Annotated in this window: 58 protein-coding genes, 1 tRNA gene and 1 pseudogene (2 of these 60 only partly in view); 28 read left to right on the top strand and 32 right to left on the bottom strand. The window is 66.3% G+C overall.

Going from position 1 to position 54,174, the window contains the following annotated elements:
• Both H8F26_RS00845 and H8F26_RS00840 read right to left on the bottom strand, forming a co-directional pair.
• Positions 1–89, bottom strand: partial view of a TIGR01548 family HAD-type hydrolase gene (locus H8F26_RS00845; protein ID WP_197156811.1) — the start only. 712 nt of this gene lie to the left of the window's left edge; 89 of the gene's 801 nt are visible here — the first part of the coding sequence; the start codon lies at positions 87–89; its stop codon lies beyond the left edge, outside the window.
• A gap of 13 nt (positions 90–102) precedes the next feature.
• On the bottom strand, positions 103–762 hold the full coding sequence (locus H8F26_RS00840; protein WP_197156809.1) for a transaldolase family protein: 660 nt from the start codon (positions 760–762) through the stop codon (positions 103–105).
• 60 nt (positions 763–822) lie between these two features.
• Here H8F26_RS00840 and H8F26_RS00835 point away from each other — a divergent pair, with 60 nt between their 5' ends.
• Positions 823–1,365, top strand: a complete 543-nt coding sequence (locus H8F26_RS00835) for a 30S ribosomal protein PSRP-3 (protein WP_370594661.1) — start codon at positions 823–825, stop codon at positions 1,363–1,365.
• Between the two features lie 165 nt (positions 1,366–1,530).
• Here the strand turns inward: H8F26_RS00835 and H8F26_RS00830 are convergent, their stop codons facing one another.
• The 6 genes from H8F26_RS00830 to H8F26_RS00805 are packed head-to-tail and all read right to left on the bottom strand — an operon-like array spanning position 1,531 to position 7,368.
• Positions 1,531–2,589 carry a hypothetical protein gene (locus H8F26_RS00830; RefSeq protein ID WP_197156805.1) on the bottom strand — a complete coding sequence of 353 codons (1,059 nt, stop codon included), beginning with the start codon at positions 2,587–2,589 and terminating at the stop codon, positions 1,531–1,533.
• Between the two features lie 10 nt (positions 2,590–2,599).
• Positions 2,600–4,189, bottom strand: coding sequence for a protein phosphatase 2C domain-containing protein (locus H8F26_RS00825; RefSeq protein WP_197156804.1), 1,590 nt, complete (start codon positions 4,187–4,189; stop codon positions 2,600–2,602).
• Positions 4,186–4,923 carry a VWA domain-containing protein gene (locus H8F26_RS00820; RefSeq protein ID WP_197156802.1) on the bottom strand — a complete coding sequence of 246 codons (738 nt, stop codon included), beginning with the start codon at positions 4,921–4,923 and terminating at the stop codon, positions 4,186–4,188. Before H8F26_RS00820 ends, H8F26_RS00825 begins: the two co-directional genes overlap by 4 nt.
• Before the next feature lie 20 nt (positions 4,924–4,943).
• Positions 4,944–6,275 carry a protein kinase gene (locus tag H8F26_RS00815; protein ID WP_197156800.1) on the bottom strand — a complete coding sequence of 444 codons (1,332 nt, stop codon included), beginning with the start codon at positions 6,273–6,275 and terminating at the stop codon, positions 4,944–4,946.
• On the bottom strand, positions 6,272–7,099 hold the full coding sequence (locus tag H8F26_RS00810) for an FHA domain-containing protein (protein WP_197156798.1): 828 nt from the start codon (positions 7,097–7,099) through the stop codon (positions 6,272–6,274). Before H8F26_RS00810 ends, H8F26_RS00815 begins: the two co-directional genes overlap by 4 nt.
• Entirely contained in the window at positions 7,096–7,368 is a 273-nt protein-coding gene (locus H8F26_RS00805) for a hypothetical protein (protein WP_197156796.1), read from the bottom strand. Before H8F26_RS00805 ends, H8F26_RS00810 begins: the two co-directional genes overlap by 4 nt.
• A gap of 59 nt (positions 7,369–7,427) precedes the next feature.
• On the opposite strand from H8F26_RS00805, the gene H8F26_RS00800 reads away from it, so the two are divergent.
• Complete coding sequence (locus tag H8F26_RS00800) at positions 7,428–9,761, top strand: transglycosylase domain-containing protein (protein ID WP_231598004.1); 2,334 nt, start codon at positions 7,428–7,430, stop codon at positions 9,759–9,761.
• On the opposite strand, the gene H8F26_RS00795 is transcribed toward H8F26_RS00800, so the two are convergent.
• The 3 genes from H8F26_RS00795 to atpD all read right to left on the bottom strand — a co-directional run bounded on the left by H8F26_RS00795 (position 9,706) and on the right by atpD (position 12,867).
• The gene (locus H8F26_RS00795; protein WP_197156794.1) at positions 9,706–10,887 is read right to left on the bottom strand and encodes a rhomboid family intramembrane serine protease; all 1,182 of its coding nucleotides are present in this window, start codon (positions 10,885–10,887) and stop codon (positions 9,706–9,708) included. The genes H8F26_RS00800 and H8F26_RS00795 overlap by 56 nt on opposite strands.
• A gap of 64 nt (positions 10,888–10,951) precedes the next feature.
• Positions 10,952–11,359, bottom strand: a complete 408-nt coding sequence (gene atpC / locus H8F26_RS00790; protein ID WP_197156793.1) for an ATP synthase F1 subunit epsilon — start codon at positions 11,357–11,359, stop codon at positions 10,952–10,954.
• Between the two features lie 41 nt (positions 11,360–11,400).
• Positions 11,401–12,867, bottom strand: coding sequence for a F0F1 ATP synthase subunit beta (atpD, locus tag H8F26_RS00785; protein WP_197156792.1), 1,467 nt, complete (start codon positions 12,865–12,867; stop codon positions 11,401–11,403).
• Between the two features lie 228 nt (positions 12,868–13,095).
• On the opposite strand from atpD, the gene groES reads away from it, so the two are divergent.
• A complete protein-coding gene (groES, locus tag H8F26_RS00780; protein WP_197156791.1) occupies positions 13,096–13,407 on the top strand; it encodes a co-chaperone GroES in 312 nt (103 codons plus the stop codon).
• A gap of 48 nt (positions 13,408–13,455) precedes the next feature.
• Positions 13,456–15,090, top strand: a complete 1,635-nt coding sequence (gene groL, locus H8F26_RS00775; RefSeq protein WP_197156790.1) for a chaperonin GroEL — start codon at positions 13,456–13,458, stop codon at positions 15,088–15,090.
• A 125-nt stretch (positions 15,091–15,215) separates the two neighbouring features.
• Here the strand turns inward: groL and H8F26_RS00770 are convergent, their stop codons facing one another.
• From H8F26_RS00770 to gpmI, 5 genes are read right to left on the bottom strand one after another with little or no spacing between them, the layout of a single operon-like run.
• Entirely contained in the window at positions 15,216–15,410 is a 195-nt protein-coding gene (locus H8F26_RS00770; RefSeq protein WP_197156789.1) for a hypothetical protein, read from the bottom strand.
• Between the two features lie 48 nt (positions 15,411–15,458).
• Positions 15,459–15,587, bottom strand: coding sequence for a hypothetical protein (locus H8F26_RS19780; RefSeq protein WP_255518219.1), 129 nt, complete (start codon positions 15,585–15,587; stop codon positions 15,459–15,461).
• A 45-nt stretch (positions 15,588–15,632) separates the two neighbouring features.
• Positions 15,633–16,112, bottom strand: coding sequence for a peptide-methionine (R)-S-oxide reductase MsrB (gene msrB / locus H8F26_RS00765; RefSeq protein WP_197156788.1), 480 nt, complete (start codon positions 16,110–16,112; stop codon positions 15,633–15,635).
• Positions 16,112–16,342, bottom strand: coding sequence for a preprotein translocase subunit SecG (secG, locus tag H8F26_RS00760; protein ID WP_197156786.1), 231 nt, complete (start codon positions 16,340–16,342; stop codon positions 16,112–16,114). The genes msrB and secG overlap by 1 nt, the downstream gene beginning before the upstream one ends.
• A gap of 20 nt (positions 16,343–16,362) precedes the next feature.
• Entirely contained in the window at positions 16,363–17,946 is a 1,584-nt protein-coding gene (gene gpmI / locus H8F26_RS00755) for a 2,3-bisphosphoglycerate-independent phosphoglycerate mutase (RefSeq protein ID WP_197158885.1), read from the bottom strand.
• Positions 17,947–18,181: 235 nt separating this feature from the next.
• Between gpmI and pyrR the strand changes: the two genes are divergently transcribed.
• Complete coding sequence (pyrR, locus tag H8F26_RS00750) at positions 18,182–18,772, top strand: bifunctional pyr operon transcriptional regulator/uracil phosphoribosyltransferase PyrR (RefSeq protein ID WP_197156784.1); 591 nt, start codon at positions 18,182–18,184, stop codon at positions 18,770–18,772.
• 11 nt (positions 18,773–18,783) lie between these two features.
• Here pyrR and H8F26_RS00745 read toward each other — a convergent pair whose 3' ends face one another.
• The 3 genes from H8F26_RS00745 to H8F26_RS00735 all read right to left on the bottom strand — a co-directional run bounded on the left by H8F26_RS00745 (position 18,784) and on the right by H8F26_RS00735 (position 21,605).
• Positions 18,784–19,002, bottom strand: coding sequence for a ferredoxin-thioredoxin reductase variable chain (locus H8F26_RS00745; protein ID WP_197156782.1), 219 nt, complete (start codon positions 19,000–19,002; stop codon positions 18,784–18,786).
• Positions 19,003–19,096: 94 nt separating this feature from the next.
• A complete protein-coding gene (locus tag H8F26_RS00740; RefSeq protein ID WP_197156780.1) occupies positions 19,097–19,924 on the bottom strand; it encodes a hypothetical protein in 828 nt (275 codons plus the stop codon).
• Between the two features lie 97 nt (positions 19,925–20,021).
• Positions 20,022–21,605 carry an Hsp70 family protein gene (locus H8F26_RS00735; RefSeq protein ID WP_197156778.1) on the bottom strand — a complete coding sequence of 528 codons (1,584 nt, stop codon included), beginning with the start codon at positions 21,603–21,605 and terminating at the stop codon, positions 20,022–20,024.
• A 61-nt stretch (positions 21,606–21,666) separates the two neighbouring features.
• Here H8F26_RS00735 and H8F26_RS00730 point away from each other — a divergent pair, with 61 nt between their 5' ends.
• The 3 genes from H8F26_RS00730 to H8F26_RS00720 all read left to right on the top strand — a co-directional run bounded on the left by H8F26_RS00730 (position 21,667) and on the right by H8F26_RS00720 (position 22,998).
• On the top strand, positions 21,667–21,897 hold the full coding sequence (locus tag H8F26_RS00730; RefSeq protein WP_197156776.1) for a DNA-directed RNA polymerase subunit omega: 231 nt from the start codon (positions 21,667–21,669) through the stop codon (positions 21,895–21,897).
• A gap of 8 nt (positions 21,898–21,905) precedes the next feature.
• Entirely contained in the window at positions 21,906–22,289 is a 384-nt protein-coding gene (locus H8F26_RS00725) for a DUF1818 family protein (RefSeq protein WP_197156774.1), read from the top strand.
• A 391-nt stretch (positions 22,290–22,680) separates the two neighbouring features.
• Complete coding sequence (locus tag H8F26_RS00720; RefSeq protein ID WP_370594660.1) at positions 22,681–22,998, top strand: DUF2811 domain-containing protein; 318 nt, start codon at positions 22,681–22,683, stop codon at positions 22,996–22,998.
• Between the two features lie 78 nt (positions 22,999–23,076).
• Here H8F26_RS00720 and H8F26_RS00715 read toward each other — a convergent pair whose 3' ends face one another.
• The 5 genes from H8F26_RS00715 to H8F26_RS00695 all read right to left on the bottom strand — a co-directional run bounded on the left by H8F26_RS00715 (position 23,077) and on the right by H8F26_RS00695 (position 26,659).
• The gene (locus H8F26_RS00715) at positions 23,077–23,532 is read right to left on the bottom strand and encodes an EVE domain-containing protein (RefSeq protein WP_197156772.1); all 456 of its coding nucleotides are present in this window, start codon (positions 23,530–23,532) and stop codon (positions 23,077–23,079) included.
• Positions 23,533–23,641: 109 nt separating this feature from the next.
• Positions 23,642–25,036, bottom strand: coding sequence for a UDP-N-acetylmuramoyl-L-alanine--D-glutamate ligase (murD, locus tag H8F26_RS00710; RefSeq protein WP_197156771.1), 1,395 nt, complete (start codon positions 25,034–25,036; stop codon positions 23,642–23,644).
• A 21-nt stretch (positions 25,037–25,057) separates the two neighbouring features.
• Positions 25,058–25,129 (bottom strand) — tRNA-Val (locus tag H8F26_RS00705).
• A 194-nt stretch (positions 25,130–25,323) separates the two neighbouring features.
• The gene (locus H8F26_RS00700; protein WP_370594659.1) at positions 25,324–26,112 is read right to left on the bottom strand and encodes a photosystem II S4 domain protein; all 789 of its coding nucleotides are present in this window, start codon (positions 26,110–26,112) and stop codon (positions 25,324–25,326) included.
• Between the two features lie 43 nt (positions 26,113–26,155).
• A complete protein-coding gene (locus tag H8F26_RS00695; protein ID WP_197156770.1) occupies positions 26,156–26,659 on the bottom strand; it encodes a hypothetical protein in 504 nt (167 codons plus the stop codon).
• A gap of 125 nt (positions 26,660–26,784) precedes the next feature.
• Here H8F26_RS00695 and serA point away from each other — a divergent pair, with 125 nt between their 5' ends.
• The 4 genes from serA (at position 26,785) to H8F26_RS00675 (ending at position 30,452) form a co-directional block, all read left to right on the top strand.
• Positions 26,785–28,371 carry a phosphoglycerate dehydrogenase gene (serA, locus tag H8F26_RS00690; RefSeq protein WP_197156769.1) on the top strand — a complete coding sequence of 529 codons (1,587 nt, stop codon included), beginning with the start codon at positions 26,785–26,787 and terminating at the stop codon, positions 28,369–28,371.
• A gap of 56 nt (positions 28,372–28,427) precedes the next feature.
• Complete coding sequence (gene prmA / locus H8F26_RS00685; RefSeq protein ID WP_197156768.1) at positions 28,428–29,369, top strand: 50S ribosomal protein L11 methyltransferase; 942 nt, start codon at positions 28,428–28,430, stop codon at positions 29,367–29,369.
• Positions 29,370–29,526: 157 nt separating this feature from the next.
• A complete protein-coding gene (locus tag H8F26_RS00680) occupies positions 29,527–29,826 on the top strand; it encodes a ferredoxin (RefSeq protein WP_197156767.1) in 300 nt (99 codons plus the stop codon).
• Positions 29,827–30,029: 203 nt separating this feature from the next.
• Entirely contained in the window at positions 30,030–30,452 is a 423-nt protein-coding gene (locus H8F26_RS00675) for a hypothetical protein (RefSeq protein ID WP_197156766.1), read from the top strand.
• A gap of 120 nt (positions 30,453–30,572) precedes the next feature.
• Here H8F26_RS00675 and psbV read toward each other — a convergent pair whose 3' ends face one another.
• A complete protein-coding gene (gene psbV / locus H8F26_RS00670) occupies positions 30,573–31,085 on the bottom strand; it encodes a photosystem II cytochrome c-550 (RefSeq protein ID WP_197158883.1) in 513 nt (170 codons plus the stop codon).
• 207 nt (positions 31,086–31,292) lie between these two features.
• Positions 31,293–32,225, bottom strand: a pseudogene (gene rnz / locus H8F26_RS00665) (ribonuclease Z); the annotation flags it as partial.
• Between the two features lie 171 nt (positions 32,226–32,396).
• Here rnz and H8F26_RS00660 point away from each other — a divergent pair.
• Positions 32,397–33,734, top strand: a complete 1,338-nt coding sequence (locus H8F26_RS00660) for a SpoIID/LytB domain-containing protein (RefSeq protein WP_231605385.1) — start codon at positions 32,397–32,399, stop codon at positions 33,732–33,734.
• A gap of 4 nt (positions 33,735–33,738) precedes the next feature.
• Positions 33,739–34,497 (top strand): glucosamine-6-phosphate deaminase, encoded by a 759-nt coding sequence (locus H8F26_RS00655; protein ID WP_370594658.1) that lies wholly within the window; start codon positions 33,739–33,741, stop codon positions 34,495–34,497.
• A 2-nt stretch (positions 34,498–34,499) separates the two neighbouring features.
• Here H8F26_RS00655 and H8F26_RS00650 read toward each other — a convergent pair whose 3' ends face one another.
• Positions 34,500–35,345: a YebC/PmpR family DNA-binding transcriptional regulator gene (locus H8F26_RS00650; RefSeq protein ID WP_197156762.1), complete on the bottom strand. Its 846-nt coding sequence runs from the start codon at positions 35,343–35,345 to the stop codon at positions 34,500–34,502.
• Between the two features lie 49 nt (positions 35,346–35,394).
• Positions 35,395–36,294, bottom strand: a complete 900-nt coding sequence (truB, locus tag H8F26_RS00645; RefSeq protein WP_197156761.1) for a tRNA pseudouridine(55) synthase TruB — start codon at positions 36,292–36,294, stop codon at positions 35,395–35,397.
• A gap of 112 nt (positions 36,295–36,406) precedes the next feature.
• On the opposite strand from truB, the gene H8F26_RS00640 reads away from it, so the two are divergent.
• Positions 36,407–37,186, top strand: a complete 780-nt coding sequence (locus H8F26_RS00640; RefSeq protein ID WP_197156760.1) for a queuosine precursor transporter — start codon at positions 36,407–36,409, stop codon at positions 37,184–37,186.
• 54 nt (positions 37,187–37,240) lie between these two features.
• On the top strand, positions 37,241–38,044 hold the full coding sequence (locus tag H8F26_RS00635; RefSeq protein WP_197156759.1) for a bifunctional 2-polyprenyl-6-hydroxyphenol methylase/3-demethylubiquinol 3-O-methyltransferase UbiG: 804 nt from the start codon (positions 37,241–37,243) through the stop codon (positions 38,042–38,044).
• 111 nt (positions 38,045–38,155) lie between these two features.
• Here the strand turns inward: H8F26_RS00635 and rpmA are convergent, their stop codons facing one another.
• On the bottom strand, positions 38,156–38,419 hold the full coding sequence (rpmA, locus tag H8F26_RS00630) for a 50S ribosomal protein L27 (RefSeq protein WP_197156758.1): 264 nt from the start codon (positions 38,417–38,419) through the stop codon (positions 38,156–38,158).
• Between the two features lie 79 nt (positions 38,420–38,498).
• Complete coding sequence (gene rplU, locus H8F26_RS00625; protein ID WP_197156757.1) at positions 38,499–38,861, bottom strand: 50S ribosomal protein L21; 363 nt, start codon at positions 38,859–38,861, stop codon at positions 38,499–38,501.
• A 252-nt stretch (positions 38,862–39,113) separates the two neighbouring features.
• Between rplU and H8F26_RS00620 the strand changes: the two genes are divergently transcribed.
• The 3 genes from H8F26_RS00620 to kaiC all read left to right on the top strand — a co-directional run bounded on the left by H8F26_RS00620 (position 39,114) and on the right by kaiC (position 42,009).
• A complete protein-coding gene (locus H8F26_RS00620) occupies positions 39,114–39,938 on the top strand; it encodes a circadian clock protein KaiA (RefSeq protein WP_322758434.1) in 825 nt (274 codons plus the stop codon).
• Positions 39,935–40,330, top strand: coding sequence for a circadian clock protein KaiB (kaiB, locus tag H8F26_RS00615; protein WP_231605384.1), 396 nt, complete (start codon positions 39,935–39,937; stop codon positions 40,328–40,330). The genes H8F26_RS00620 and kaiB overlap by 4 nt, the downstream gene beginning before the upstream one ends.
• A gap of 170 nt (positions 40,331–40,500) precedes the next feature.
• Positions 40,501–42,009: a circadian clock protein KaiC gene (gene kaiC, locus H8F26_RS00610; RefSeq protein WP_231598001.1), complete on the top strand. Its 1,509-nt coding sequence runs from the start codon at positions 40,501–40,503 to the stop codon at positions 42,007–42,009.
• A 59-nt stretch (positions 42,010–42,068) separates the two neighbouring features.
• On the opposite strand, the gene nblS is transcribed toward kaiC, so the two are convergent.
• Both nblS and purD read right to left on the bottom strand, forming a co-directional pair.
• On the bottom strand, positions 42,069–44,105 hold the full coding sequence (gene nblS / locus H8F26_RS00605) for a two-component system sensor histidine kinase NblS (RefSeq protein ID WP_231598000.1): 2,037 nt from the start codon (positions 44,103–44,105) through the stop codon (positions 42,069–42,071).
• A gap of 11 nt (positions 44,106–44,116) precedes the next feature.
• A complete protein-coding gene (purD, locus tag H8F26_RS00600) occupies positions 44,117–45,451 on the bottom strand; it encodes a phosphoribosylamine--glycine ligase (RefSeq protein WP_197156749.1) in 1,335 nt (444 codons plus the stop codon).
• A 96-nt stretch (positions 45,452–45,547) separates the two neighbouring features.
• Here purD and H8F26_RS00595 point away from each other — a divergent pair, with 96 nt between their 5' ends.
• From H8F26_RS00595 to H8F26_RS00555, 9 genes are all read left to right on the top strand, one after another.
• The gene (locus tag H8F26_RS00595; RefSeq protein WP_197156747.1) at positions 45,548–46,699 is read left to right on the top strand and encodes a hypothetical protein; all 1,152 of its coding nucleotides are present in this window, start codon (positions 45,548–45,550) and stop codon (positions 46,697–46,699) included.
• Positions 46,696–47,460, top strand: coding sequence for a phosphoribosylaminoimidazolesuccinocarboxamide synthase (gene purC / locus H8F26_RS00590; protein ID WP_197156745.1), 765 nt, complete (start codon positions 46,696–46,698; stop codon positions 47,458–47,460). Before H8F26_RS00595 ends, purC begins: the two co-directional genes overlap by 4 nt.
• An 81-nt stretch (positions 47,461–47,541) precedes the next feature.
• The gene (locus H8F26_RS00585; RefSeq protein ID WP_231605383.1) at positions 47,542–49,908 is read left to right on the top strand and encodes a BamA/TamA family outer membrane protein; all 2,367 of its coding nucleotides are present in this window, start codon (positions 47,542–47,544) and stop codon (positions 49,906–49,908) included.
• Entirely contained in the window at positions 49,908–50,762 is an 855-nt protein-coding gene (gene lpxC / locus H8F26_RS00580; RefSeq protein WP_197156743.1) for a UDP-3-O-acyl-N-acetylglucosamine deacetylase, read from the top strand. Before H8F26_RS00585 ends, lpxC begins: the two co-directional genes overlap by 1 nt.
• Entirely contained in the window at positions 50,752–51,249 is a 498-nt protein-coding gene (gene fabZ / locus H8F26_RS00575) for a 3-hydroxyacyl-ACP dehydratase FabZ (RefSeq protein WP_370594657.1), read from the top strand. Before lpxC ends, fabZ begins: the two co-directional genes overlap by 11 nt.
• A gap of 5 nt (positions 51,250–51,254) precedes the next feature.
• The gene (gene lpxA, locus H8F26_RS00570) at positions 51,255–52,076 is read left to right on the top strand and encodes an acyl-ACP--UDP-N-acetylglucosamine O-acyltransferase (protein ID WP_231597999.1); all 822 of its coding nucleotides are present in this window, start codon (positions 51,255–51,257) and stop codon (positions 52,074–52,076) included.
• Positions 52,076–53,284: a lipid-A-disaccharide synthase gene (lpxB, locus tag H8F26_RS00565; protein ID WP_197156739.1), complete on the top strand. Its 1,209-nt coding sequence runs from the start codon at positions 52,076–52,078 to the stop codon at positions 53,282–53,284. The genes lpxA and lpxB overlap by 1 nt, the downstream gene beginning before the upstream one ends.
• 89 nt (positions 53,285–53,373) lie before the next feature.
• Positions 53,374–54,003, top strand: a complete 630-nt coding sequence (gene msrA / locus H8F26_RS00560) for a peptide-methionine (S)-S-oxide reductase MsrA (RefSeq protein WP_370594722.1) — start codon at positions 53,374–53,376, stop codon at positions 54,001–54,003.
• 88 nt (positions 54,004–54,091) lie between these two features.
• A protein-coding gene (locus H8F26_RS00555; protein ID WP_197156737.1) for a hypothetical protein crosses the window boundary here: on the top strand, positions 54,092–54,174 show its 5' end (the start). 124 nt of this gene lie beyond the right edge of the window; only the first 83 of its 207 coding nucleotides appear in the window; the start codon lies at positions 54,092–54,094; the stop codon falls past the right edge of the window.

Here is a 54,174-nt window from a genome sequence, read left to right as displayed (position 1 = left end):
ACCGTTTCCACGATGGCGCGCCGATAACTGCCGCCGACATCCCGGATCACACCGTCGATGTCGAAGAGCAGAACGGCACGGGGGGACATCAGGCGGTGCCGATCAGGCGATCGCATCCTGCTCGAACTGGGCGACGGCGGCTTCGGTGGCTTCACTGGCGAACAGCCCTGCGGCGATGGCTGGGCCCATGGTGAAGGTGGTCATCCCTGCCTCCGCCAGGCGGGTCAGATCGCTGGCCTGGCGGAGGCTGGCCACCAGGAGCCTCACGCCAGAGCCCACGCCATCGAGGCAGCGCTGCATGGTGATCAGCTCGGCGTGACCATCGCGTCCCAGGTCACTGATGCGGCCGAGGTAGGGGGCGATGTAACGGGCTCCCAGGGCGGCGGCGATCAACACCTGGGCCGGCTCGTAACAGGCGGTGAACGTGACGGGGATGGCCTGGCTGATCAGCTGTTTCGCTGCCGCAGCACCGGTGGCGGTCACCGGTACTTTCACGACGATCTGGTCTGGTGCAATGGCATGCAGGGCAGTGCCACGGCGCACCAGGTCGGCGGTGCTGCTGCCCCAGGCCTGCAGATGCAGTTCCTGGGGCAGCAGCTCCAGGGCGCGGCGGCTGAGCTGGCGCAGATGGTCCAGATCGCAGGGCTGGCCGGCCTTTTTCAGCAGACTGGGATTGGTGGTGATCCCAAAGAACAGCCCGCTGGGCAGCCAAGCCTCCCAGTCGCTGGGGTCGGCGGAATCGAGGAACAGGCGCAGCGTCATGGGCGGGATCGAGCCGGTCGCGCCTTGGCGACTGGTAGGTTAATTGTTTGACCTTGTTCCTTGAGCGCCGAAACCATGACGGCCACTGAGACCGCCAGCGCCGAGAGCGCCAGCGCAGGTGCTGAAAGCTCCAGTGCCGCTGCCGTGACGGAGGCCCCCGCAGAAGTGGCCGCCGCTGCGGATGCCCCTGCCGCCGACACCGCCACCCAGGGCCGTCCGGTGATGCGCGGTGGCAGCGCCGCCCTGGCCACGGCCACCATCGATGAAGATGGCGTTCCTTCCGGCTATACCCCCAAGGCCGATGAGGGTCGCTTCCTGCTCAAGATCCTCTGGCTGTCGGACAACGTCGCCCTGGCGGTGGATCAGATCGTGGGTGGTGGCCCCAGCCCACTCACCGCCTATTTCTTCTGGCCCCGGGAAGATGCCTGGGAAACCCTGAAATCCGAGCTGGAAGCCAAGAGCTGGATCACGGATAACGAGCGGGTGGAGATCCTCAACAAGGCCACCGAAGTGATCAACTACTGGCAGGAGGAGGGCAAGGGCAAGAGCCTCGAGGAGGCCAAGCTCAAGTTCCCCGATGTCACCTTCTGCGGGACCGCCTGATCCTTCCGCTGGAGTTTCCTTGGGCATTGACGATGTCCCTCATCCCGCGATGGAAACCTGGCAGGGTTCCATCACGGGATTTTTTCGGGACCTTGCTACATCGGGCTAGCATCAGCTTTGGATACAGGGTTCTGAATTCAGAGATCTTGATTCAGAGCTTTGGAATCACCGGCGCGCCTGCAGCACCCGAACGAAGGCACTGTTCGTGATCAGGGCCGGCGAGGTGGCGATGTCCACCGTGAAGCTGCGTGTCTCGCTCTGGCTGGTGCCATCCGGGTAGACGAAGGTCACCACCCCATCGAGGGTGAGGCTGCTGCCATTGCTGCCGGTGGTCTGCAGATCCGACACGGTCACCTGTTGGAACTGCTCGAAGAAGGCGGCGTCGAACTGGTCGGCTGCCGCGCCGGCAAACCACTGACGGGCCTGCTCGAAATCTTTGCGGCTGAGGCTCTCGTAGAGGCTGCGGATGCTCTCCATGGCCTGCTCCGCCGTGGCGGCCTCAGGAGTGGGTTCAGGTTCGGGCAGCTCTGGCACCTGGGGGGGCTCAGGCTGGCTTACAGGTGCGGGGGTAGGGGGTGCCACCGGTTGGCGCACCACCGGCGCGCTCGGTTGCAGGGCGCTCTGCTGCGCCGACTGGTGCATCCACAGCACCACGGCCACCAGTGCCACGCTGAGGCTGCCGGTGAGAAAGGCCAGGAAGGCCACGAGGCCCCGGCTGCCGCCTGATGCCCTCTGTGCCTCCACCGCATAGACATCCTCGGCGGCTGGTGCCGCACGCGGCATCTGCGGCACCACGGGCGGTTGAACGGCTGAGACCTCTACGGGCACCGCTGCTACCGCCACTGGCACAGCAGCGGTTTGCCGGGGCACGCCTGGATGGGGTGCCGCCTCTGAGCCTGAAGGGGTCATCGGCCCTGGCAGGGCCAGCAGGCCCAGGACCACCCCCTCCATGCGGGCACAGATCGTGACGGCGAACACCTCGCGCAGTTCCGCCATCAGCCGGGCCGCCAGGCGCGGATCCGCCAGGGGCCTGGCCTGGCTCGCACCGCTGTGGAAGGCGGCGGACAACACCAGATGGCGCAGTGCCGGCAGCAGGGCGGTCTGCTCACTGCCGCAGAGGTCACCCACCAGCCCCTGCAGACGACGGCCCTCGATCGGCAGGTTCTGGGAACGAAGCTGCAGCACCCGCTCCCGCAGGGCGGCCCCGAGCTGGTAGTCGTTCATGGCAGGCGGATCAGCGGGATGGGGATGGGCTGGGCATGGTCTGCTGCCATTGCTCCTGCAAGGCGGACTGCAACGCTGCACAGGCTCCCAGAGCCTGAAGGGCTGATCCGCGCACCATCGTGCGCTGCGCCGGATCGAAGCTGGCCGCGATCAGGGCTCCGAGGGGATCGCTGGTGCTGGTTGCGTTGAGCAGATCTGGAGCGATTGTGCCCCGCCCCAGCCCCTCGAACTGGGCGCGGCGGTTGCGCAGGGTGCCTCGGATCGATGCCGGTGAACCCTGGCAGAGTGTCTGGACCAACTGACGGACTGGCTCAGGTGGCAGGGACTCAGGGGAAGAAGGCTCCATTTTCAGGGGCGTGGCAGGCCTCGGTGGGGACCGCTGCCCCAGCAGCCCCAAGGAGCTCAACAGAGCCAGCGCTCCTGCCAGACCCAGACTGAGACCCAGCAGGAGGCGTGGAGTGGATGGTCGCCCCTTGCCGGCGACGGCAGAGGAACCAACATCAGAAGCATCGGCGGTTTCGTTGGCTGGCTGAGAAGCTTCTGTCTGAACCGTTGTTGGTTTCGCCGTTGCGGTTGCCGCGGGTGTTGGCTCAGCGGTTGCTTGCTCCGCCCTCCGTTGCACAGGCTTTGTTCGCTCAGGATTGACCGGTTCAGCCGCGAGCGACCCCTCAGGCTCGAACCAGGTCATGGCCACGCTCACATCGTCGCCGCTGCCCTCGCGGCTGATGCGATCCAGCAGGCTGGGAAGCTCAGTGGACTCCTGGCTTGCCTCTGGAGCGTCTGCCGGTGCGGCCGCTTGATCCAACGCATGGGCCGGAGCCGTCGATCCGGCTTGGACTGCGCTCACCAGGAACGCAGCAAGTGCCAGGAAGTCAGGATCCGTGGCGCAGGACTTGCGCAGTCCATCGGTGCTGAGCAGCAGGGCGAAGCGCGCCTGGGGGCTGTCGAGCCTGTGCAGCCCGGAGCGCGACGCAAACAGCGAGGCGGCGTCGGGCAGGCAGAGGCTGCCGGTGGCTTCCCCCGGTGCGGCTGGGTCGTTCGCTTCCTCATCCAGCAGCACGGCCACGCCCTCGGCCTCCACCCGCACCAGGTCCCAGTCGCCCAGTCCGGTGTGGCCCCACCAGTGCGGTGTCAGCACCACCAGCCCCAGGGTGGTGCCATAGGCCAGCCAGTCTTGCGCCGCTGCGCTTTCCAGTGCGGGGACGCCCTCCTGTCCCGCTGGGTTGTCTGGCTCCGGCCGCCTGGCCCGGTCGGCCTCCACCGCTTCTCGCCAGGTGGAGAGAATGGCCAGCGGCAACGCCTGTTGCAGCCACCGTCGCCACTGCTCCATCGGCTGGCCAGCGGCAGTGTCGGCCAGACGGCTGGTCTCCAGCGTGGCGGCCACTGCCGTCAGGGCGGCTGTGCAGGCGAGGCGGCTGCCGATGTCGCTGCGGTGGTACCGGGCGCCACCGTGGCCATCGGCCACGGCCATCACCTTCACGGGCAGGCCATCGAGGCTGCGCAGTTCGACGGCCGCGCTAAAGTCCTGGCAGACCTGGCCGCGGCGTTGGTGGGCTGCTCCGGGGCGGCTGCAGATCCTGGCCGGCTGCCAGGGGCTCACCACACCAGGGGACCGACATCGTCGGTGGGATCGAGCACGGTCGGAGGCAGATCCGGCAGGGGGATGGGGCCCGGGGCTGCGGCCTCTGCCGACGGCACCATGCGGCTGGCGGGCATGGAGGCGGCGTTCACCACGGCCGTGGAAGCCCACTGGATGTACTGGGCCAGGGAGGTGGCGTTGCCGGCCTGCAGCGGGCGTCGCGCTGATCGGCCGCTGCCGCCGGGATCCTGGCCGATGAACTGCTGCAGCACCTCCAGATCGGCGTCGTGGCCGAGGGCAATCGCCAGCCGCACCGCCTTCTGGGCCCAGGGCTGGCGGATCAACGTGCGCAGGCCGCGATCGAAATCATCGGTGGGTTGGCCGTCGGAAATCAGCACCAGCACCGGCGGCAGAGCCCGCTCCTCCATCGGTGGCGTCTGCAGGGCGGCCGCCACCAGTTCCAGGGCCTCGCCCATGGCGGTCACGCCGCCGGCCTCAAGGTCGATCCAGCTGAGCTGCTCCACTGGCGTGGGCTCGGCGATGTGCCAGCGGGCCTGGTCGGCGAAGCGCACCGCCCGCACCAGCAGCCGGGCTTCCGGGTTCTGCCGGGCTACCTCGCCCATGCCCGGCAGCGACTGGCGGATCGCCTGGTTGAGCGCCTGCATCTTGCCCTGGGCTGCCATCGAACCGGAGCAGTCGCACAGGTAGAGGAAGTGGAGCGGTCGGTTGGCGAGGCGAACGTTGGGGAAGGGCATGGGGCACTACGGGCCAGGGGTCAGCGCAGCACCGTGATCGCCCCGGCCGGCGTGGTGAGCCGTCGCACGGGCGCGAGATTACAGGTTTTTTGGGGTTGCAACGGCACCACGGCGCCGTCGATCAGCTCCACGCTCCAGAGTTCCGGCGAGAGGTTGCGCAGCCCCACGATTGAGGGATCGCCGGGGTGGGCCTCCACCCGTGCCAGGGGGGTGAGCAGGCTCTCGGGTACGAGGGCATCGAAGTGATGGGGATGCAGCTCGTTGTCCGGTGCGGCGATCACCTCCCCATGGGCCAGCTGCAGCCGCAGGACCGGCTGCAGCGGCGAGCCGCAGCTCCAGCAGGTTCTGGCACTCTGATCGTCGGGGAAGACCTCCTGGCCGCAGGCCCGGCACAGTTGCCGCTGGTCCAGGGTGATCGACAGGGCCCGGCGCCACTGGCCCGTCAGGGCCCGCTGGCTGGGCTGGCGCAGGCCGCGGCAGAAGGTCTGCTCGAACAGGTCCTTGAGCCGCTCCGGGTAGATCGGCCAGGTGATCAGGGCGGCGGTGTGCTCGATCGGATCGGGTCGGTTGGACGGATCGGCCGGATCAAAGATGAACAGGGGGTCTTCGCCGTAGAGGCGGCGGCGGGCGGGTTCATCGAGGCAGCGAATCGCGAGCTCCCGTTGTCCCCGCAGGGGATCGTGGCGGGTGAGCAGCCTGAAGATCAGCACCGCCAGCGAGAACAGATCGCTGTCGGCGCCGGGGCGGGCCTGGCCCAGCAGCACCTCGGGAGCCATGAACCCGGGCGTACCCAGCACGCTGCCAGGGTCACGCCCGTCCACATCGACGTTGTCGTTGTCGCAGATCAGGATGCGGCCGCTGCCGGGTTGGAGGAACAGGTTGCCCAGGGAGATGTCCTTGTAACAGAGGCCGCGCAGGTGCAGGGCATGGAAGGCGTCAGCCAGGAAGAAGCAGGCCCGCAGCACAGAGCGCAGGCTGATCTCGATGCGGCCCGCGACGTGCTCATGGGCGCCCACGTAGTCCGCCGGTCTCAGGTCCATCAGATACCCGAAACCGGTGTCGCGGCAGCGGATCTGAGCACGGCTGGCGGCGCTGGGGTGCAGCAGGGCGATCGGCCAGAGGAAATCCTGATTGGGGGCCGTGGCGCGAATGCTGTCGCTGAGGCGGCGGGCCAACTGGGGATCACGGGCCAGGCACGCCGGCAGATACCACTTCAGGGCCAGAGCTTCGCCATCCACCTCCACCGCGAACACCTGGCCCTGGGTGCCGCCCCCCAGGGCGCGCCGGATTTGGATCGGGCTGCTGAGTTCCTCCATCTGCAGGGTCTCGCCCAACGGCAGGATCCAGGTCATGGCTCCACCGTCTGGCCCAGGGCCCGGCGAATGCCATTGCGGTGTGAGAGGGCCGTGATCCGGTTGGAGAAGCTGCGCCGGTAGGCCAGCCCGTCGCGCAGCACCACCACCAGAACGTGCTGCTTGCGCGAGCCCAGCAGCACTGCGCCGGCCAGGGCTGCCACCTGCAGGGGCCAGAACACCAGGGGAAAGGGCAGCAGCAGCAGACCGCCGAGGCAGACGAGCACCCACCAGCTGAAGATGTGGGGGTGGAGGGCCAGGCTGCGCAGCTCGGCTGAGCGGATCCGATCGAGGCTGATCCGTTCCCCACCGATGTCGATCTCTGCAGGGGCGGATCCCGCAGCTTGCGCTGCCACGGCGGGCTGCGGCGCCGGCCTTGCTGCACGGGCCTTTCCGGAAGTGGATTTCGAAGCAGTGGTCTTCGAAGCAGTGGTCGTCGCAGCAGTGGCCTGCGAACCCGTTGCGCTCGAAGCGCTGCTCTGCTGAGCAGTGGCGGACTCCCACTGAAACAAGAACACCGGTCCGTTGCGGCCCAGCTGGATCCGATCGCCGTCCTGCAGGGGGTGGGGGGCTGTGATCCGCTGGCGGCCCACGTAGGTGCCGTTGGCGCTGCCCAGATCCGCGATCACCCAGCCCGTGTTGTCGCTGGAGCTGCGGATCTCCGCATGCCGACGCGACAGCCCAGCCGCGTTCGGCAGGCAGAGCTGATTGGCCGGGTCACGGCCGATGCTCAGGGGCCGGCCGGAATCGAGTGGCACGCTGCTGCCCGGATCGTTCTGCTGCACCAGCCGAGCGTGGGGTGGTGCGGGGGCTGGGTTGGTCATGGGCCGCGGCGGCGCTGCCACCAGAGCTGCCAGTCTTCGCGCAGGTCTGCCCACCAGCCCCCGTCCCCCTCGCGGTAGGGCACGACGCGGCCCGGGAACAACAGGGCCTTGCTGGCCAGCGCCAGGGCCAGGAGCACCAGGGTCAGCAGCACCCAGCCGGGGATCGCCCCGAGCCAGGTCGCCGCAAAGCTGGCGCGCAGGGCATAGAGCCCGATCGTGAGGGCCAGCCACAGCCGGAAGGGCTCCCAGGGATCCCGCTGGCGCTCCACCCGTTTCCCGCCATCGCTGTCCGTAGCCTATGGGGCCGTCGCCGTGGACTGCCCTGCCCGTGCCGTCGTCCGACCCCGGCGCCCAAGTCGTTGGCCGCACCGCCGCAGCACACAGCCGCCGCCGTCGCTGGCGGGCCCTCTGGATTGCCTGCAGCCGCGGCCCATTGGCCCAGCGCCCCGGGGCCCTCGGCTCCGCCTGGCGACACCTGGTGGCCCGACAGGCCCGCGCCGAACTGTGGCAAGGCGATCGGTTGGTGCTGGCCCGTTCCCTCAAGCCAGGCCAGCGGCTGCGCATCGGTCGCGATCCGGCCTGCGAGCTGCCGGTCGCCGATCCCAGCCTCAGCCGGGTACACGCCATCCTCGAGCAGAAGCGGCTGGGCGATCGCGACTTCTGCCTCGAAGATTTCAACTCCGCCAACGGCCTGTTCCACCGCGACCGCCGCATCCGTGCCATCCGCCTGCGCCACGGTGATGTGGTGCAGCTGGGATCGCCGCTGAAGGGGGAAGCGCCGCGGCTGCTGTATCGCCATCCCCGCAGTGCCCTCGAGCAGGTGGTCCACCTGGCTGGCCTGGCGGCCTTGCTGGGCTCGGGGCTGCTGGTGGGCGGGCTGCTGGCGGCGGCCTCGGTGGGGGGCGGCTCCCGGATCCGCGCCATTGCCGGACCGGTGAAGATCTTTGCGGCCAGCGGTGAGCAGGTCGATGCCCGTGAGGGCTCGGCCACGGCCCTGCCCTCCCTGCAGGACTATCCCCTGCATCTGCGCCAGGCCCTTGTGGCCTCGGAGGAATCGCGGTTCGGCTGGAACAGTGGCCTCGACCTGTTCGGCACCCTGCGCTCCGTCCTGCTCGGCAGCGGTGGTGGCAGCGGCCTCACCCAGCAGGTGGCGCGTCTCTACTACCCCTCCGTGGGCACGGAGGTGAGCCTGGCCCGCAAGCTGCGAGAATTATGGGTGGCGCTGCAGCTGGAGGTGGGCTACAGCAAGAACCGGATCCTGAAGATGTATCTGGACCGGGCCCATCTCGGCCTGGGCACCGATGGGTTCGAGCAGGCTTCTCAGCTGTATTTCCGTCAGTCGGCCCGCGATCTGGATGTGGGCCAGGCCGCGTTTCTGGTGGGTCTGCTGCCTAGCCCCAATGGCTACAGCCCCTGCAACCGCGACGACCCCACCGCCGGTCGGGAGCGGCGCAACCTCGTGCTGAAACTGATGCACGAGCAGGGCTTTCTCTCCGATCAGGGGCTGATCGATGCCGAGCGCCGTCCACTCAACATTGATCCCTCCGCCTGCCGCGCGTCCACCTTCACCAGCTATCCATTCTTCAGCGATTACGTGCTAGGTGAGCTGGAGGGCACCCGCTTCGGTCTCAACCTCTCCGAACAGGAGAGTGGCGGCAACTACAGCGTGGTGAGCACGATTGATCCCAGGCTGCAGGCCCTGGCGCAGCAACAGTTGCAGCGCTTCCTGGAGGGTCCGGCGGCCCGGGCAGGCCTCACCCAGGGAGCACTGATTTCCCTGAATTTCGAGAGTGGTGACATCCTCGCCTACGTGGGCGGCGGCGATTACAGCCGCTCCAGCTTTGATCGGGTTCAGGCGTTGCGCCAGCCCGGCTCGGCCTTCAAGCTGTTCACCTTTCTGGCGGCCCTGGCCCGTGGGGTCAGCCCGGACGACCGCATCTCCTGCGCGCCGCTGTCCTATGTGGCCGGCTGCCGCCACGGGGCAGGCTCAGCCGATGGCACCACCAGCGTGGCCGATGGCTTCGCCGCTTCCGAGAATGTGGTGGCCCTGCGCCTGGCCCAGCGGGCCGGCCTGCGCCAGGTGGTGGACCAGGCCCGCCGGCTGGGGATCAGCACCCCCCTCGACCTCGACTTCAACACCATCCTGGGCGGACGTGAAACCCTGCTCTATGAGCTGGCCCGGGCCTATGCGGTGGTGGCGAATGGTGGCCAATCGGTGCCGATGCACGGCGTCAGCCGCATCTATGACCTGGGCATCTGCCAGTCGATCTACAGCCTTGCCACCTGCCCGGAGCGGGGGGTGACGGTGCCGGTGGGGGAGACATCCCGTCAGTTGATCCCGCCGGAGCATGCGCAACAGATGGATGCCCTGCTGGCCGCGGTGGTGCAGCGCGGCACCGGCAAGGCGGCCGCTCTGGTGGCCGATGCCCGCGGCAAGACCGGCACCACCAACAACGGCGTTGATGTGCTGTTTGTCGGCTATTCACCGTCGCTGAAAATTCTCACCGCCATCTGGATGGGCAACGACGACAACAAACCCGCCGAAGCCGCCAGTGGGGCCCTGGTGGCGGAGTTGTGGGGGCGCTACATGGCTGCTGCTGCTGACGTCAGCCGGCTGGGCGGGTCTGCTGCAGCACCTGCAGCCACTGGCCAAGCCGGCTGATCAGCGCCCAGGCGAGGCCGAGCTGCAGTCCCCACCACCACTGGCTGCTGAGCAGGCGGTCGATCGGACGGCTGCTGTCCTGGGGGCTGCGCCGGGGCAGCAGCCAGCTGAGTTGCAGGGTTCCGTACACCACCAGCAGCACCCAGGCGGGAATCGCCAGGGGGCCGAAGGGATAGCTCAGCGATCGCCAGTGCAACAGGCTGGCGCCACTGCCCAGGCCGATCAGAGCGCTGACGGCCCCCGAAGCTCCATCCCAGCGCCCTTCGCTGGTGCGGCGTTGCGCCAGCAGCAGGGCCAGGGCTGCGGTGGCCAGGCTGGTGAGGCAGTAGCGCAGCACCACCTCCGGCAGGGGCAAAGGGGATGGCCCCAGCAGGATCAGCAGCAGCACCAGGTTGAGCAGCGCCTCCCCATTGGCATGGTGAATCCAGGGGGCGCAGATCCAGCGCCACGCCTGGTGGGGATCGGTGGCATCGGCCTGTTCCAGGGGCCACTGACGCCGGACCACCTTGAGGGGACCGAGGGCCAGGGCCTGAAGCAGTGCCAGCAGCACCACCAGCACCACTCCGCCGCTCCAGCCCCAGGGTTCAAACACCCAGCGCTGTAACTCCCCGGCCGACCAGCGCCACACCAGGGCGGCGGTGGCCGCCAGGGCGACTCCAGGACCCAGGAGATGAAGCTGGTGAGCGAGACCTGCCGCTCCTGCTGCAATCTCCACAGCAGCAGGAGCGGGGCCGGAAGCATTGACAAGGCACGGTCCATCACTGGACGGTCCAGTGATCAAGGCCCGATCGGGGATGGACTCAGCGAGCGCTGACAGGCTGATGGATTGACCGGTGGCAGCCTGAAGGAGCGCCAGCAGCTCAACGAGAACCTTGGGGGCGTAGGTCGATTCGAGCTGATGGACCAGGCTCTGCAGGGCCGAGTGCCGGGTGCCCCCATCCCGTTGGCGAAGCACCTGGCGGAGCAGCGGCTGGGAGGCCAGATCGCGGATCGGCCCTTTGAGCCATTCCTCCGCGCCCAGTCCATCGATCAGGCGGTTGGCCAGAGCTGTGGGGTGCTCGAGGTCGAGCAGTCCAGCCTCATTCCATGCCCTCAGCTGCTGGCCCAGCTCTTCACCCTTCCCCATGCCCTCGAACCCTGCGGGGCGAGCTTAGGAGGGTGATGGGGAGGGCCAAACCAGCCTTGGGTTTTCAGCTGGCTTTGCTGGCCTGCAGCCGCGCCCTGGCCCGGGCCAGGCTCTGTTGAGCCTTCAGCTTTTCGGGGCTGGGCTGCTGGCCTTCGAACACCGCGGCAGCCTGCTGAGCGGCCTCGAAGGCCGTTTCGGCGGCGGCGGTGTTGATGCTGCTGCCGAGTTCGGCGGCGTTGACCAGCACCGTGACTTCATCGGCTTCCACCTCGGCGAAGCCACCCATCAGGGCGATGGTGCTCCAGCCATTGGCGTCACGCAGACGCATCACGCCGGTATCCAGGGCCGCCAGCATGGTGACATGCCCGGGAAGGATACCCACCTGACCGGTGGTGCTGGGCAGGATCACCTCGTCGGCGCTGCCGTCGAAAACGCTCTGGTCTGGTGCCAGAACGCGGAGAGTGAGACTCATGGATCGGGGACCTCAGGGAAACGAGCGGTGGATGGACGCGCTCAGCCCTTGGCTTCGGCGGAGATCTTGGCGGCCTTGGCTTTGACCTCGTCGATGTTGCCCACCAGATAGAAGGCGGCTTCGGGGAGATCGTCGAGTTCGCCAGCCAGGATCATGTTGAAGCCCTTGATGGTTTCTTCGAGCTTCACGTATTTGCCGGGCATGCCGGTGAACACTTCCGCCACGAAGAAGGGCTGGGAGAGGAACTTCTCGATCTTGCGGGCCCGGTCCACCGTGCGGCGATCGTCTTCCGAAAGTTCATCGAGACCCAGGATCGCGATGATGTCCTGCAGTTCCTTGTAGCGCTGCAGGGTGCTCTGCACGGCGCGGGCGGTGCGGTAGTGCTCGTCTCCCACCACGGCAGGCTGGAGCATGGTGCTGGTGGAATCGAGCGGATCCACGGCGGGGTAGATGCCCTTCGAGGCCAGGCCGCGGCTCAGCACGGTGGTGGCATCCAGGTGGGCAAAGGTGGTGGCAGGGGCGGGATCGGTGAGGTCATCCGCCGGCACGTAGACGGCCTGGATCGAGGTGATCGATCCTTCCAGCGTGGAGGTGATGCGCTCCTGCAGCTCACCCACGTCGGTGCCGAGGGTGGGCTGGTAACCCACAGCCGAAGGCATCCGGCCCAGCAGGGCGCTCACCTCGGAGCCGGCCTGCACGAAGCGGAAGATGTTGTCGACGAACAGCAGCACGTCCTGCTTGTTCACATCGCGGAAGTGCTCGGCCATGGTGAGAGCCGACAGGCCCACCCGCATACGGGCGCCCGGGGGCTCGTTCATCTGGCCGTAGCAGAGGGCCACCTTCGACTTGGAGAGGTCGTCGGCGTTGATCACGCCCGACTCCTTGAATTCCTCGTAGAGGTCGTTGCCTTCGCGGGTGCGCTCACCCACGCCGCCGAACACGGACACACCACCGTGCTCCTTGGCGATGTTGTTGATCAGCTCCTGGATCAGCACGGTCTTGCCCACGCCGGCGCCGCCGAACAGGCCCACCTTGCCGCCTTGGCGATAGGGCGCCAGGAGGTCAATCACCTTGATGCCGGTTTCGAACACCTTGGGCTTGGTCTCCAGCTCGGTGAGCTTGGGAGCTTCCCGGTGGATCGGCGCAGTCATGGTGGTGCTGACCGGGCCCTGCTCGTCGACGGGCTCACCCAGCACGTTGAAGATGCGGCCCAGGGTGGCTTCGCCCACGGGGACGGAGATCGGGGCACCGGTGTCGAGCGCTTCCATGCCGCGCACCAGGCCATCGGTGCTGCTCATGGCCACGGCACGCACGCGGTGGTCACCCAGCAGCTGCTGCACTTCGGCGGTGAGGGCGACCTGCTGACCAGCGGAGTTGGTTGCCTCAATGCGCAGAGCATTGAAGATCCTGGGCAGCTTGCCGGCCGGGAACTCCACATCAAGCACGGGACCGATCACCTGCCGGACAATGCCTTTGGTGCCGGAGGCGGCGGGAGCAGCAGCAGCCATAAGTAAGGAAAAATCGCGGTTTCGCGCAGCGGGGCATCAGCCCGTCTTGAGCGGCGCAACCTTACCACCGCAGCTCACCCGACCCTGGGAGTTCGGTCAACCGCACAGGCCTGGGGCTGGCTTGTTGCCCACTGGCTCGCATACGTTGGCAGTCAACGGGGCCGAGTGCCAACTCTCCCGTTGTTCAGTGGCGTCTCAGGCGCCATGCCGTTGCTATCGCATCAATTCATGGCTGCTGTTTCCCTCAGCGTCTCCACGGTCAAACCGCTCGGAGATCGCATCTTCATCAAGGTCTCCGAGTCGGAAGAAAAGACTGCCGGAGGCATCCTGCTTCCCGATACCGCCAAGGAAAAGCCCCAGGTGGGTGAGGTGGTCCAGGTCGGCCCCGGCAAGCGCAACGATGACGGCACCCGCCAGACTCCCGAGGTGAGCGTGGGTGACCAGGTCCTCTACAGCAAGTACGCCGGCACCGATATCAAGCTGGGCAGCGACGAGTTCGTGCTGCTCTCCGAGAAGGACATTCTGGCCATCGTCAACTGAACGGTACCAGTTCCCGCATTTTCCACACCCGCAAGGACAACGCCTTCCATGGCCAAGCGCATCATCTATAACGAGAACGCCCGCAGGGCCCTCGAAAAAGGCATCGATATCCTGGCTGAGGCCGTCGCCGTCACCCTGGGTCCCAAGGGCCGCAATGTGGTGCTCGAGAAGAAATTCGGCGCTCCTCAGATCATCAACGATGGCGTCACCATCGCCAAGGAGATCGAGCTCGAAGACCACATCGAGAACACCGGTGTCGCCCTGATCCGTCAGGCCGCCTCCAAGACCAACGACGCTGCCGGTGACGGCACCACCACCGCCACCGTCCTGGCCCACGCCATGGTCAAGGCGGGTCTGCGCAATGTGGCCGCCGGCGCCAACGCCATCACCCTGAAGAAGGGCATCGACAAGGCTTCTGACTTCCTCGTCAAGAAGATCGAGGAGCACGCCAAGCCGATCTCCGATTCCAACGCCATCGCCCAGGTGGGCACCATCTCCGCCGGCAACGACGAAGAGGTGGGCCAGATGATCGCTGACGCGATGGACAAGGTCGGCAAGGAAGGCGTGATCTCCCTCGAAGAAGGGAAATCGATGACCACCGAGCTGGAGGTCACCGAGGGCATGCGCTTCGACAAGGGCTACATCTCGCCCTACTTCGCCACCGACACCGAGCGGATGGAAGCGGTGCTCGAGGAGCCCTACATCCTGCTCACCGACAAGAAGATCGGCCTGGTGCAGGACCTGGTGCCCGTGCTCGAGCAGATCGCCCGCACCGGCAAGCCCCTGCTGATCATCGCCGAGGACATCGAGAAGGAAGCCCTCGCCACTCTGGTGGTGAACCGTCTCCGTGGCGTGCTGAACGTGGCCGCTGTGAAGGCTCCTGGCTTCGGTGATCGCCGTAAGGCCATGCTCGAGGACATCGCCGTCCTCACCAACGGTCAGCTGATCACCGAGGACGCCGGCCTCAAGCTGGAGAACACCAAGCTGGAGATGCTGGGCACCGCCCGCCGCATCACCATCAACAAGGACACCACCACCATCGTGGCCGAAGGCAACGAGGTGGCCGTGAAGGCCCGCTGCGAGCAGATCCGCAAGCAGATGGACGAAACCGACTCCTCCTACGACAAGGAGAAGCTGCAGGAGCGTCTGGCCAAGCTGAGCGGCGGTGTGGCCGTGGTCAAGGTGGGTGCCGCCACCGAGACCGAGATGAAGGACAAGAAGCTGCGCCTCGAAGACGCCATCAACGCCACCAAGGCGGCTGTTGAGGAAGGCATCGTTCCTGGTGGTGGCACCACCCTGGCCCACCTGGCCCCGGCCCTCGAGGAGTGGGCGGCCGCCAACCTCTCCGGCGAGGAGCTGATCGGGGCCACGATCGTGGCTTCCGCCCTCACCGCGCCTCTCAAGCGCATCGCTGAAAACGCCGGCGTCAACGGCGCTGTCGTGGCTGAGCATGTCAAGGGCATGCCCTTCAACGAGGGCTACAACGCAGCCAGTGGCGAATATGTCGACATGCTGGCTGCCGGCATCGTCGATCCCGCCAAGGTGACCCGCTCCGGTCTGCAGAATGCCGCTTCGATCGCCGGCATGGTGCTCACCACCGAGTGCATCGTGGCTGATCTGCCCGAGAAGAAGGAAGCAGCTCCCGCTGGTGGCGGTGGCATGGGCGGCGACTTCGATTATTGATCGCCTTCTGGTTTCCGGCCCGCCTGGTTGGCTGGCCGGTTTCTGCCCCCGCTTCGGCGGGGGCTTTTTTGTGGCAGGTCGCTGTCTGCTCTGTGGAGTGGTTGCTCTATTCAGAGGCTGTGTTCTCAGCGGGTGAGCAGATAGCGCAGCGCACTGAGACCAAGAATCAGGCCGATGCCGCTGTTCCAGATCAGCGACTGCCGTCGTCTGAGCCAGCCCAGCGGACGGGGCAGATTGCCGGGGTGGGATTCCAGCAGGAGCGTGGCGGTGACCAGCAGCACCACCGGCAACACCAGTGCGATCAGCAGTTCGATGGCCATCGATCACGCTTCAGCATGGGACCCCTCTCACGCTTCAGGGTTGCTCCCCTACTGCCGCATCGCTTCGGTGGTGGTGTCGGAACTGCCCTGATGACCACGGGGGTGCTTCTCACAGGCCATGGCGGAGCCGGCTCCCACCAGGGTGGCCAGCAGCGCAGCTGTGAACAGGCGGATCATGGGCCCAGGACGGTCAACCCGATCACGCTAGATCGATTCAGCGGTTCAGGCTGGCTGAAAGACCAAGGCGACGCCGTTATTGCAATACCGCTTGCCCGTGGGCCGGGGGCCATCATCAAACACATGACCCTGATGCCCACCGCAGCGCCTGCAGTGGTACTCGGTGCGGGGGATGATCAGCTTGAAATCGATCTTGGTGGCGATTCCGTTCGGCAGCGGTTCCCAGAAGCTGGGCCAACCTGTGCCACTGTCGTACTTGGTGGAGGAGCTGAACAGGGGTAGCCGGCAGCCGGCACAGAGGAACGTGCCCTTGCGCTTTTCATTGTTGAGTGGACTGCTGAAGGGGCGCTCGGTTCCTTCCCGCCGCAACACCTCGTAGGCCGCGGGACTGAGCCGCTTTTTCCATGCGGCTTCGCTCAGTTGCCAGGCAGGATCACCGGCTTTCGAGGCCGCCAAGGCTGGACGCGCCCCCACAAGGGCGGTGAGGCTGACGCCGAAGGAGGCCAGCAGCCCGCGGCGGCTCATCAGCCCAGCCATCCGGCGCTCAGGAGGACGGCCAGGCCGAGAAAAAGGGCGAGAAGAGTCCAGGTGATGCGGTTCAGCGTGGCTTCGGCGCTGCGGGCGCTGGTGAACATGGACCCGCCGCTGGAGGCCAGTCCGCCCATGCCATCGCCCTTGGGGCTGTGCAACAACACGCTGATGATCAGCAGCACACCACTGCCGATCCAGATCCAGGAAATCGTTGAAGTGATCATCAACCCAGATTAGGACCTGCTCAGACGCCGATCGCCTGGGGAATGCGCTGGGACGTGGCAGCAGTCTCAACGGGCATGATCAGGGATGTGCCCGTCATGCTGGCGGGTTTGGACAGCTCAAGAATGTCCAGCAGGGTGGGGGCGATGTCCGCCAGCCCACCGCCTTCACGCAGGTGGATATCAGTACCGTGGCCAGGCAGTTTGCGCTCTTCACCTTCCACGAGGATCACGGGCACGGGATTGGTGGTGTGGGCTGTCCAGGGACGACCATCCGGACCTTCCATCAGTTCAGCGTTGCCGTGATCGGCGGTGACCAGCAGGGTCCCACCCATGCGGTTGGTGGCTTCCATCAGGCGCCCCACGCAGGTGTCGACCATGGAGATGGCCTCGGTGGTGGCTTCCATTCGGCCTGTATGCCCGACCATGTCGGGGTTGGCGTAGTTGATCACGACAAAGGAATAGATGCCCTTGTTGATTGCCGCGATGCAGCTGTCAGTCAGTTGCTCTGCTGACATGGTGGGTGCTTGGTCGTAGGTGGGGACCCGTGGCGAAGGCACAAGGTGACGGTCTTCTCCCGGGAAGGCCTTCTCGATGCCACCATTCATGAAGTAGGTGACATGGGGATATTTTTCCGTTTCTGCGGTGCGGAACTGCCGTAGGCCAGCCTCTGAAATCACTTGACCCAGAAGGCCTTCGAGTGATTCAGGCGGAAAGGCCACGGCCACAGGAAGGCCCTGTTCGTATTGGGTGAAGGTGACCACATCCAGCGGTTCAATCCGCTGGCGCGGGAAGTTGTCGAATTCGGGCAGCACCAGGGCGCGGATCAGCTGGCGGGCGCGGTCGGGGCGGAAGTTGAAACAGACCAGACCGTCGCCGGCCTTGACCAGTCCTGAACTGATTCGGGTGGGTTCGATGAACTCGTCGGTGATGTCTTCGGCGTAGCAAGCCTCCACCACCTCTTCAGGCGTCAGTCCGCAAGAAGACTCTGTTTCGGTGAGCAGCCGGTAGGCCTTTTCGGTGCGCTCCCAGCGGTTGTCGCGATCCATGGCCCAGTAACGGCCGCAGATGGTGGCGATCCGGCCGACTCCGGCTTCGGCGATCTGAGCCTCAATGCGCTGCAGGAAGATGATGGCGCTGGTCGGGGCCGTGTCGCGACCGTCGGTGATCACGTGCAGGCAGACGTCCTGGAGTCCGCGTTGCGACGCCCAGCGCAGCAGGCCGGCAATGTGGTCGACATGGCTATGGACTCCGCCGTCTGAACAGAGGCCGATCAGATGGAGGGTGCCGCCGCTGGCCAGGAGGCGGTCGCCCAGGGCATTGAGGGAGGCATTGGTGGCAATCGATCCGTCTCGCACGGCCTGGCCGATCCGCACCAGTTCCTGGCGGATGATCCGACCGCAACCAATGGTGAGGTGGCCCACCTCGGAATTCCCCATCTGCCCGTCGGGCAGACCGACGGCGCCGCCGCTGGCTTCAATCAACGTGTGGGGATAGGCATGCCAAAGGGCATCCATCACCGGGGTGGAGGCGGCTCGGATCGCGTTGTGATCGGTCTCGTGCCGATAGCCCCATCCATCCAGAATGGCTAAGACAACGGGAGCGATAGAACCTCGACCAGGCAGGGTGGCGATGGCGTCGTGTCCTCCGGAACGCTGAGAAGCGGGAGGTGAGGAGTTCTGAGGGGAATCAACTGTTTTCACCCGAACATCCGCAATCGTCGACACATCTCTGACCAACCCCAACTTACTCCGCTTCTGCGAGCACGCATCAACTGGCGATCGGCTTCGTCAGGCTTTGGCGACACCCCCTGCCTTAGCGTGAGCCATCAGACGTCTGAGCATGGAACCCCTGCCTGCAGAGGCCATTGCCGCGACCCAGGCTGATCAGGCCGGCGGCCGCCGGGAACTGCTCTCCTCCCAGGACCTGGGCCGCACGATCGATCGTCTCGCCTCCCAGGTGCTGGAGCGCACCGATGACAGCCGGGCCCTGCTTCTGCTCGGCATTCCCACCCGTGGCGTGGCCCTGGCCCGTGTCCTGGCGGAACGGCTTGAGCAGCGCTGCGGCCATCCGATCGATCAGGGCAGCCTCGATCCCACGTTTCACCGCGATGATCTCGATCGGGTCGGCACGCGACTGGTGGAAGCCACCCAGCTGCCCGCCGGTGGCCTGGAGGATCGAGATGTGGTGCTGGTGGACGATGTGATCTTCACCGGCCGCACCGTGCGCGCGGCCCTGGAAGCCCTGCAGGCCTGGGGCCGACCGCGGCGGGTGAGCCTGCTGGTCATGGTGGATCGGGGCCACCGGGAACTGCCGATTCAACCGGATTTCTGCGGCCGGCTGGTGCCGACCCGCCGATTGGAAAGCATCCAGCTCTGCCTCCGTGCGATCGATGGTCACGAGGGGGTTTACCTGCTGGCGCCTGACGCCTGAAGGCAGAGACCTCAGGCCGGCGAGAGTTCGTCGCTGCGGAAGTGGGCGCGGAACTTGCCGAAGGCCACGATCACCGGCAGGGTCGGGCTGATCGGCCGGCCTTTCCAGTCGTTCAGCACGCTGACCACTTCCCCCTGCTGTCCCTTCAGATCGAAGGCTTGCCCCCGGTGCTGGGGATGGTGGAACACCACCACGCTGCTGCTGACGCTGACCGGATCGCCTGGCTGCATGGGCTCTGGACCTTACGGCCCATCGGGAGAACAACTTCGGCCGCCCATCCTGTCATGCAGCCCTGGTGGGATTCCCTGCAGATGCGGCAGTGATTCAGCGCTGACAGGCGGATTCCGGACCCGCTTCGACAATCTGGCCCCCCAGTTCCTGGCAGGCCTGCTCGAAGGCATTCCACTCATCCACCCCGGCGGCGATCCGCTTCTGCACCAGGGCATCGAGCTTGTCGGTGGGCACCGTGTGGGGGAGATCTCCGTGGCTGTCGTGCTCCTTGTCGGCACCAGCCAGGTTTTTCACACCCGCGTCGACCTCCTCGCGAACGGCTTTGCTTTCCTGCTTCCACCAGGGATGGTCGATGCGGTTGAGGGCATCGAGGGCCTCCCACCAGCGCTGCCGTTCGGCCAGCTGGCGTGCCCGTTCCAGCTGCAGACGGTTGCGGTTCCATTGCTCGCGCAGGCTGTCCCCCAGGGCGGTGCCGTTCTCGCGACGTTCTTCGCCCATGGCGGCCAGTACCGTCAGGGCTCCTTCCAGATCGCCATCCCGGAACAGGGTGAGGGCGCGGCGGCGGAGCTCCTCCTGCCAGGTCTGCAGCTCCTTGCGATCGGCGGGGCCGCCAGCGGCGGAGTTGACGAGCTGCAGCTGCAGGGCCAGGGCCTCGGACCAGTTGTCCTGCTCCCAGAGCTGGCGAGCCTTGAGCCGACGGCACTGGCCCTGCTCCAGGGGGGCCCGGCCGGCCATCCACTGCATGGCTGAGAGCTGCTCGCTGTACCGCAGGCAGGCATCGAGGTCGCCGCGCTGAGAGGCATCTGCCAGCCGTTTTGGCAGCTCGCCTTCCCACCAACGGGCCACCCCCACGGCGGTGGCCACCAGCCCGAGGGTGATCGCCAGCCAGACACGCGGCAGCCGGTGGCGGCGGATGGCCAAGTACAGACCAAGAACTGGAACCTTTCTATGGACCTGAGGGCCGCCTCAACGCCTGGAGGGGGCAGCCCCGATGTCGTCCACCTGGGTTGGGCCTCCCTCAGCGCACGATTCCGAGGCTGCGCGGCTCCACTGGCGCCTGGCTGCGAAGATCCGTTCCCTCGAGCTGCAGTTGACCCGCCGCATCGATCCACAGGCGCAGCCGCAGACGGTCTTCGCCCCGCTGGCCGGGGGGATCAAGCGACAGGGGGCTGGGTTGCTGGGGCCAGGGGCGAACGGTCGCGGCCCCGGCCTGCCGGGGCCGCAGCACCGGCAGGCCGTCTCGGAAGACCACCTCGGAACGTTGCTGCGGCTGGGGTTCCCCCAGCACCAGCTCCAGGCAGGACTGCCCGTCACGGCTGCAGGCCAGCACCAGCTCCAGGGGCTCGCTGGTGGGCCAGGCCTGGCCCGGCACGAACAGTGGATGCCAGTGATGTCGATTGCTGCGCCGGTCCCAGCAGCGCAGGCTCACACCCTGGGCGAGAACATCGCGGATCTGCACCCCCGGCGTGAGGGCGAGGGCCCCCAGCACCACCGCTTCCACGGGGCGTTCATCGCGCAGGGGAATGGCGCCGCAATGCTCGTGCAGCCAGCGGCGTATTCGGGGTATGCGGCTGCTGCCGCCCACCGGCAGCACGGCGGCAATGCCGTTCCCAAGGCCCCCCTGGAGGCTGTCGCCGCCGCCGCCCTCCCGCCGGGCCGCCGCCAGCACCTGCTCGAGCAGGTCGTCCAGTTGCAGCAGCAGGCCCCGCTCCTCGAGCAGCTGATCAAGCTGTTGCCGGCTCAGGCGCAGGGGCTGGGGGGGGGCCTGCGGAGGACACCAGATCTCGAGGGCCTCCTCGGCTTCGCTGAGCCGGCATTTGAGGCGCTCGGCCACTGCCAGCAGGCTGCTGTCGCTGGCGCCGCCGGGATGGAGCAGATCGGCGATCCAGCGATCGATGTCCCGGCCCCCCAGGGCCAGTCCCGCCTTGCCGATCACCCGGGCGCAGCGCAGGGCCTGACGCCCATCCTCGAGGCTGCGGCCCGCAAAGCGCAGCAGCTGGGCGATCGGTGCGGCTCGCCCTTCCCCCCCCTCCAGCGCCACCAGCGAGAGATCGATGGTGCCGCCGCCGAGGTCCACCACCAGCACGCGGCTGCCGGGGCTCAGGCCACAGCCGATCGCCGCAGCCGTGGGCTCGTCCACCAGGGCCACCTCCTCCACCGCCAGGTTGGTGCTGATCTCCTGCAGCCAGCGCCGGTAGCCGCGGTAGCTCTCGATCGGGGCGGTGAGCACCAGCCGGCGTGGCTCGATCCCGGCCGGCAGGGCTGCCCAGAGGGCCTGCAGCAGGCGCTCACCCGCCTGCTCCGGGCTGAGCAGCATTGCTGCGTTCTCCTGGGATGGCACAGTGTCTCCGGAGCCGATCAGGCGCTTGAAGTCGTGGCAGAGGCTGGGGCTGGAATCGGCGGCCAGGCCCGCCTCCAGCACCTGGCGGCCGATCAGGGGACGGGGACTGTCGGCGGCCGCGAGCCAGAGCAGGCTCGGCACCACGACGGGATCACCGCAGGCGTAGGGAGCGAGCTCGAGAAGCGTTGGCGGGCCGTGATCGGGCTGCCAGGCCACCACGGTGGTGCTGCTGCCCAGGTCGATCGCAAGGGTGCCGGTCATGCGGCCAGGATGGCGCGGCGAGACGCTCGCTTAGATTCGGCTGATCAGGAGTGGAATTGACATGCAGCTCGGTGTGGAACTCAACGCCAAGGAACTGGCCCAGAGGGGGGAAAGTCTGATCCGCCACTCCAGTAACCGCTACCTCACCACCGTCCGAATCGCCTTCCGGGCCAAGCAGCGTCGCTTCGACGATTTTGACGGCCTCCTCGATGAGTCGATGGTGAAGCCCGTGCAACGCGCCATCATTGAGCTGAGCGACGAACAGGACCAGCCCGATCTGTTGCCTGGCTGATTGCGGCCATGCGGGTCGAGGATGCGCAGGGGTGGCGGCTGGTCCTGGATCCAGCCCGCCACCCCTTTGTGCTGCTGGTGGGTTCCACCGATTGGGCTGCCGAGCTGAGGGCTCCAGAGGCCCTGGCCCTGCTGCAGGGCATCGCCACCCTCACGGCCCAGCACGGCGCCCTCACGGATCAGTTGCTGGATGAGGAGGCGATTGAGCTGGAGTGGGAGCGCGGCCCGCTGTGGATGGCCCTGGAGGGAGACCGGACCGCGTGGAGTCTGCGCTTCGTGCTGAGCCCTGACGATGGCCAGCGTGGTCTGGAAGGAGCCTGGTCCGCTGCCGCCGCCGCCGCTTTCGCCGCTGCCCTGGTTCCGCTGGAGGCCCCCCTGCAGGGGCTGGTCTGAAGGGCGCGGCTGCCGTCATCGCCTCCCCCAGCAGCGCGGCTCAGCACTTAAGACCGGTGGCGGTTTCCCTGCTGATCAGCACTGCTGATGCGTCCGGTTCAGCCGGTTGATTCCGCAGACTGACCACCCCTTTCCCGGGGTTTTCCACAAGCCTGGATCCCGAAGCGATGCTGGCCGCCCCGCCCTGGGGAAAACCCGCCCGCCTCCGTTTGTCCCTTGACGCTTTGGCCGGCGGGGCTCGGTCCAGCGGTGCTTCCGCGCAACGGATGCGACATCCCTTGTCCCGCAAGCTGTCTCAGGTTGGGATTCCTGCCTGGCCATCCCGCTGCAGCCATTTGACGGGGACCCTGGGATGTGGGGAACTGGTGTCCGTGTCAGGGGGAGCAATCGCATGCGGTATGCCGTGGAGTCAGGAGCAGGGGTGGGGCTGCAGATGGAGCAGGAGGCCAGTGGCACGGTGAGCCTGCGGGCCGAGGTGCCCGAGGCCCTGCTCTCGGCCATGCGTGGCTTCATTGAGTGCCATCCCAACTGGGACCAGTACCGGCTGTTTCAGGCCGCCCTGGCCGGTTTTCTGGTGCAGAACGGCGTGCAGAGCCGGGAAGTGACCCGCTGCTACCTGGCCAACCTGTTTCCGGGGCAGAACAGCTTCAGCAAGCCCCTGCTGGCGAACGAGCCGGTGCGCCGCGCAGCTCCGATTCGACGCCTCTGAATTCGCTGCCTCTGATCACTGACTGCCTGCAGCGTCGTTGCTCACTGCAAGCAGTCAGCGCCGGTCAGGCTCCAGCCCTCAGCCTTCCAGCAGCGCCAGCAGGCGAGTGGCTGAGGCCTCCGGCACCGGCAGGATCGAGAGCCGGTTGCCTCGCTTCACCACCCCCAGCTCTTCCGCGCTGAACTCGTCGCGCAACGCCTCCAGGCTCAGCAGGCGGGGATAGGTGCAGAGGTACCCGAGCCGGACGCAGTCCCAGCGAGGAGCCTCGCGCCTGCTGTTCGGATCGAAGTATTTGGAGGCTGGATCAAACTGACTCGGATCGGTGAGGCCGGTTTCGATCACCTCCATCAGGCCCACGATGCCCGGCGGTCTGGCATTGGAGTGATAGAAGAAGGCTCGATCGCCCACCTCCATGCTGCGCATGAAGTTGCGGGCCTGGTAGTTGCGGATCCCGTCCCAGAGGGTGCTCCCCTCCCGTGCCAGATGGTCGATCCCGTAAACGTCGGGTTCGCTCTTCATCAACCAGTGGGCCATGGCGGGCGGCTGCCGCGATTCAGGGCGCGGACGGAGATGGCGAAGGGATCATGGCGTGCAGACCGCTTATGGCGTGCGGGGGGGGGCTGACGGTGCTGAGCCGGTGGTGTCAGAGCGCTTCGACGCAGCGGCGGAAGTGATCACCGCGGGCTTCGAAATCGCTGTACTGGTCGAAGCTGGCGCAGGCCGGTGACAGCAGAACCGCCCGGCAACCTCCGCGCCGGGCCAGCTCTGCCGCCAGGGGCACGGCCTGCTCCAGGCCCTCCTGTTCATGCAGTTCACCGCCGTAACCGGCCGCCTCCAGGAGTTGCCGGAACTCCGGCCGGGCCGCGCCGTAGAGAACCACCGCGAAGGCCTGACGCCGCAGTTCGGCGATCCAGCCGCCGGCTTCGCCGATCTTGGACTGGCCGCCGGCAAGCACCACCAGCGGCCCCTCCAGGGCCCGCAGGCCGACTTCGGCGGCGTCATAGTTGGTGGCCTTGCTGTCGTTGTAGTAGGTCACACCGCCCTGCTCCCGCACCCGCTCCAGCCGGTGAGGAACCCCGGGGAACGTACGGAAGGCGGCCTCCATCACGGAGCCGCTCAGCCCGACCTCCAGGCCCACGGCGGTGGCCAGCACCAGATTCTGGCGGTTATGGGCACCGGGCATGGCCAGGCTGTCGGCCGCCAGCAGGGGCCCGCTGGCATTGCAGACCATTCCGCCTTCAATCCAGAGGCTGGCCGCGAGGTCGGCGGGCAGCTCGTGGCGGGGGCCCGCCGTGACCCAGTGGCCCCGATCCCAGCTCGGAGCGTGAGCCCGCAGATCCGGGTCGTCGGCGTTGAGGATGGGAAGCTGGCTGCGCTCCAGCAGGCTGCGCTTGATGGCGCGGTAGTTGTCCAGCGTGCCGTGGCGCTCGAGGTGATCGGGCGTCAGGGTGGTCCAGAGGCCGATGCGGGGGGCCAGCTGCGGTGCCGCTTCGATCTGGTAGCTGCTCAGTTCCACCACCAGCCAGTCCGGCGGTGTCGAGGCGCCGCCGGCGCAGCGCTCCAGGGCCACTTCCGCTGCGGAGAACCCCACGTTGCCGCACTGGGGGGCATCCAGGCCCGCCTGGGTGAGCAGATGGTGCACCAGCTGGGTGACGGTGGTCTTGCCGTTGGTGCCCGTGATGCCGATCCAGGGCACTGCGGCCGTGGCCATCCAGGCCGGAACCATCTCGCCCTGAATGCTCACCCCGTCCTGGCGCAGTTGTTGAAGGACGGGATGGTCCCATCGGATGCCCGGGCTCACGATCACCTTGCCCAGAGGTGCCTGAATGTCGTCGAAGGTGGCGCTGGTGAGCGGGCACCCCAGCCGCACGGCGATGCCTTCGGCCCTCAACAGGCTGGCGTGCTCCTCAAGGTCAGGGCTCTGGCCGCTGTCCAGAACCAGTACGGGCTCGCCGAGGCGATGCAGCAGCATGGCTGCGCCCCTGCCGGATCGACCCAGACCGACCACCACGGTGAGGGGACAAGCCGCGGCAGTCATTGGAAGGGTAAAGGAAAGAAATGGGCGATACTGGAATCGAACCAGTGACTCCTACCGTGTCAAGGTAGTGCTCTACCTCTGAGCTAATCGCCCCTTGGTGTTGGAAGATGCAGCCGCCCGGAAGGTGAGGTCCCGGGGGAGCGGTTTGTCTCCAGCGGCAGCAACTTAGCAGCCGGCAGTACTGGGCCCTGACGCGCAACACCCTTGATGCGCATCGCCCGTGCAGCTGTCTTCACGCAGAGCTGCTCTTCACCTGGAACGATCGCCGTGGTGAGCCACCAATGGGCTCAGCGGCGCAGCAGCCCGATCCGGATCCGACCCCTCTGGGTGGGGCTGGCCGCCTGGATCTCCAGCTCACCGCGGCTGTGCCACTGCACCCGATCCCCTGGCGCCAGCTCCTTGCTGGGGCTGCTCACCGGTTGCCAGTTGAGCCGCACCAGTCCCTGGCGGATCGCGTCGGCCATGCGGTTGCGGGAGACCCCGAACCCGGCCGAACCCACGGCATCAAGCCGCATCGACGCCTCCACCACGCTGATCTGGCGCGGCTGGCGTCGGGTCGGCAATTGCAGGGTGTTGAGGGGCCGGGCCTCGAAACGCACCGCCACCGTGCGCACCAGCCCCTGCTGCTCATGCAGCCGTTCGGCTGCGGCCGCAGTGACCACCGCTTGCCCCCCCCGGTCGCCGCGCAACCAGAGATCGCCGCGCTCCTGGTCCTCCAGGCCGGCGGCCTGCAGGCCGGCCTGGAGGTCGTCGATCGAGGCGGGATCGAACAGAAAGTTGCCGCTGATCTCCAGGCCGGCCAGGCCCGCCGGCAGATTGTCGATCGGCTGCACCGCCTCGCGGCGCTGCAGCACCAACCGCCGCCGCTCTGCCCCCGCGAAGCCGCCCCAGCTCTGGAGATCCAGGTCGGCCAGTTCGCCGAGGCGCTGCTCGGCCTCTTCCCGGACCGGTGCGGCCACGATGGCGCTCCAGACCGGCTCCCAGGTGCGCAGGGCCTGCTCGGCGGCATCGATCAGGGGGTTCAGCGCCTCGGGATAACGGCTGCCCTCGAGCAGGGCCTTGCGGGGCAACACCATGGCGGTTCGATGGATCAGTTGTGAGAGCGCGCTGTCGAGGGGTTCAGGAGTTGTCCTCCAGCTGAATCACGGCCATCGGCTTGGCCTGTTGCACCACGCTCCAGGGGAGTTCCTGGGCTCCGCGGGTTTCGGCCAGCAGCAGCCAGTGGCCCTCGCCCACCCGGTTGCGCAGGGTGCGGATCCGGTCGTCGTCGTCGGAGGCCACGCTGGCAGCGGCGGCGAAGCTGCCCATCCAGCCCGAAATCAGACCCAGCAGGCCGCCGATCAGGTGATTGCCCCAGCTACCGGCGAAGGCGAAGGTGTCGAGATCCGCCACGAAGGTGAAGGTGAAGCCCGCGAAGAAGCCGAACGGCAGCAGCCAGCGGACCATCGACCGCTGACGCCGCCGCCGGGTGGTTGCCGGATCCAGCCGTTCCACCCCCGCCAGATCCGCTTCCCCCTCACCGATCGCCAGCAGCAGCACCGGAGGCGCTGACAGGGCCGCCAGCCGATCCCGCAGCTGATGCAGCCGCTTGCGGTCGTTGAGCACCACCACACATGTCGCCATGCCGTCTCTCCCCGCCACTGGCGGCGACGCGTTACCGGTCTGATTCTCCCTGCTCACTACACTGCACCGCCGGCCACGGCATCGCGCTTCTCGCCACCGCGGGCCTCCCTTTCGCACGCCGGGTGATGACAAAGGTTCTGGTTTCCGATCCCATCGATCAGGCGGGGATCGACATCCTCTCCCAGGTGGCTCAGGTGGATGTGCGCACGGGCCTGTCGCCGGAGGAGCTGCAGCAGGTCATCGGCGACTACGACGCCCTGATGATCCGTTCGGGCACCACGGTCACCGCGGAGGTGATCGCGGCAGCCGACAAGCTGCGGATCATCGGTCGGGCCGGCGTGGGCGTCGACAACGTCGATGTGCCGGCCGCCACCAAGCGCGGCGTGCTGGTGGTGAACTCACCGGAGGGGAACACGATCGCGGCGGCCGAACAGGCCCTGGCCCTGCTGCTGTCGCTCTCGCGTCATGTGCCCCATGCCCACGCCAGCACCATGGCCGGCGGCTGGGACCGCAAGAAGTACGTGGGCAACGAGCTCTACAAGAAGACGCTCGGCGTGGTGGGACTCGGCAAGATCGGTTCCCATGTGGCCCGGGTGGCGCGGGCGATGGGCATGGAGGTGGTGGCCTACGACCCATTTGTGTCGGCCGAACGGGCCCAGCAGATGCAGGTGAAGCTGCTGCCCCTGCCCCAGCTGTTTGCGGAGGCCGACTACATCACCCTCCACCTGCCCCGCACGCCGGATACCGAAAACCTGGTGAATGCGGAGCTGCTGCGCACGATGAAACCCACGGCCCGACTGGTCAACTGCGCCCGCGGCGGCATCGTCGATGAGGCCGCCCTGGCGGAGGCGGTGGAGCAGGGGGTGATCGCCGGCGCCGCTCTGGATGTGTACGCCAAGGAGCCCCTCGTGGCCGATTCCCCGTTGCGGGGGGTGAAGGAACGGCTGATCCTCACGCCCCACCTGGGGGCGTCCACCGAGGAGGCGCAGGAAAACGTGGCCATCGACGTGGCCGAGCAGATCCGTGATGTGTTGCTGGGCCTGCCGGCCCGCAGCGCCGTCAACATCCCGGGCCTCAATGCTGAGGTGATGGAGCAGCTCAAGCCCCACCTGCAGCTGGCCGAAACCCTGGGTCAGCTGATCAGCCAGCTGGCCGGCGGCCAGATCAGCGAGCTGGAAGTGCGGCTGCAGGGCGACTTTGCGGCCCATCCGGCCCAGCCCCTGGTGGTGGCGGCGCTCAAGGGGGTGCTGTCCACCGCCCTGGGCGACAGCATCAACTACGTCAATGCCAGCCTCGAGGCCAAGGCCCGTGGCATCCACGTGCTGGAGGTGAAGGACGATGGCAGCCGCGACTTCGCCGGGGGGTCCCTGCAGCTGGTGTCGCGCAGTTCCAGTGGCAATCACTGTGTGACCGGTGCCGTGTTCGCCGATGGCGAACTGCGGGTGGTCACCATCGACGAATTCCCGGTGAACGTGGCTCCCAGCCACCACATGCTGTTCACCCGCCACCGGGACATGCCGGGCATCATTGGCCAGCTGGGATCGCTGCTGGGAGAGCACAACGTCAACATCGCCTCGATGCAGGTGGGCCGCCGCATCGTGCGTGGCGATGCCGTGATGGTGCTCAGCCTCGACGATCCGATCCCTCCCAGCCTGCTGGCGACGATTCACACGATCAACGGCGTCCAGGAGGCCTATCCGGTCACCCTCTGAGGGCCTGGGGGCGCCGCTGAAGGAGGCTGGCGGGTGCAAGGCGGTTCCGTGACCCGATGACTCTCACCTGGTGGCGCCTGGAGATGGATGCTCCAGCCGAACTGGAGGAATCGCTCCTCTGGAAGCTCCAGACCCTCGGGGTGGGACGGGTGGCGATCCAGTCCCATCCCGACACGCCTGAGCAGCATCGGCTTGTGGCCTGGTTGCCGGAGATCGACTGGCCGGCGCCGCAGCGCGCTGAGCTGGAGCGGGCCCTGGCCGCCCTGGGTGAACCGTTTGATCTGGCCCTTCCTCCGCTCGATTGGCACCGCCAGGATGAGGAGGACTGGAGCCTGAGCTGGAAGCAGCACTGGCAGGCCGATCCGATCGGGGAGCGGCTGCTGATCCTGCCGGCCTGGCTGGAGGTGCCGCCGGAGTTTGGGCAGCGTCTGGTGATCAGGATTGATCCGGGCAGTGCCTTCGGCACCGGCAGTCACCCCACCACCCGCCTCTGCCTTGAGGCGATGGAACGCCTGGCGATGCAGGATCCAGGGGCCGGATCTCTGGCGGGCTGGCGGGTCGCCGACCTCGGCTGCGGCAGCGGCATCCTCGGTTTCGGTGCCCTGCGGCTCGGAGCTGCCGCTCTGGCTGCCAGCGACACCGATCCGCTGGCGGTGCGGGCCACAGCGGAGAACGCGGCGCTCAACGGCCTCCCCCTGGCTCCAGGCGGCGTGGTGCGGGTGGCGGAGGGCTCCGTGGAAGCCCTTGAGGCGTTGCTGGAGGGTGTGCCGGCCAATCTGCTGCTCTGCAACATCCTGGCGCCGGTGATCGAGGCGCTCTGTCCTGCGTTCGATCGCCTGCTGGCGGCCGATGGGGTGGGCCTGCTCAGCGGCCTGCTGGTGGAGCAGGTGCCGGCTCTGGAGGACGCTCTGGCCGGGGCCGGCTGGCAGGCCGAGCTCACGGCCAGCCAGAGCCAGTGGGGGCTGCTCACCATCCGCCGGCGACCGGATGTTGCATAAGGCACGCTGATCTGTGACCTGCCTTTGATTGGCCTTCCCACGCCGCCCAATCCAAATCACCGGGAATCAGCGGCGGCGGATGTATGAATGGGCTGTCCTACAGGCCGGGTCGTTCCGTTGCGGATGACCATGTCTCCTGTCAGCTCCAACCCCATTCATGGCTTCCTACAAGGTCACCCTCATCAACGAGAGCGAGGGCCTCAACAAGACCATCGAGGTTCCTGACGACCAGTACATCCTCGATGCAGCCGAAGAGCAGGGTGTTGATCTCCCCTACTCCTGCCGCGCCGGCGCCTGCTCCACCTGCGCAGGCAAGCTGACCTCCGGCACCGTGGACCAGTCTGATCAGAGCTTCCTCGACGACGACCAGATCGAAGCTGGCTTCGTGCTGACCTGTGTGGCTTACCCCACCAGCGACTGCACCATCAAGACCCACTCCGAAGAAGAGCTCTACTGAGCTTTCTCTGCGGGGCCTCCGTCAGGTTCCCGCTCCATGTCGGACAAGCAGCCCTCCAACGGCACTGCTGCCGCCAAAGGGCTGTTCACATCTAGCTAGTGGCTCGAGATCAGTTGTGATCTGTCTGGTTTCCAGGCCTCTTGCTTCTGAGTTCTCGGGTTCCCATTCCGTTCTCTCCTGCCACCTTTCGGGGTGGCTTTTTGATGTCCCAGCAGGTTCATGTCCTTCTGGATCCCGGCACTGAGCACGGCAGTCCAGGCGGACAGTACAGCTTCCGGGTCCTCGGCCCCTGCTGCCGTCTGTTCGATCGCGAAGAGCTGCCATGGCCCTGCTGCCGCCTGGCCTGGCGTAGCAAGGAGCCCAGTTGGCGGCGGATCGGCCGCCGTTTCGTGGCCGATCTGGCGGCGAGGCGCTGCCCGTCCTATGTGGTGGAATTGCTGCAGCCGGGATCCCGTCCCACCCGCACCGTGATCACGCTGTTTCCCCAGCGGCTGGCCCCTGCCCTCCAGGAGTGGTGGTACAGCAAACTTTCAACCTCCTGGGATGCGGCCAATCATCAACCGCCAGTCCCACCGCCAACGCCTCCTCCACTGCAACAGCAACAGCAACAACCAGCGGGGGCATAGTTGCTCCTCCTGGGGAATGGTTCGGGCGATGGCATGGTTCAAAAAAATTGCCCCGATCGCAGTTTCGGTCGGGGCAGATGATGATGTTGCTCTGAAGTCCGGAGACTCTTCTCGCAATCTTCAGAAGTAGATCTTGCCGCCGCCCCACTGAATGCCCTGAACTTTCGGGGCCACCAGGATGTAACCGGCGATCAGGCGAAGGTCTTCATCATCCAGGTCACGCATCTTCACGAAAACGTCACTGCTGCGCAGGCTGGGGTGCACGTCGGAAATGCTGTATTCGCCGTCATAGGAGGTGGGATCCTTCATGTAGTCGACCAGTGCATCGACCGAGTCGCGGGGAGGTGTGGCCAAGGCCAGCGTTTCGGGATCCAGGCCCACATTCTGGTTGGTCTTGGTGATGCCGCCGGCATGGCAGGTGCCGCAGGAATCGTTGAACAGTTTGCGGCCGGTCTTGATGTCCCGTTCGCTGAAGGTCACGGTGCTGCCATCTGCCGATACCGGTACGGTGAGCGTGTCGGCATCCCACTGGGCGGCAAGCGCGGGGCCACCGAAGCAGACCAGCAGCGCCAGGGGCAGGACCAGCGCGGTCCGGACAAGGGCGCGTAGGGCTGAGGAGAGGAGAGGGGCCATGGAGAAAGCCGGCGAAATGGCGGGTGTCACCGCACCTGAGACCTTGTATCACGGGGGAAGGGTTCCCCGGCAGGGAATCAAGAACTGTTGCAGGTTTTACCCCTGCAGCGGTGCTGTTGAACGGCTGCTTTTGTGGGTTTTGGCCTGCTTCGCGGCCCCTGTCTGCTGGGGTTGGTCGTTGCTGTCTGCGGCAGGTTCGGGTGCGGCGACGTCGAGGGTGAGGAAGTCTCTGGCGATCACCGTCTCCGGGAAGATCGCCCGTGCTTCGGCCAGCAGGTCATCGGGCGTCATCGGGTTGCCGGGCATGTAGCGCGGGCTCAGGTGGGTGAGCGCCAGACGCTTCACGCCGGCTGCCAGGGCCGTCTGGGCCGCCATGGTGCTGGTGGAATGCTGCCTGGCGAAGGCGAGATCGGCCTCCCCATGCGAAAAGGTGGACTCATGAATCAGCAGGTCGGCGCCCTTGGCCAGCTCCACGGCCGCTTCGCTGAACACGGTGTCGGTGCAATAGACCACGCTGCAGCCCGGCCGCTCCGGTCCACACAGGCTGGCGCCGTCGATATGTTCACCGTTCTCGAGCCGGATGCTCCGGCCGGCCTTCAGTTCGGCATAGATCGGACCCGGTGGGATGCCGAGGGCCCGGGCCTTCTCCACGTCGAAGCGCCCCGGCCGCGGCTTCTGATCGACGCGATAGGCGTAGGCCGGTACCCGGTGGGTCAGGGGCGTGCAGCGCACGCAGAGGTCGTCGTCGTCCAGCAGCACAGCGCCGCTCTGGGCCGCTTCGCGCACCCGGTGGGTGCGGAGCGGGTAGCCGATCCGGGTGGAGGAGGTGCGCAGCACCCCTTCGAGGTAGTCGCGCAGGGGATCGGGACCGTAGAGGTCCACCCCGCTGCAGCTGCCGGCCAGACCCAGGCTGGCCAGCAGGCCCGGCAATCCGAAGACGTGGTCGCCGTGCATGTGGGTGATGAAGATCCGGCTCAGCTGCGACACCCGCAGCTCACTGCGCAGGAACTGATGCTGCGTCGCTTCGCCGCAGTCGAACAGCCACAGCTCGCTGCGCTGCGGCAGCCGCAGGGCCACGGCCGACACATTGCGCGCGCGCGTGGGCACACCGGAACTGGTTCCCAGAAACGTGACCTGCACGGCACCCAGCCTTTGATCTGGATGCTGCCACGTCGCCGCTGGGTCGGCCGGTTCCACAGCCGCCGCCTGGCCCCTTCCCTGCGGACTCCGCACAATGGGCCCGTCTTCCTAGCGCTGCCCACGCCGATGTGGTCGAAACCGCCCCTGAGGATCCTGGCGCCGCTGTCCCTGTTGACCGCCGCCTGTCCTGTGGTTGCTCTCCCCCTGGTGGCACTGGTGCCCCCGGTGGCTGTTCAGGCCCGAACGGCTGAGCCGCAGCTGCGGATCCTGTTGAAGGAGGGATCCAGTCTTGAGATCGCTGCCTCTGTCGCTCCTTTGCGTATCGCCGATGTCCGTGGCCGCGAGCTGCTGCAACTGAAGCCCGGCACTGTCCTGCGTCTCAGCGCCACCGCCACGGCGCTGCGGACGGAATCCCTCACAGCGAGCTCTCCCCAGCCCCCCCGCACGCTGCCTCTGTCTGAGCTCTGGATTGAGCCGCTCCCCACGGCCGGCGGGGCAGGCGGTCCGTCCGGATCGGACGTTGATGGCGCATTCCTGCTGCAGAGCAAGCCCTACCGGGGTCGTCTGCGCCTGCTCAGTCGCGGCTCGCGGCTGCAGGCGATCAATGTGATTGGCATCGAGAGTTATCTGCCCAGCGTGGTGGGGAGTGAGATGCCGGCCAGCTGGCCGTTGGAGGCCCTGCGTGCCCAGGCGGTGGCGGCTCGCACCTATGCCTTGCAGCAACGCCGCCCCAAGGACCCCTTCGACCTCAAGGCCACCGTCGCCAGTCAGGTGTACAAGGGCGTGGAGGCGGAAACCTCGTCCACCCGCGAGGCTGTGGCCAGCACCCGGTCTCAGGTTCTGCTGCATGGCAATAACCTGATCACCGCCGTGTTCCACAGCAGCAGCGGCGGAGCCACCGAGAACAGCGGTGATCTCTGGCGCCAGCAGCTCCCCTACCTGGTGAGCGTGCCGGACTTCGACGACAGCAGCCCGGTGAGCCACTGGCAGCTCCGTCTCGAACCGGAGCAGTTGCGCAAGGCCTTTCCCGAGACCCGTGGCGTCAACCGCATTGAAGTGGTCTCCACCACCAGCTCCGGCCGGGTCCGCCAGGCGCGGATCACGGGGCCGAGTGGCAGCTTGCTCGTGAGCGGTGCCGATCTGCGCAGCCGGCTCGGATTGCGCAGCACCATGGTGCGGTTTGAGCTGCTGCAGCCGGAGATCGCGGCCCTGCCGGTGGCCCCACCACCCTCTCCGGTGGCCTTCTCCTCCCCACAGGGGTCCGATGGAAACGGTTCTCCGGTGGACTCAGCCAGTGGCAATCCAGCTGGTCCGCGCATGATTCCGGTGATGCCGGCCCTGCCGTTGCAGGTTCCCCAGCCCGCCATCCTGGCGATCGGACGTGGCTTCGGCCACGGTGTGGGGATGAGTCAGTGGGGGGCCTTGGGCATGGCCCGTCAGGGCAGCAGTTATGACCAGATCCTGCGGCATTACTACCGGGGTGCTGAGCTTCGGCCCTTCCCCCAGTGAGCGGGTGACGACGTTCCAGCTTGTGGCCCAGCGCGATGCCGCAGCGGTGGCTGATTGGGTGAGCAAGGCCGTTCTGGACGATCGTCTTCAGTCGCAAGTCGGCGGGTCAAGGCCCCTCGGTCTGGCCACCGGTCGCACGATGGAGCCGATCTATGCCCGCCTGGTCGAGCGCGTGGCTGGCCAGCCACCAGTCGATCAGGCGCGGCTTCGCAGGGGCTGGCTCAGCTTCAACCTCGATGAGTATGTGGGCCTGGCCGCGGCCGATCCCCGTTCCTTCATGGCGGAGATGGCCCGCCATCTGGTCGGCCCTCTCGGTCTGGAGGTCGGTGCGGTGCGGCTTCCTGATGGCACGGCGCCCGATCCCCAGGCGGAAGCCCAGCGCTATGCCGCCGCGGTTGCAGCTGCCGGGGGGATCGGTCTGCAGCTTCTGGGGCTGGGCCTCAATGGCCATGTGGGCTTCAACGAACCTCCCTGCAGCCCGGAGTCCCGCTGCCGATGTCTGCACCTGAGCGCGGCGACACGCCTTCAGAATGCCGCCGCGTTCGGTGGTGATGCGACCGCGGTGCCGACCCGGGCGATCACCCTCGGGCTGGTGGAGATCCTGGCCGCCCGTCGCCTCGTGCTGGTGGTCACCGGCGCGGCCAAAGCCGCCGTGCTCCGTCGGCTGCTCCAGGAGCCCGCCTCGGCCCAGCTGCCGGCCAGTTGGTTGCGTCGTCATCCCGATTGCACCCTGGTGGTCGACCAGGCGGCCCTCGATGGTTGAACTCAGGCTGCGATGGCCTCCAGGAGGTCGGCGTCGGCCTCAAGGTTCGCGGTGACACTGCGCACGTCGTCGAGCTCCTCAAGCGCGTCGAGCATGCGCAGACAGGCGCGCAGCTGTTCCGGGTCGTCGAGGTGGCAGCTGGTCTGGGGAATCCAGCGGTGTTCCCAGCTGAGCACCGGCAGGCCGAGCTGCCCCAGACCGTCCTGCAGGGCCTCGAGATCCGCAAAGTCTCCGAACACCTCGGCAGCACCAGCCTCGATCTCGTAGCCGCTCACTGCCGGTCCGCCGCTCTCTTCCAGCATCAGCAACCGATCGAGCAGGCTCTCCTCATCCAGGCTGGCGGGGCTGCTGGCCGCTTGGCCCGCCCCCGCGGTGGCCGCTCGCTTCGACTCCCGGCTGCTGCTGCTCACGGTCGACTCGAGGCGCACGACAGCCCGCTGCTCGAACAGGTAGCCCACACAGCCTGTCTCCCCCAGGTTGCCACCATGTTTGCCGAAGGCCAGCCGCACGTCGGCGGCGGTGCGGTTGCGGTTGTCGGTGAAGGCCTCGATCAGAACGGCAACGCCGCCGGGGCCGTAGCCCTCGTAGCGCACCGTTTCGAACTGGTCGCCCTCGCCACTCAGCTGACCGGAGCCCTTGAGGATGGCCCGATCGATGTTGTTGTTAGGCACTCCCGCCGCCTTGGCCTTCTCGATGGCGGTGCGCAGCTGGAAATTTCCGGCCGGATCGGCGCCGCCCCGGGCCGCCACCATGATCTCGCGGCCCAGGCGGGTGAACACCGCCCCGCGCTTGGCATCCACCACAGCCTTGCTGCGCTTGATCTGGGCCCATTTGCTGTGGCCGGCCATCGATCAGAAGGGGAAACGGAAGGGGGAAACGGCCAAGACTGGGCGGGGCTCAACCAGCGGCATCGAACACCAGCTTCGGTTGCAGCAGACCCTGCCCATCGGCCCTGGCCATGCCGGCCAGATTGCCATCCGGGCTGAGCACCGCCACGGCCCGCCCGCCTGGATGGTCTTCGGCGGCGGCGAAGGCCCGGCCGCAGCGCCAGCCTGGCCAGGCTGCCGGATCGAGCCGCTGCTGCGGCAGGTGCGTCAGGGCCGCCAGCGGATCGAGCAGTTTGGGCAATGCCTCTGCTTCCAGCTGCTCCAGGTTCACCGCCTGCCGGAGGTCGAACCCAAGAGCAGCGGTGCGGCGTAACTGGGCCAGGCAGCCCCCACAGCCCAGGGCCTCGCCCAGATCGCGGGCCAGGGCGCGGATGTAGGTGCCGGCGCCACAGGTCACCGCCAGCTCCAGACGGCTGCTGCCGGGGTCCCAGCCGAGCAGGTCCAGCTGCTCGATCCGCACCTGTCGGGCCGCCAGATCAAGCGTCTCGCCGCCGCGCACCCGCGCATAGGCCCGCTGTCCCTCCACGTGCACCGCCGAGACCTGGGGAGGCCGCTGCTGAATCGCTCCCCGGAAGGGCGCCAGGGCCGCCTCCAGATCGGCTGTTTCGAGGGGCGGAACCGACGCTTGGCTGATCACCGCGCCGTCCAGGTCATCGCTGCTGGTGCGCAGGCCCAGCTGCACAATGCCGCGGTAGGTCTTGTCGCCCTCCAGATAGGGGAGCAGCCGGGTGGCCGCCCCCAGGGCGAGCGGCAGCACCCCTGTCACGGCCGGATCCAGGGTGCCGCCATGGCCCACCCGCCGCAGGCCGTAGGCGCGCCGCACCCTGGCGACGCAGCCGTGGGAGGTGAGCCCGGCGGGCTTGTCAAGCACCAGGAAGCCGCAGGGGTCGCAGGGCGGGGCAGCTGACATGGGCGGACGACGGGAGCATGGGTGCCGCCAGGGACTGTGACAGTCCCGTTGTCAGCGCCGGCGCGGCGGCTGGTCCTCCCTTCAACCTGGGACGGTTGTCGCCTCGCCCTCCGTGACCCTGCAGCAGCGCCGCGATCTCGTGTTTCTGGTGCTGGCGGGCCTCTTCCTGGGCACCATGGGGATGCTCAACATCCTGGGGCTGACCCGCTTCCTCACCCTGGGATCGATCGGCTCCTGGCCGATCGTGGTGGCGGTGGGGGCCCTGCCCTACCCGGTCACCTTTCTCTGCACCGATCTGATCAGCGAGATCTGGGGGGAGCAGAAGGCCAGCCAGCTGGTCTGGGTGGGGTTGCTGCTGAACGGCTGGATCGTGCTGATCCTCTGGCTGGGGGGCGTGCTGCCTGGGCTCGATGGCTGGGGTGGTGCCGCCGGCGTGCCCGGTGCCGGCAGCGGTCTTGCGGTCGGGGCTGGCAGCACGGAGCTGCCGGTGTTCTATGAGATGCGCCGGCTCGCCTTCGGGGCGGTGGGGGCCTCGATGGTGGCCTACCTGGCCGCCCAGTTCACCGACGTGCGCCTGTTCCATTTCTGGAAGCGCTTCAGCGGTGGCCGTGCCCTGTGGCTGCGCAACAACGGCTCCACCCTGGTGAGCCAGCTGGTGGACACCACGGCGGTGGTGCTGATCAGCCACTACGCCAACCATGTGCTGCCGGTGCAGGAGGCGGAGCCAGTGCTGCCGCAGCTGGCCAGTTTCATCGCCAGCGGTTACCTGTTCAAAGTGGTGGCTGCCCTGGCCGACACCCTGCCCTTCTACGGGCTGGTGGCCGTGCTGCGCCGTTGGCTGGAGGTGCCCGGTCCCGGGGCTGAGTTGGGGCAGGAGCAGTTTCCGGCCTGAGCCCTGCGGCTTCCCTCACCCCTAAGTTGGCGGCCGCTGTCCGTTCCCCTGCCGATGCCTGCCGCCGATCCGGTCGCTGATCCTGCCCTCCGAAGCGCGACGGAACCGCTCCTGTCGGGTCTGGGGCTGGAGGTGTTCCTGGCCAGCGGTTTCGATCTGCGCAGCCAGCTGGCTGCCTTCCTGGCGATCCAGCCTGAGGAGCTGGAGGCGCGGATGCCGCGCAGCACCGATGCGCTGGCGGCACTGCATCCGGGTGGGTTCAGCCCGGAGCGGGCCAGTGCCTTCTACGAAGACACGGTGGGAGATGGGCATCTCCTGGAGCTGGCCGCCTGGCACCTGGGCAGCGCCGATTACATCGCCGACACCCTGCGCCTGCAGCAGCGTTTTGCCCGCGGCCAGGTGCTGGATTTCGGCGGCGGCATCGGCACGCACGCTCTGGCGGCGGCGGCCCTGCCGGCGGTGGATCGGGTGTGTGTCGTGGACCTCAATCCCCGCAACCGGGCTTTCGTGCAGTGGCGGGCCGAGCGCATGGGGCTGGCGGATCGCCTGCTCTGCTGCCGCGATCTGGAGGATTCACGCCTGCCGCCACAGTTCGACACCATCGTCTGTCTGGACGTGCTGGAGCACCTGCCTGACCCGGCGGGCCAGCTGGACTGCTTTGCCGCCAGGATGAGTCCTGAGGCGATTGCCCTGCTGAACTGGTATTTCTTCCGCGGCTTTGACGGCGAATATCCCTTCCATTTCGATGATCCCGCCCTGGTGGAGGCCTTCTTCCGGCGTCTGCAGGGCCGCTTCCTCGAGGTGTTCCACCCCTACCTGATCACGACCCGCGCCTATCGATTGCTGCCGGCAGCATGAGGTGCTGGTGCCGCTCGTCCGGCGCCACCCACCAAAAAAGCCGGCGACATCGCGCCGGCCATGAGAAAGCCCGGCCATGGACGCCGGTCTTGGTCTGGGTTGACCAGGTCTTCAGGCGACAGCCACGTTGATGCGTTTGCGGTTGCGCAGTCCACGCTTGATGCTGTCGAAGCTCACCACTCCATCCACCAGGGAGAAGAGGGTGTCGTCGGAGCCGCGACCGACATTGACGCCAGGCAGGACCGAGGTGCCCCGCTGGCGGATCAGGATCGAACCGGCACTCACGGCTTCACCGCCGTAGGCCTTGACGCCAAGGCGCTTGGAATTGGAATCGCGGCCGTTCCGTGTGGAACCTGTGCCTTTCTTGTGGGCCATGGGGGGTCAGGGAATAAGGAGGGATAGATGGTGGAACGCGGATCGCCACTTCACGGAGCCTCGCGATCGGCGTGCGGCATCAGGAGATCGGCTTGCCGGCCAGGTTGATGGACTGGACCATCACACGGGTGAGCTCCTGCCGGTGACCGTTCTTGCGGCGGGTCTTTTTCTTGGGACGCATCTTGTACACGATCAGTTTCGGACCGCGGCGATGTTCCATCACCTTCAGTTCGACAGTGGCACCGGTCACATAGGGCTGACCCAGGGTGGTGGCGTTGCCGTCATGAACCAGAAGCACAGTCTCGAGGGTCACGCTGCTGTCCACTTCGGCCGCCAGGCGGTCCAGGTCCACGTAGCGGTTGGGTTGCAGCCAGAATTGCTGACCACTGGCTTCGACGATCGCGTAGGGGGCCGCCGCCGCAGGGTTGTCGGTCTTGGTCATGGGCTCAGGGACGTGGCCAGGCTGGCGTTAAGCCATTGGGAGCCTGAGCGCACGGGATTTGGATAACAAAGAGTGATCCTCACAGTTCGGCCCACCCGCCGTCAAGATATGGCCGTGCAACCATGCGGTTGCCCGCACCTGACCCTCACGGTGGTCCACCGGAGGCTGCCTGTTCCGCGCCCGATGCCCAAGCCGGCCCTCACGGTTGCTTCCCTGGTTCGCGACGAGCAGCTCGCCCAGGCCTCTGCCCAGATGCTGCGGGATGGTCGTTACGAGCTTGTGCCGATCCCACCGGAGGCGGATGTGATCGCCAAACTCGATCGCCACCTTGAAGACTTCGATGTGGTCCTGGTGGACCAGACGGAGACCACTTCTGAGCTGCTCCAAAGCTTGGCCAGGCAGGGATTGTTGCTGCCGGCCGTGGTGATCGGACGGGGTGGAGGCCAGTGTCAATACCATGAAGCGGAGGTGCACCTCCAGCCCGATCAGCTTGAGCAGCTCAAGTACAGCATTGATGCAGCTGTGTCGCGCTTTCTCAGGCAAGGCCTGCTTCACGGCTCCAGTCAGTCCGTTGACAGTGAGGCTCCGACTCCTGAGGCATGGAAACTGGCTAATCGCCTCAAGGATCGGCTTGGCTATCTTGGCGTTTTCTACAAGCGGGATGCAGCCCGCTTCCTGCGCAATCTGCCCAAGCAGGAAGCTCAGAAGTTGTTGCAATCATTGCAGCGCACCTATCGCGACCTTCTGCTCAGTTATTTCCGGGACCCAGCCGCCGCCAATCAGGCTCTGGAGAACTTCGTGAATACAGCCTTCTTCAGTGATCTTTCCATCACCAAAGTTGTTGAAATTCATACAAGTCTCATTGATGGGCTCTGGAAGAAGGTACGTTTGGAGGGCCGTGATGATGATTTCCTGCAGGACTACCGCATTGCCCTTTTAGATGTGATGGCGCATCTATGCGAAATGTACCGCCGCTCCCTTCCTCCCGACACCGCCCTCGGTCAGGGGTCCAAACCCCTTGTCGAGTCCAGTGAGATCCATGCCAGTCAGTCCTTGACGATCGAGAGTTCTGAATGACGCTTCCCCGCAAGACCTACATCCTGAAGCTCTATGTGGCCGGGAACACCCCCAGCTCCATACGGGCCTTGAGGACGCTCCGCGACATTCTTGAAACGGAGTTCAAGGGCGTCTATGCCCTCAAAGTCATTGACGTACTCAAGAGTCCTCAATTGGCCGAGGAGGATAAAATTCTGGCCACTCCCACCCTTTCGAAGATTCTGCCACCGCCGGTGCGCCGCATCATCGGGGATCTGTCCGATCGAGAGCGAGTGCTGATCGGCCTTGATCTGCTCTATGAGGAGCTCTCCGAAGAAGGGCTTTCGGATCTCGACCCCAGACTCTTTGGGGAGTGGCAGGTTGAGAACGACAGCTCGGGACAGGGCATGATTGTTGAGGGTGAGTCCCTTTGAGCCTTCCTGAGGAGCAGGCTCTGCGTTGATCGTTTCTGGACGGATCGGCGTCAACCCTGTCAACCCCACATCTCTTTACGTCCCAAGGGCCCACAAGCTCCTTCGCGGCCTAGCCTCTCCACAAGGTCTTCCCGTCAATGCAGGATTTGAATCGACCCAGCCACAGTCAGATGCAGGTTCAGAAGCTCCCGACTGCGATTGAGGGACTGGATGACATCTGCCATGGGGGTCTGCCGATCGGTCGTTCCACGCTGATCAGTGGCACCTCTGGAACGGGGAAGACCGTGCTGTCGCTGAGTTTTCTCTACAACGGCATCCATCAGTTCAACGAGCCTGGCATCTTCGTGACCTTCGAAGAATCGCCACTCGATATCCTGCGAAATGCCTCGAGTTTTGGCTGGAATATGCAGGAATTAGTTGAACAAGATAAGCTTTTTATATTGGACGCTTCTCCTGACCCGGATGGTCAAGATGTAGCTGGCTCTTTTGATCTTTCTGGATTGATCGAGCGAATTAACTATGCGATTCGCAAGTATAAGGCGCGGCGAGTGGCGATCGATTCGATCACGTCGGTTTTTCAGCAGTACGATGCCTTGTCCGTGGTGCGTCGTGAGATTTTTCGCCTGATTGCTCGCCTGAAAGAAATCGGCGTCACGACTGTGATGACATCCGAGCGGATCGATGAATATGGTCCGATCGCTCGCTATGGCGTCGAAGAGTTCGTTTCGGATAATGTCATCATTCTCCGAAATGTGCTCGAAGGGGAACGTCGCCGCCGCACCTTGGAGGTGCTCAAATTACGCGGCACCACCCATATGAAGGGTGAATTTCCTTTCACGATGGGTAGAAATGGCATGAGTATCTTCCCCTTGGGTGCGATGCGATTGACCCAGCGTTCCTCCAATGTGCGTGTTAGTTCCGGGGTGCCTCGGCTGGACGAGATGTGCGGTGGTGGATTCTTCAAGGATTCGATCATTCTCGCTACCGGTGCTACCGGCACGGGCAAGACTCTTCTGGTGAGCAAGTTCGTTGAAGATGGCTGCCGCAGCAAGGAGCGCGCCATCTTGTTTGCCTATGAGGAGTCAAGGGCTCAGCTGCTGCGCAACGCGACCAGCTGGGGAATTGACTTTGAGCAGATGGAGCAGGACGGACTGCTCAAGATCATCTGTGCCTATCCCGAGTCCACCGGTCTGGAGGATCATCTCCAGATCATCAAGACAGAAATCAGTCAGTTCAAGCCTTCACGCATGGCGATTGATTCGCTTTCAGCCTTGGCCAGGGGAGTGAGTCATAACGCGTTTCGTCAGTTTGTGATCGGCATCACCGGTTTTGCCAAGCAAGAGGAGATCACCGGCTTCTTCACGAATACCTCAGAGGAATTCATGGGTAGCCACTCGATCACCGACTCGCATATCTCCACAATCACGGATACGATTCTGCTTCTGCAGTATGTCGAGATTCGTGGCGAAATGGCCCGCGCTCTCAACGTGTTCAAGATGCGTGGCTCGTGGCACGACAAGGGCATCCGTGAGTTTGTGATCACGGGCCAGGGCCCTGAGATCAAGGATTCCTTCTCGAACTTTGAGCGGATCATTTCCGGTGTGCCGCATCGCATCACCAACGATGAACGCAGTGAGCTGGCCCGTATCGTGCGCGGTGTGACTACTGACGATCTCTGAAGACCGTCATGATCGCAGTTGCCAGACTGCACAGGCCAGATCAATGTGAATGGGCTGTCTTAGCTGTTCGACGTGAGAACAGCCTGGCCGGCGAGACTGTCATTCAGGAGCGAGCGGCGTTCACCGGCCACCCTGAGTTCGTCGTCGTCAGAGTGCTCTAGAGGCAGATCAAACCAGAAAGTGGTGCCGGTCCCCATCTCGCTCGCCATGTGAATACGGCTGCCGTGCTTGTCGATGATGCCGCGGACGATCGAGAGCCCCAGGCCGGTGCCGGCTTCGGTGTGGACCGCGTTTTCCACCCGAAAGAACCGGTCGAAGATTCGGTCCTGATCCGCTTCTGAGATTCCGCAGCCCGTATCAGCGATCTCGATCCGCAACCGCGGCAATGGGGAGGTGAGCGTGCAACGGGGATGCTCCTCTTCGCCAGGTTCGCCGGGTTCGATCTGGCAGAGATCGGGCCAGGGGTAGGCTCGGATCATCAGGCCGCCTCCCTTGGGCGTGAACTTGAGGGCATTGCCCACCAGATTGTCGAGCACCTGCAGCAGCAGGTCCCAGTTCCCCAGCACCCTTGGCAGGGTTGGATCGCTCTCGAAGGCCAGATTAACCCCCTTATCTTCGGCGTTCAGGCGGTAGGTGCGCAGGGTCTGCTCGATCGCCGGCGGCAGTTCCAGCGGCTCCAGGGTCCAGACCCGCTCGGATTCGAGCCGGGAGAGATCAAGCACATCGTTCACCAATCGGGTCAGCCGATCGGTCTCGTCGTTGGCGATGCCCAGGAATTCGCGCTTCTCGGCTTCACTCAACTGATCGCCGAGATCGTGGAGGGTTTCCACGTAGCTCTTGATGTTGAACAGGGGCGTGCGCAGTTCGTGCGAGACGTTGCTGATGAAGCGGCTCTGGGCCGCGTTGAGTTCCACCTCGCGGGTGAGATCCTGAATCGTTACGGCGATGCCCTTGAGGCTCTCACCGCTGGCATCCCGCACCGATTGCAACACGATCCGCAGGGTGCGCGGTGGCTCGCCGAAGCTGCAGCGAACATCGGTGCTGTCGCGCTGGTTGCCGATCAGGCTTTCGAGCGGGGCGTGCAGTTCAACCGCCAACCGCTCCGGCAGCTCCCGCTCCAGGTCGTTGCCCTCCAGGCTGCGCCCTTCCCAGCGGAACAGACGCCGGGCCGTGGGGTTGGCCAGCACGATCCGGCCTTCGGCATCGAGCAGCACCGCCCCATCGGCCATGGTGGCGATCAGCGACTGCTGCTTCACCTGGGCCGCGGTGAGCTCTTCGATGTTGGCTGCTTTGTAGGCCTCCAGCTGGGACGCCATGGTGTTGAAGCCATTCAGCAATTCACCCAGTTCGCCACCCACCGGCAGCGCAATACGGGCCTCAAAGGTGCCACTGGCAATCAGACGCACGCCTCGGAGCAGTTCCTTCACCGGCTGGGTGATCGTGAGGGCGTTGAACACGGCACCGAGGATCACCAGCACCCAGATTGAGATGAACACCGCCACGGTCACCTCCCGCGTCAGGGCGGCGCTGGCCAGCAGGGTTTCGTTGGGGTTGATGCCCAGAGCCAGCACTCCTAGATACCGGCCGTCGTTCACCATCGGCACGAACACGTCGGTGACCCGACCGTCGGGGGTGAGGTGCTGGCGGACCAGGGGATTGTCCGGACGGCGCTGGATATCGGCGGGCAGCTCCAGGCGGCGGGTCAGCAGTTGGTCGCCGTTGCCGCTGCCGTTGCCGATCGGAATGCCGAGGTAGATCACTCCTTCGGGATCGGCGAAGAGGATGTAGCGCAGGCTGCGGCTGGAGCGCCAGAAGCGTTCCGACACCTGCGCCAGTTCCCGGTCGTTGCCCTCGGCCACCAGGGGTGTCACATTGGCCGAGAGCAGCAGGCCCAGGTCACGGGCATAGCGGGTGTCGCTCATGCGGGCATCACGCTGGATGCCGTTGAGGGCGAGGAAGGTGATGCCTGTCATCAGCAGGCTCACCACCAGGGTGGCCACCGCCAGCAGCTTGGTCTGCAGACTGAACTCGGCCCACCAGCGGGCCAGGCGTTGCTGCCAGGAGTGAGGACTGGTGTTCGGCAAGGAGCTGGGCATCGATTCCGCCATCAGCGCTGCCGGACCTGATGACCGATGTCGCGCCGGAAGGTCATGCCCTCAAAGTGCACCTGGGCGAGTCCGTCATAGGCCAGCTCGAAGGCGGTGTCGAAGTCGTCGGCCTGGGCCACCATGGCCAGCACCCGGCCGCCACTGGTGCGGCAGAGGCCGTCCGCATCGCGGCGGCTGCCGGCATGGAACAGCTGCCGGTGCGGATCCGCGGCGGGCCGACCCTCAATCGGATCGCCCTGGCGCACCGTGCCCGGATAGCCCCCGGCGGCAGCAATCACGCAGGCACTGCAGTGCGGCGCGATCGTGAGGCTGGGGGCTGCCTCCAGGCAGCCTTCGGCGCAGGCCAGAAGCACCGCCGCCAGTTCCGGACCCAGCAGGGGCATCAGGGTTTCGCACTCCGGGTCGCCGAAGCGGCAGTTGTATTCGATCACGCTCGGCCCCTCCGCTGTCATCATCAGCCCGGCGTAGATGACGCCCCGGTAGTCGATGCCACGCTGGCGCAGGGCCGCCAGGGTGGGCTCCAGCACCTGGCGGCGAACCGCCTCCAGAGCGGCGGCATCGAGCAGGGGGGCCGGCGCATAGGCGCCCATGCCGCCGGTGTTGGGCCCGGTGTCCCCGTCACCGATGCGTTTGTGGTCCTGGGCAGGGGGGAGCAACACCATCCTCTCGCCGTCACAGAGGGCAAAGACCGAAACCTCCGGGCCGCTCATCCGCTCCTCCAGCACCAGGCAGGTGCCCGCCTCGCCGAAGCGTCCGGCAAAGGCCTCCTCGATCGCGGCGCGGGTCTCGGCCACGCTTTCGGCCACCGTCACCCCCTTCCCTGCGGCCAGGCCATCGGCCTTGACCACCAGGGGACGGTTCTGCTGCTCCAGAACCAACAGGGCCTCAGCGGCACTGGTGGCGCTCCAGTGGCCAGCGGTGGGGATGCCGGCCTCCTGCATCAGGGTCTTGGCCCAGCGCTTGCTGGCCTCCAGCAGGGCGCCATCGGCGCCGGGGCCGAACACCGCCAGCCCGGCGCCGCGCAGCCGATCCGCCAGCCCCGCAGCCAGGGGAGCCTCAGGCCCCACGACCACCAGCTCGACCGCGTGCTTCGCGCAGGCTTGCAGCAGGCCTTCATGGTCGGTCTCGGCCACCGCCAGTTGACGGCAGCCCTCCAGCTCGGCGGTGCCGCCGTTGCCGGGGCTCACCCATACGGCCTCCACCCCGGCACAGCGGGCCAGGGCCCAGCCGAGGGCGTTCTCGCGGCCGCCGCCGCCCACCACCAGGATCCGCCGGGGCGTCCTGCCTGCCGCGGTGGGTGCAGTGGGGGAGGGCGGCGCGGCCGGGTCGGGCATGGCGAGGGGAGCGGGTTGGGGGCAGTGCCCTTAGGTTGTGAGCCAGTCTTGGCCGCGACGGCCGTCTCCATCAACATGCCGGGTGGCCGGTCGCCATTGTCCAGCCTGATCGGGCTCTGCCTGGCCGGCGCCTGCCTGGGGATCAGCAGGGCTGCTGCGGCAGACGCCATCCCCCCGGCCAGTGCTGCTTCCCGGGGCTTGGCTCCAGCGGTCATTCCAGTCAATCCGTCTGCGGTCAGTCCTGCCCGCCCGCCCGCTGCCAGCGCTCCGGCCGCCAGCCCTGCCGCTGCTGCCACCCCGGGGGTGCCTCCCCAGCCCTACCCGCCCGAGGTCTTTGCCTTGCTGCTGGAGAAGGGCAGCCTCGAGCAGATCGAGCAGGCCTGTCTCACCCTGCTGGATCTGGGGGACGATGCGCGGGTGCGCCAGCTTCACACCCGCTTGATGACCCTCCATCCGGCGCCTCAGCCCCTGGCGGTGGTGCTGGCCAACGCCCATGTGCTGATCAGCTGCCGGGCCCCCCAGCAGGCTTTGGCGGTGCTGGATCGCTTCGGACCCGCTGCCGGTGGCGAACGGCAGCAGTGGCTCCTGCTGCAGTGGCGCGCCGCCAACGCTGGCCTGGATCACCGCCGCGCCGCCGAGGCCCTCTGGCGGCTGGCGGCCGGTGATGCGGCTCGCCTCGAGGCCGTGCTGCTGCCGGTGAAACAGGCCGCGGACGGCACCACCACCACCCGCGTGGCTCTGGATCAGCTGGCCGAGCACTACATCGCCCAGGGACGTCGCCGCCAGGCCGCCGAGGTGCTGCTGGCCTCGCGAGTGCCTGGCGTTGCCACCGCGTCGCGGCTGCAACAGGCCGCTGCCCTGCTCGAGACCCTTCCCCTGGCGGAGCGGGACAGTTTGTACGAGCGGGCCCTGGAGCAGGCGGCGGCGGCGGGGGCCTGGGGGCTGGTGACCCAGCTGCTCGATGACCAGGCCAGGCTTCAGGCAGAACCGGGTGGCGATCCCAGCCGTGCGATTGAACGGCGGCTGCGCCTCAGTGGCCGCATCGACGACGCCTATGGCGAATGGCTCCTGCGCCGCCAGGATCCCGCCGCCAGCGACCGCAGCCGCCAGCTGGAGCGCCAGCTGCGTTCCCCTCGCGATCCGGGAGGGCACCAGCCGACGACCACCTCTCCAGCCGCAGCAGTCCAGCCGAATCCTGTCCCGGCGACCGGGCAGGATCCGGCTGAGCCCGCTGTTCCCCAGCCATGACTGCCTACTCCCTCGGGGCCCTGTTGCACGAAGGCAAGGCCAAACGGGTGTTTGCCACCGACCAGGCCGATCTGGTCGCGGTCGAGTTCAAGGACGACGCCACGGCGTTCAACGCCCAGAAAAAAGCCTCCCTGCAGGGCAAGGGCTCGCTCAACTGCCGCATCTCGGCCCTGATCTTCGAGCGGCTGGACGCGGCCGGGATTCCGACCCACTACCGCGGCGTGGGTGAAGACCGCTGGATGCTGGTGCGGCCGGTTGATGTGATCCCGCTGGAAGTGGTGCTCCGCAACCTGGCCGCCGGTTCGCTGTGCCGGCAGATGCCGATCGCGGCTGGCACGCCGTTGCAACCGGCCCTGCTGGATCTCTATTACAAGGACGATGCCCTGGGTGATCCCCTGCTCACCGAAGCCCGGCTGGAACGGCTGGAGTTGGTGACTCCCGAGCAGCGCCGGGCGATCGAAGCTCTGGCCCGTCGCATCAACGACGTCCTGTTGACCCTGTTCCTCGAGGCAGATCTGCAGTTGGTGGATTTCAAGATCGAGCTGGGCCTGGCGGCCGATGGAACCCTGCTGCTGGCCGACGAGATCAGTCCCGACACCTGCCGCCTCTGGGACCTCCGCGCCGGTGGTGAGGACCCCAGTGATGAGCGGATCCTCGACAAGGATCGCTTCCGCCGCGACCTCGGTGGCGTGATCGAGGCCTACGGGGAGGTCCTCAAACGGGTCCAAGGGGTCTGTCCTTCACCGCGCTTCTACCGGTAAGGTCAGCCCAATTTGCGGCCTGGCCGCTCCGTACCCGACACCATGGCAGGCCTGCCTGGCATTACCGCCACCCTCCCCCTGATGGCGCTCGCCCTGGCGGTTCCTGCCGGTGTGCTCGCAGGGGAGCGTCCTCCCTCTGAGGTGAAGGAGGCCGGTCGCATCGCTCAGGTGGCGCCTGCCCAGGAGGAACAGGTGCCTGCCGCCACGACCTCTGAGGAGGACCGGCCGCAGTCCTCCGATACCCCTGAAGGGTCCACAACACCCACTGAACGTTCGGCCGAGACCCCAGAGGATGGCTCCGAAACCCCAGAGGGTGGAGGGGGCTTCCCGATTCCCGCCGACGCCCTTCCCGCCGATGCGGTTCCCATGCCCGCCGACGGAGCTGCTCCTGGGTTTCCGCAGGGCACCACCGCGGCTCCTGCCGATCCCAGTGAGCCACGCGTGTTGATCAGCGAGGTGGTGATTGAGGGCCTTGAAAACCATCCCGAGCGCGAACGGCTCGAACTTGCCGCCTATGCGGCCATGGCCACCACCCCAGGCAGCCGAGTCACCCGCAGCGAGCTCCAGACCGATCTGTCCGCCATCTATGCCAGTGGCTGGTTCTCGGATGTGCGGATCCAGCCCGTGGATGGCCCGCTGGGGGTGAGGGTGGTGGTGCTGGTCACCGCCAACCCGGTGCTGGAGAAAGTAACCATCGAACCCAGCACGGCCAAGTTGCCGGCGGAGGTGGTTCAGGACACCTTCGCGGCTGATTACGGCAAGACCCTCAACCTCAACACCCTGCAGGGCCGCATGCAGGACCTGCAGAAGTGGTATGCCGATCAGGGTTACTCCCTGGCCCGCATCACCGGCCCCGGTCGGGTGAGTCCCGAGGGGGTGGTGGAGCTGATGGTGCGCGAGGGAAGTGTCGGTGGGGTGGAGGTGCAGTTCCTCAACAAGGAGGGCTCCGCCACCAACGACAAGGGTGAACCGATCCGCGGCAAGACCAAGCCCTGGGTGGTCACCCGGGAGATCTCCCTCAAGCAGGGGGATGTCTTCAACCGCCGCAATCTTGAAGATGACATCAAGCGCATCTATGCCACTGGCCTGTTCAGTGATGTCAAGGTGACCCTCAAGCCGGTGCCGGCTGAGCCGGGGGAGGTGGTGATCGTGCTTGGCATTGTCGAGCAGTCGACAGGTTCCCTCTCGGGCGGCCTGGGCTACAGCCAGAGCCAGGGGGTGTTCGGCCAGATCCAGGTGCAGGACTCCAACCTGTTCGGCCGTGCCTGGGATCTGGCCTTCAACTTCACCTATGGCCAGTTCGGTGGACTTGCTGACATCTCGTTCACCGATCCCTGGATCAAGGGTGACAAATACCGAACGGCTTTCCGCGGGCGGCTGTTCATCAGCCGGGATGTGCCGCAGGTGTTCCAGAGTCAGAACAACGGCAATATCTTTAGCGTGCGTGATTTCTATGAGGCTCCCGGCACGAAGGTGGCCTACAATATCGATTCGAGGAAGAACCCTCAGGGGAAGACGTTCGATTCAGTTAACGACGCTGAAAATGCCGATCCGAGAACCAGCTGGTTCGACTACTCCGGCAACACCGTCCTGATCCAGCGGATCGGTGGAAATCTCCAGGTGATTCGTCCGCTTAATGGAGGCAACCCCTTCAAGCGAGCTCCCTGGAGTGTCGTGCTTGGTCTCAATATCCAGCAGGTCTCGCCGATCAACTTCTCAGGCGATTCGCGTGTGTTTGGTGTGGCCCAGCAATCGTTGCAGAACAACAATAGCAAGGCTCCAACCGATGATATTATATGCCTCTCTTACAATTGTGCCAACCAGAATCAGTTGGTTGGGGTCCGCGTGGCTGCCACGATGAATAACCTCAATGATCCCCGTAATCCCACTTCGGGGAATTTTCTCAGCCTGGCCAGTGAACAGTTTTTCTCGGTCGGTCCCGATTCCCCCACCTTCAATCGGGTGCGGGCCAGCTACACCCACTTCATCCCCGTCAACTGGCTGAAGTTGTATAAGGGCTGCCGCCCCAAGGCCGGTGAAACCGCCGATTGCAAGCAGGCTCTCGCCTTCCAGTTCAGTGCCGGCACTAACATTGGTCAGCTACCTCCCTACGAAGCTTTCTGTGTTGGTGGCTCCAACTCGGTGCGGGGCTACTACGACTGTGATCTGGGCGTGGGTCGCAGCTTCGGTGAGGCCACGATCGAATACCGCTTCCCGATCTTCAGCATTATCAGTGGCGAGCTGTTTGTCGATGGCGGCACCACCTTCGGCAGTCAGGCCAATGTGCCGGGCAACCCCGGCGGCCTGCTCAGTAAACCCGGCAGCGGCTTCTCGGTCGGTACGGGCCTGATCGTCACCACGCCGGTGGGGCCGCTCCGTCTGGAGGTGGCCAGCCAGGATTTCACCGGCGATTGGCGCTTCAACCTGGGTGTGGGCTGGAAGTTCTGATGGGGATCTGGCCTTCCGATTACGACCATGGCTGGACCCTGGCCAGCAGCATCGAGCGCTCCGGTGTTGGTCTTCACAGTGGTGCTGAGGGCCGTGTGCGACTGCGGCCTTCGGAGCAGCCCGGTTACCGGGTTGGCTGGCTTCAGCATCCGGCGCGACCCAGCCTGGCGCTGCATCCTTCCCAGGTGTGTGAGACGCAGCTGTGCACGGCCCTGCGCCTGAACAGCGAGCGACTCGCCACCGTGGAACACCTCCTGGCAGCCCTGGCTGGAACAGGAATCACTCAGGCTGAAATCCTGGTGGATGGTGAGGAGATCCCCGTGCTGGATGGTTCCGCCATGCCTTGGGTGGAGGCGATCGCCGAGGCGGGGCTTGCCCCAGTCGCGGTCCCGACCTGGGCTCCCGCGCCCCGTGAGCCGATCACCCTGCAGCAGGGCAGTGGGTTTGCGGTGGCCCTGCCGGCCGAACGCCTGCATGTGGGTGCCGCCATCGAGTTCCCCCAGGCGGCCATCGGTCGCCAGGTGTTCTCCGTGGCGCTCACACCAGAGGTGTTCGTGCGCGAGGTCGCTCCAGCGCGCACCTTCGGCTTCCGTGATCAGGTGGACCAGCTGCGCGCCGCCGGCCTGATCCGTGGTGGTGATCTCGACAACGCCCTGGTCTGCGATGGCGACTCGTGGCTCAACCCGCCGCTGCGCTTCGTCGACGAGCCTGTGCGCCATAAGCTCCTGGATCTGCTGGGGGATCTGGCCCTGGCGGGACTCCCCCGCGCCCAGGTGTTTGCTTACCGCGGCTCCCACGGTCTGCACACGGCCCTCGCTGCCGCCCTCGCCAGGGCGGTTTCCGTTGCCGCCTGATCCATCCTCACGCCCGCTGCTCCTTCCCTCCTTGTCCGCTCTCGCCTCCACGTCCGTTGTGCTCGGCAGCGAGCAGATCCAGGGTCTGCTGCCGCACCGCTATCCCTTTGCCCTGGTGGATCGCGTCATCGAGCACGAACCCGGCCGACGAGCCGTGGCGATCAAGAACGTCACGATCAATGAGCCCCAGTTTCAAGGGCACTTCCCCGGGCGCCCGCTGATGCCCGGGGTGCTGATCGTGGAGGCCATGGCCCAGGTGGGTGGCCTGATCGTCACCCAGATGCCGGATCTGCCCAAGGGGCTGTTCGTGTTCGCCGGCATTGATGGTGTGCGCTTCCGCAGGCCTGTGGTTCCCGGCGATCAGCTGCGCATCACCTGCGAACTGCTGGCCCTGAAGCGCAAGCGTTTCGGCAAGGTGCGCGCTGAGGCCACGGTCGATGGTGAACTTGTCTGTTCCGGTGAACTGATGTTCTCCTTGGTGGACTGATCGGCATGACCAGCTCAGCCATGGCGACATTGGTCCATCCCACGGCCGTGGTGGATCCCCGGGCCCAGTTGGGGGAAGGGGTCGAGATCGGTCCTTATGCCGTGATCGGTCCGGACGTGCAGCTCGGCGAGGGTTGCCGCGTCGGTCCCCACGTGGTGATCGACGGACGGGTGCGGCTGGGAGCTCGCAACCGCATCTTCCCCGGTGCCTGCATCGGCCTCGAGCCCCAGGACCTCAAGTACTCCGGCGACCCCACCGAGGTGGTCATGGGTGACGACAACACCATCCGGGAGTGCGTCACCATCAACCGCGCCACGGCGGGCCAGGAATGCACCCGTCTCGGCAGCGGCAACCTGCTGATGGCGTACAGCCACATCGGCCATAACTGCGTGCTTGGGGACCGGATCGTGATCGCCAATGGTGTGGCCGTGGCCGGTCATGTGGAGATCGGCGATCGGGCCGTGATCGGCGGCGTGCTCGGCATCCACCAGTTCGTGCACATCGGCAAGCTCGCCATGGTGGGCGGCATGAGCCGCATCGACAGGGATGTGCCGCCCTTCATGATGGTGGAGGGACATCCCGGTCGGGTGCGCGGTCTCAATCGTGTCGGCCTGCGGCGCAGTGGCCTGGCTGATCACGACGACGGTGCTCAGCTGCGGCAGCTCCAGGAGATCTGGACCCTGATCTACCGCAGCGATCGGGTGCTGGCGGAGGCCCTCAAGGCTGCGCGGCAGCTCTCCCTGCTGGGGGCGCCAAGGGAACTCTGCGACTTCCTGGAGGCCTCGATCGGCCCGGGCCGCCGCGGCCCCCTGCCGGCGCAGCGCTGATGACGCGTCTGTTGATCAGCACCGGGGAGGTGTCTGGCGATCTGCAGGGGTCGCTGTTGATCCAGGCCCTGCATCAGGAGGCTGCTGAACGAGGGCTTGATCTCGAGATCGTGGCCCTCGGTGGTGACCGCATGCGCCGCGCCGGTGCCAAGCTGTTGGCGGATACTGCCTCTCTCGGCGCGATCGGGCTGTGGGAGGCGGTGCCGCTGATCTGGCCCACCCTGCGTCTGCAGCATCGCCTGCGGCAGTGGCTTCGTCTCCATCCCCTCGATGGTGTGGTGCTGATCGATTACATGGGTGCCAACGTGAATCTGGGCCTGCGGCTCAAGCGCGACAGGCCCCAGGTGCCGATCACCTATTACATCGCTCCCCAAGAGTGGGCGTTTCGACTGGGGGACGGGGGGACGACCCGGTTGATCGGCTTCAGCGATCGGATTCTGGCGATCTTCCCTGAGGAGGCCCGCTTCTATGCCGAGCACGGTGCCCGGGTCACCTGGGTGGGCCATCCCCTGCTGGACACCCTTGGCAGCCAGCCTGGCCGTGGGGAGGCCCGTCGTCTGCTGGGATTGGCGGAGACGGTGCCGGTGCTGCTTCTGTTGCCCGCCTCCCGCCGCCAGGAGCTGCGCTACCTGCTACCGGAGATGGCGGCGGCGGCAGCGGAGCTGCAGCGGCGCCATCCTGATCTGCAGGTGTTGGTGTCAACTGGGTTGCCTGGCTTCGAGCCATTGCTGGAGGAGGCCTGCAGGATTGAGGGGCTGCGGGCCCGCGTCATTCCCGCCTGCGAGGCCGATGCGCTCAAGCCTGCCCTTTGTGCCGCGGCCGATCTGGCCCTCACCAAATCCGGCACGGCCAACCTGGAGCTGGCCCTGCGGGGGGTGCCGCAGGTGGTGGTCTACCGGGTCAGCCGCGTCACCGCCGCGGTGGCCAAGCACCTGCTGCGTTTCAACGTTCCCCACATCTCGCCGGTGAATCTGGTGCTCCAGGAGCGTCTGGTGCCGGAGCTGCTGCAGGAGGACTTCAGCTGTGACGCGTTGATCCGCGAGGCGGAGATCCTGCTGGATCCTGACAGCGAGGCCCGCCAGCGTCTCCTGGAAGGCTATGGGCGGCTGCGTCGCACCCTCGGGGAGCCGGGCGTGACCCGCCGGGCTGCCGTGGCCATCCTCGATCAGATCCCCCAGGGAAGCCCGCCGCTCCCCGTGTCGGCCTGAACGCATCCGAGCGGCCCTTCAGGCATCCCGCAACCCGGCTGCGCGTGCGCGATCCTGAGGCGAACTTTGCCTGTTGTGGCGCCGTGCGTCTGATTGCCGTTCTGCTGTCGTTGGTGTTGGGGGGCTGCAGCCTCACGATCGCTCCACCAATGGCCCAGGCGGCCACCCAGGAGGCCGTGTTCGCGGGAGGCTGCTTCTGGTGCCTGGAGCACGATCTCGAAACTCAGCCAGGTGTGCTGGAGGCGGTGAGCGGCTACAGCGGTGGCTCCCTGGCCCAGCCCACCTACAAAAGGGTGTCCGCCGGCGGCACGGGACATCAGGAAAGCGTTCTGGTGCGCTTCGATGATCGGCGCATCAGTTACGCCACCCTGCTGCGCGCCTTCTGGCGCAATGTGGACCCCTTCGACCGGGGCGGCCAGTTCTGCGATCGCGGTGATTCCTACCGGCCGGTGATCTTCACCAAAGGGGCGGAGCAGGCCAACCTTGCCCAGGCCAGCCTCAAGGCGGCGGCCGCAGAGCTGGGCCGGCCGGTCTCGGCCCTGAAGGTGGAGATCAAGCCGCTGCAGCGCTTCTGGCCGGCGGAGGGCTACCACCAGAACTATGCCGATCGCAATGCGGTCAAATACAACTACTACCGCTGGTCCTGCGGCCGCGACCGCCGCCTGGATGCCGTGTGGGGCAAGCGAGCCCGTGGCTCTTCGGCCTGGAGCTCCCGCTGAAGCGCAGACGCTGGCGGGCAGGTGTTTCCACCCTTCCCATCCAGGCCTGCTGCGGTTAGGGTTTGGCCATATTCGTCCGAAGCAGCCCATGTATCTGCTGACCATTCGAGACGGTCTGCAGACCCGGCATATCGGGCCCTACGAGAGCCCGAAGCAGGCGGCCGACGATCT

The organism is Synechococcus sp. CBW1006 (assembly GCF_015840525.1).
Classification (GTDB): Bacteria; Cyanobacteriota; Cyanobacteriia; order PCC-6307; family Cyanobiaceae; genus CBW1002.
This window is presented reverse-complemented; position numbering and strand designations above follow the sequence as displayed.

Excerpts from the sequence above, each read along its gene's own strand:
- H8F26_RS00840 (WP_197156809.1), bottom strand. The coding sequence starts at position 762 with ATGACGCTGCGCCTGTTCCTCGATTCCGCCGACCCCAGCGACTGGGAG.
- H8F26_RS00830 (WP_197156805.1), bottom strand. The coding sequence starts at position 2,589 with ATGAACGACTACCAGCTCGGGGCCGCCCTGCGGGAGCGGGTGCTGCAG.
- H8F26_RS00820 (WP_197156802.1), bottom strand. The coding sequence starts at position 4,923 with ATGCCCTTCCCCAACGTTCGCCTCGCCAACCGACCGCTCCACTTCCTC.
- H8F26_RS00815 (WP_197156800.1), bottom strand. The coding sequence starts at position 6,275 with ATGACCTGGATCCTGCCGTTGGGCGAGACCCTGCAGATGGAGGAACTC.
- H8F26_RS00810 (WP_197156798.1), bottom strand. The coding sequence starts at position 7,099 with ATGACCAACCCAGCCCCCGCACCACCCCACGCTCGGCTGGTGCAGCAG.
- H8F26_RS00795 (WP_197156794.1), bottom strand. The coding sequence starts at position 10,887 with ATGGGGAAGGGTGAAGAGCTGGGCCAGCAGCTGAGGGCATGGAATGAG.
- atpC (WP_197156793.1), bottom strand. The coding sequence starts at position 11,359 with ATGAGTCTCACTCTCCGCGTTCTGGCACCAGACCAGAGCGTTTTCGAC.
- atpD (WP_197156792.1), bottom strand. The coding sequence starts at position 12,867 with ATGGCTGCTGCTGCTCCCGCCGCCTCCGGCACCAAAGGCATTGTCCGG.
- groES (WP_197156791.1), top strand. The coding sequence starts at position 13,096 with ATGGCTGCTGTTTCCCTCAGCGTCTCCACGGTCAAACCGCTCGGAGAT.
- groL (WP_197156790.1), top strand. The coding sequence starts at position 13,456 with ATGGCCAAGCGCATCATCTATAACGAGAACGCCCGCAGGGCCCTCGAA.
- H8F26_RS00770 (WP_197156789.1), bottom strand. The coding sequence starts at position 15,410 with ATGGCCATCGAACTGCTGATCGCACTGGTGTTGCCGGTGGTGCTGCTG.
- H8F26_RS19780 (WP_255518219.1), bottom strand. The coding sequence starts at position 15,587 with ATGATCCGCCTGTTCACAGCTGCGCTGCTGGCCACCCTGGTGGGAGCC.
- msrB (WP_197156788.1), bottom strand. The coding sequence starts at position 16,112 with ATGAGCCGCCGCGGGCTGCTGGCCTCCTTCGGCGTCAGCCTCACCGCC.
- secG (WP_197156786.1), bottom strand. The coding sequence starts at position 16,342 with ATGATCACTTCAACGATTTCCTGGATCTGGATCGGCAGTGGTGTGCTG.
- pyrR (WP_197156784.1), top strand. The coding sequence starts at position 18,182 with ATGGAACCCCTGCCTGCAGAGGCCATTGCCGCGACCCAGGCTGATCAG.
- H8F26_RS00745 (WP_197156782.1), bottom strand. The coding sequence starts at position 19,002 with ATGCAGCCAGGCGATCCGGTCAGCGTCAGCAGCAGCGTGGTGGTGTTC.
- H8F26_RS00735 (WP_197156778.1), bottom strand. The coding sequence starts at position 21,605 with ATGACCGGCACCCTTGCGATCGACCTGGGCAGCAGCACCACCGTGGTG.
- H8F26_RS00730 (WP_197156776.1), top strand. The coding sequence starts at position 21,667 with ATGCAGCTCGGTGTGGAACTCAACGCCAAGGAACTGGCCCAGAGGGGG.
- H8F26_RS00725 (WP_197156774.1), top strand. The coding sequence starts at position 21,906 with ATGCGGGTCGAGGATGCGCAGGGGTGGCGGCTGGTCCTGGATCCAGCC.
- H8F26_RS00720 (WP_370594660.1), top strand. The coding sequence starts at position 22,681 with ATGCGGTATGCCGTGGAGTCAGGAGCAGGGGTGGGGCTGCAGATGGAG.
- H8F26_RS00715 (WP_197156772.1), bottom strand. The coding sequence starts at position 23,532 with ATGGCCCACTGGTTGATGAAGAGCGAACCCGACGTTTACGGGATCGAC.
- murD (WP_197156771.1), bottom strand. The coding sequence starts at position 25,036 with ATGACTGCCGCGGCTTGTCCCCTCACCGTGGTGGTCGGTCTGGGTCGA.
- H8F26_RS00700 (WP_370594659.1), bottom strand. The coding sequence starts at position 26,112 with ATGGTGTTGCCCCGCAAGGCCCTGCTCGAGGGCAGCCGTTATCCCGAG.
- H8F26_RS00695 (WP_197156770.1), bottom strand. The coding sequence starts at position 26,659 with ATGGCGACATGTGTGGTGGTGCTCAACGACCGCAAGCGGCTGCATCAG.
- serA (WP_197156769.1), top strand. The coding sequence starts at position 26,785 with ATGACAAAGGTTCTGGTTTCCGATCCCATCGATCAGGCGGGGATCGAC.
- prmA (WP_197156768.1), top strand. The coding sequence starts at position 28,428 with ATGACTCTCACCTGGTGGCGCCTGGAGATGGATGCTCCAGCCGAACTG.
- H8F26_RS00680 (WP_197156767.1), top strand. The coding sequence starts at position 29,527 with ATGGCTTCCTACAAGGTCACCCTCATCAACGAGAGCGAGGGCCTCAAC.
- H8F26_RS00675 (WP_197156766.1), top strand. The coding sequence starts at position 30,030 with ATGTCCCAGCAGGTTCATGTCCTTCTGGATCCCGGCACTGAGCACGGC.
- psbV (WP_197158883.1), bottom strand. The coding sequence starts at position 31,085 with ATGGCCCCTCTCCTCTCCTCAGCCCTACGCGCCCTTGTCCGGACCGCG.
- H8F26_RS00650 (WP_197156762.1), bottom strand. The coding sequence starts at position 35,345 with ATGGCCGGCCACAGCAAATGGGCCCAGATCAAGCGCAGCAAGGCTGTG.
- truB (WP_197156761.1), bottom strand. The coding sequence starts at position 36,294 with ATGTCAGCTGCCCCGCCCTGCGACCCCTGCGGCTTCCTGGTGCTTGAC.
- H8F26_RS00635 (WP_197156759.1), top strand. The coding sequence starts at position 37,241 with ATGCCTGCCGCCGATCCGGTCGCTGATCCTGCCCTCCGAAGCGCGACG.
- rpmA (WP_197156758.1), bottom strand. The coding sequence starts at position 38,419 with ATGGCCCACAAGAAAGGCACAGGTTCCACACGGAACGGCCGCGATTCC.
- rplU (WP_197156757.1), bottom strand. The coding sequence starts at position 38,861 with ATGACCAAGACCGACAACCCTGCGGCGGCGGCCCCCTACGCGATCGTC.
- H8F26_RS00620 (WP_322758434.1), top strand. The coding sequence starts at position 39,114 with ATGCTGCGGGATGGTCGTTACGAGCTTGTGCCGATCCCACCGGAGGCG.
- kaiB (WP_231605384.1), top strand. The coding sequence starts at position 39,935 with ATGACGCTTCCCCGCAAGACCTACATCCTGAAGCTCTATGTGGCCGGG.
- kaiC (WP_231598001.1), top strand. The coding sequence starts at position 40,501 with ATGCAGGTTCAGAAGCTCCCGACTGCGATTGAGGGACTGGATGACATC.
- nblS (WP_231598000.1), bottom strand. The coding sequence starts at position 44,105 with ATGCCCAGCTCCTTGCCGAACACCAGTCCTCACTCCTGGCAGCAACGC.
- purD (WP_197156749.1), bottom strand. The coding sequence starts at position 45,451 with ATGCCCGACCCGGCCGCGCCGCCCTCCCCCACTGCACCCACCGCGGCA.
- purC (WP_197156745.1), top strand. The coding sequence starts at position 46,696 with ATGACTGCCTACTCCCTCGGGGCCCTGTTGCACGAAGGCAAGGCCAAA.
- H8F26_RS00585 (WP_231605383.1), top strand. The coding sequence starts at position 47,542 with ATGGCGCTCGCCCTGGCGGTTCCTGCCGGTGTGCTCGCAGGGGAGCGT.
- lpxC (WP_197156743.1), top strand. The coding sequence starts at position 49,908 with ATGGGGATCTGGCCTTCCGATTACGACCATGGCTGGACCCTGGCCAGC.
- lpxA (WP_231597999.1), top strand. The coding sequence starts at position 51,255 with ATGACCAGCTCAGCCATGGCGACATTGGTCCATCCCACGGCCGTGGTG.
- lpxB (WP_197156739.1), top strand. The coding sequence starts at position 52,076 with ATGACGCGTCTGTTGATCAGCACCGGGGAGGTGTCTGGCGATCTGCAG.